This is a genomic window from Nonomuraea maritima (genome assembly GCF_900100395.1).
Taxonomy (GTDB): Bacteria; Actinomycetota; Actinomycetes; order Streptosporangiales; family Streptosporangiaceae; genus Nonomuraea; species Nonomuraea maritima.
Genome location: NZ_FNFB01000007.1, coordinates 1 through 55,206, shown reverse-complemented (window position 1 = coordinate 55,206; position 55,206 = coordinate 1). Strand labels below are relative to the sequence as shown.

Here is a 55,206-nt window from a genome sequence, read left to right as displayed (position 1 = left end):
GCGGATCCTGAAGCGCTGGATCTTGCCGGTGGCGGTCTTGGGCAGCCGGTCGAGGAAGATCACCTGTCGCGGGCGCTTGAACGCGGCCAGCCCGTCGCGGCACCACTGCACGAGCTCGTCCGCGGTGACGCCGCCCGCCGCGACGACGCACGCGACCGGCTTGTCGAGCCCGTGCTCGTCGGCCAGGCCGACCACGGCGGCCTCCTCGACCTGCGGATGCTCCAGCAGGCGGCTCTCCACCTCGACCGGCGAGACCCAGATGCCGCCCGCCTTGAGCAGGTCGTTGCTGCGGCCGAGGCAGGTGTAGTAGCCGTCCGGCGAGCGGACGTAGGTGTCGCCGGTGTTGAGCCACTCGCCCGCGAACACCAGGCGGCTGGCGTCGGTGCGGCGCCAGTAGCCGAGGGCGATGGACTCGCCCTTCACGTGCAGGGAGCCGGGCTGCCCGTCGGGCACGGGCGAGCCGTCGGCGTCGCGCAGCTCGACGTCGTAGCCGGGCACGGGACGGCCCGTGGTGCCGGGACGGATGTCGCCCGGCCGGTTGGACAGGAAGATGTGCAGCGCCTCGGTGGACCCGATGCCGTCGATGATCTCGACGCCGAAGCGGCGGGTGAACCTCTCCTGCAGCGGCGCGGGCAGCGCCTCACCCGCCGAGGTTCCTAACCGTACCGAGGAGAAGGTGTCCGGCGGCAGGTCGGCGGCGAGCAGCGCCGCGAAGAAGGTGGGGACGCCGAAGAACAGCGTCGGGCGGTCGGCCCTCGCCCGCTCGGCGGCCACCGCCGGGGCGGTGCGGCGCGGCTCCAGCACCGTCGCGGCCCCCGCGGAGAGCGGGAAGAACATGGAGTTGCCGATGCCGTAGGCGAAGAAGAGCTTGGCCGCGGAGAAGCAGACGTCGTCGGGGGTGATGCCGAGCACCTGGTCGCCGTAGGTCTCGCAGACGTGCCGGATGTTGGCGTGGCGGTGCATGGCGCCCTTGGGGGCTCCGGTGGTGCCGGAGGTGTAGAGCCACAGGGCCCAGGAGTCGTCCCCGGTGGCGGACGGCTCGCGCGGCTCGCCCGCACCGGCCTCGATCAGCTGCGTCCAGGTCAGCGAGGTGATCCCGGCCGGGGCAGGGAGCGTCGTGTCGCCGTCGCACACCAGGTGGCGTACGTCGGGCGCCATGGTGAGGGCCTGCTCGACCTGGGGTCCGTAGTCGGCGCCCGCGACCACGGCCGAGGCGCCGGAGTCGGCGATGATCGTGCCCAGCTCCTTGGCGCCCAGCATGGTGGAGACCGGGACGGCGACGAACCCGCCGCAGAAGGCGGCCAGGATGCCGGCGAACATGGGGACGTCGTCGTCGGTGACGAACAGGACGCGCTCGTCGCGGCGCAGGCCGAGGCCGCGCAGGGCGGCGGTGAGCGTCCCGACGAGGTCGGACAGCTCGGCGTAGGTGAGCTTGGCGTCGCCGCTGCGCACGGCCACGCGGTCACCGCGGCCCTCGTGCACGTGGCGGTGGACGAGCCAGGTGCCTGCGTTGAAGCCGGTGCCGGGAAGAGTCATGGTCACACCCGCTCGAGGTCGTAGTCGCCCTTGCGGCCCGTGCCGTAGCGGCGCAGGGCGCCGTCGGGGCCCGAGGCGTTCGGCCGGATGAAGATCCAGTTCTGCCAGGCGGTGAGGCGTCCGAAGATCTTCGTCTCCAGCGTCTCGGGGCCGACGAAGCGGTGGTTGGCCTCCATGCCGGTGAGCGCGTCCGGTGACAGCGAGGCGCGCTCCTCCATGACGATGCGCAGCTCCTCCTCGAAGTCGATGTCGTCGAGGGCCAGGGTGACCAGGCCGAGCTCCTGCGCGGCGGCGGCGTCCAGGCGCTCGCCGAAGCGCGCGCGCACGGCGTCGAGGCCGCCGTCGTCGCCCCAGAACCTGGACCGCAGGCGCGACAGCCCGTTGCCCATCGGGAAGTCGCCGTCGTTGGACGGGCCGAGCACGAGCATGGCGGGCTCGGCGTCGTCGTCGCGGTCCTCGTACACGCCCTCGAGCATGTACTGCCGGTCGGCGGCCAGGGCGAGCTCGGCGAGCAGCCCGGCGAAGGCGGTGCCCGGCTCGATGACGGCGATGAGGCTGCGGCTGGTGACGTCGAGGCGCTTGAGGGTGCGCTTGTAGTAGTGGCGGACCTCGTTGACGAACCAGTCGTCGGCCGACTCGCGCAGCTGGGCGTCGTAGGCGAGGACCCGGTCGTGCTCACCGACCGCGCGCAGCACCCAGATGCCGAGCCCCTGCTCGTTGGTCCGCAGGTGCAGGACGAGGTCGTCGAGCGCGCGCGTCATGGCGAGCGGCCAGTAGTCGCAGCCCTGCTCGGCGGGTACGGCCGGGGGCGCGTCGTGCGGGCCGGACACGGTGATCTCGACGCGGCGGCCGGCCCGGTCGATCCGGGCGGACACGTACGGGTAGGTGATGGTGTCGCCGTCGTCCTTGCGGTCGAGCGGGGTGAGGGTCACGCCGGTGGCGTCGGAGGGCCTGCGGGAGGCCGCCGCGGCTTCGCCGGCGCGCCTCGCGACCTCCTCGTGCAGGGCGTTGCGCGGTACGGCGGCGTCGACCAGGCCCCACTCGACCGCCGTACGGCCGCGGAAGCCCTCGGCCTTGGTGGCGAACACGTCGGCGCGGTCCTTGCGCACGTGCCGCTTGTCGACGACGCGGGTGAGGCCGCCGGTGCCGGGCAGCACGCCGAGCAGCGGCACCTCGGGCAGGGACACGGCCGAGGACCCGTCGTCGACCAGGACGATCTGGTCGCAGGCGAGCGCCAGCTCGTAGCCGCCGCCGGCGGCGGTGCCGTTGAGCGCGGCGATCCACGTCTGGCCGGAGTGCTCGGTGGCGTCCTCGATGCCGCCCCGGGTCTCGTTGGTGAACTTGCAGAAGTTCACCTTCCACGCGTGGGACGACTGGGCCAGCATCCTGATGTTGGCGCCGGCGCAGAACATGCGGTCCAGACCCCCGGTGACCACGACCGCCTTGACCTCGGGGTGTTCGAAGCGGAGCCGCTGGACGATGTCGTACAGCTCGATGTCGACGCCGAGGTCGTAGGAGTTCATCTTCAGCTCGTAGCCCGGCGTCAGCCCGCCGTGCTCGTCGACGCACAGCGTGACGGTGGCGACCGCCCCGTCCACCGCGAGCTTCCAGTGACGGTAGCGGTCCGGGGAGGTCGCGAAGCGGACCACCGGCGGAGCCGAATGCGTGGGTTCAGCAGGTGCAGGCAATGTGTGCTCCGTTGGACGAGGGGAGTCTCCCCCGATATTCGACGCTCACATAGTGCGCCGTCAAGAGTTTGTAGTATTTACTGGGTGGACGGGCTCCGCACGCGTACGCCTGCCCGGCCTGAGAGAATGCGCCTCGTCAGGGCGGCGAACGACAGGAGGGCACACGTGACCCCGCGCGAGCAGCGCACGGACACCGGCCAGGCGGCCGGGCACGAGCGCGAGAGGACTTCGGCCAGCGCCCGCTCGCTGCTGCTGACGGTGCTCGGCGAGTTCGTGCTGCCACGCCGGGGCGAGGTCTGGACCGGCACCCTGGTGGGCGCGCTCGGCGCGCTCGGCGTCGAGGAGAAGTCGGCGCGCCAGGCGCTGTCGCGCACCGCCGCCGAGGGCCTGCTCGAGTCGGTGCGCCACGGCCGCAAGGTGTGCTGGAACCTCACCGAGGCCGGCGACCGGCTGCTGCGCGAGGGCACCGAACGCATCTACGGCTTCATGCGCAGGCCGCACGCGTGGGACGGCCGCTGGCTCGTGCTCACCATCGGCGTGCCGGAGAGCCAGCGCCAGCTGCGCCACCGGCTGCGCACGAAGCTCACCTGGCTCGGGCTCGGCTCGCCCTCCCCCACGCTGTGGGTCGTCCCCGACGCCTCCAAGGAGGCCGCGGTCCGCGACGTGCTCCGCGACCTCGACCTCGCCGACCGGGCGCACGCCTGGACGGGTCCTGCCGCCGGCATCGGCGACCCCGCCAAGCTCATCAGCGCCGCGTGGGACCTCGACGACGTCGAGAAGCGCTACGTGCGTTTCATCGAGGGCTTCGATGGCCGTACGGTCTCCTCCGACCGGGAGGCGTTCGTCAACCAGGTGCTGCTGATCCAGGAGTGGCGGCGCTTCCCGTTCCTCGACCCCGACCTGCCGGCCGAGCTGCTCGACCACGACTGGCCGGGCCCGCGGGCGGCGGCGGTCTTCCACGACCTGCGCAACCGCTGGCACCGGCGCGCCCAGGCAGAGTGGGACCGCATGGACGACGGCGCCGCCTCCCGGCACTGACTCGCCGGAGGAGCCGGTCCACCCGGGCGCGCGGACTCCTCGCCTTCGGCTCGCTCATGGCGAACGGGCGTGCTGTTCCGGGCCGCGCCTGACAGGGTGGGAGCATGGACTGGGACACGCGAGCGCTCGACGTGCTGGCGGCGGGTGAGCCCACCCCGCTGATCGAGCTACCGCTGCCGGCGCACGGGATCAAACTCTTGCTGAAGGACGAGTCCAAGCAGCCGACGGGGAGCCTGCGGCACCGGCACGCCAGGGCGCTGTTCCGTCGGGCCGTGCTCGACGGTTCGATCGCCGAGGGGGTGACCGTGGTGGAGGCGACCGGCGGCAACGCGGCAGTCGCGCAGGCCTGGTTCGCGCGGCGGCTCGGGCTGCCGTACATCGTGGTCATGCCGGGCGAGCGCAGCCCGGCGCGGGCGCTCGCGGTGGAGGAACTCGGCGGCGAGTGCCGGTTCGTGACACCGCCCCTGGCGATCTACGACGCCGCGCGGGAGATCGACGGCCACTTCCTCGACCAGTTAGGGCGGGCCGTGCCGCACGACCTGGCGGAGGAGTTGTTCGGGCAGGTGCGGCCGAACTGGGTGGTGACGGGCGCGAGCACCGGCGTGACCTCGGCCGCTCTCGGCCAGTGGATCCGGGACCACGGTGAGGGCTGCCGGGTCGCGGTGGCGGATCCCGAGAACTCGGCCTACTTCCCGGGATGGACCCTCGACGTGCCCGACTACGGCACCGGGATGCCCTCGCGGATCGAGGGCATCGGACGGCCGCGCGTCGAGCCCGGCTTCCGGCCCGACCTCGTGGACCTGGTCGTCCCCGTGCCCGACGCGGCCGGCGTGGCGGCGGCCCGACACCTGCGCGAGGTGACCGGGCTGCCGGTCGGCGCATCGTCGGGCACCGCGTTGTGGGCGGCGCTCGAACTGGTCGAGCGCATGCGCGCCAGGGGCGAGACCGGCACGGTGGTGTCCCTGATCGGCGACGCGGCCGCCCGCCATCTGACGACCTGCCACAACGACGACTGGACCACCGCGAAGGGCCTGGACGTCGCCCGGCACACGGCCACCCTGCGGCAGCGCACCGCCTCGTAGCCGCATGCGGAACGACGGCCGGCACTCCCGCGGCGCGTGCTCCTCGTGCCTCCATGCCTGCGACGCGGCTGCACCCACCACCCCCTGCGGAGGCGCCGGACGTGTGCCACCGCGACAACGTGGATGAAACCCGAACGGTGCGGCGTTGACACCATGACACGCAACTCAGGCCGGAAGGACTGCTGACATGCCTCTCAAGGGCGAGTACGAACCGAGCACCGCGCAGTGGGTCCGTGAGCAGGTGGAACTGTACGAGAGCTCCGGCGGCACCCAGGGCACGACCTTGAGGGACACAGGGCTGCCCGTCATCGTGATGACCAACTTGGGCGCCAAGAGCGGCAAGATCCGCAAGACGCCGTTGATGCGTGTGGAGCACGAAGGCCGGTACGCCGTCGTCGCCTCGCAGGGCGGCGCTCCCAAGCACCCCATCTGGTACCACAACCTCAAGGCCGAACCTCTGGTCGAGCTCCAGGACGGCCCGGTCAAGCAGGACATGAGGGCCCGTGAGGTGACCGGCGCGGAGAAGGCCGAGTGGTGGCAGCGCGCGGTGGCGGCGTTCCCGCCGTACGCCGAGTACCAGAAGAAGACGGACCGGGAGATCCCCGTCTTCGTCCTGGAGCCGGTCGACGCCTGACCGCGCGGTCACTCGCCGGGAGCGTCCCGCGGATGCTCGGCACCGCTCAGCCGCGTTCTCGCCGAGCAGGCACGGGGGCGGGCCACGCTCGCCCGAGGGCGGGTGACGCCCGCCCGTCGGTGCGGGCTCCTGGCGCCTAGAGCAGGCCCTCGTCGGCCAGGTGGACGTAGTCGAACTCGACCGGCTGGTCGTTGATGCCGGTCTTCGGCGGGGCGATCCAGCCGGCGAACCTGCCGTACTCGTACTCCGGCACCATCAGGGCCGCGACGCGTTCGCGGTCCTCCGGCGTCGGCAGCCACTCGTCAGCGTGCGCCTGCCACGTCGCCTCGTCCACGAGCTCGCCGTGCGGGGTCACGTGGTGGCCCGCGTAGACGCCGACCTTGCGGTTGAAGCCCTCGTGCGGCAGGTACAGCCGCTCGGACAGCCCGGCGTCCTCCAGCGCCTGGTTCCAGCGGCGCACGCCGTTGGCGCAGTCGGCGACGTACTCGTCGCGCAGGTCGAGGTTGAGCGCGCTGAGCATCGGCACGGTCTTCGAGGTGATCTGCCCGTCCTCGACGTAGCGCAGCTCGCGCGTGGCGTCCAGCAGCACGTGGTCGTCCTTGCGCCGGGTCTCCATCCAGCGGCCCTTCAGGCCCGAGGTGTAGTAGTTGCCGGCGTTCGTCGACTGCTCGGAGCCGAACAGGTCCATCGAGACCGCGAACTGGAAGTTGAGGTACTTCTGGATGACGTCCAGCGAGATGCCGCCGTACGGGAACACGTCGTCCGTGCCGTGCTCGCGCATCAGCTCGGCCGTACGCTCCAGGGTCCGCTGCACGCCGGTGGTGCCCACGAACATGTGGTGGGCCTCCTCCTTGAGCATGAACTCGCAGGTCCGCGCGAGCGGGTCGAACGCCGACTCCTTGAGCGTGCCGAGCTGGTACTTGCCGTCGCGGTCGGTGAAGTACGTGAACATGAAGAACTGCAGCCAGTCGGTCGTCTCCTCGTTGAAGGCGCCGAGGATGCGCGGCGAGTCGACGTCGCCGGAGTTGCGCTTGAGCAGCTGCTCGGCCTCCTCGCGACCCTCCCTGCCGAAGTAGGCGTGCAGGAGGTAGACCATCGCCCACAGGTGGCGGCCCTCCTCCACGTTGACCTGGAACAGGTTGCGCAGGTCGTAGATGCTGGGCGCGGTACGGCCGAGGATGCGCTGCTGCTCGACGGAGGCGGGCTCGGTGTCGCCCTGGATGACGATCAGCCGCATGAGGTCGGCCCGGTGCTCGCCGGGCACCTCCTGCCAGGCGGGCTCGCCCTTGTGCTTGCCGAAGGTGACCTTGCGGTCGGGGTCGCGTTCGGCCAGGAAGATGCCCCAGCGGTACTCGTCCATCGGGACGTGGGCGAAGTGCGCCCAGCCGTCGCGGCCCACGGCGATCGCGGTGCGCAGGTAGACGTCCTTGGTCGGCAGGGCCGGCCCCAGCTGCTTCCACCAGTCGAGGAACTTCGGCTGCCAGCTCTCCAGCGCCCGCTGCAGGCGGCGGTCGCCGGCCAGGTCGACGTTGTTCGGGATGCGCTCGCTGTAGTCGACGCGGCTGAGCGGGCCGGTGGGCGACGGTGCGGCGCCGGTACGGGAGTCGGTGCTCATCGGGGATTCCACGCCTTTCTGGACGTCACTTGACGATCGATTCGAGGAGGTGGGGGCCGCCCTGCACGGCGGTGCGCTGCAGGTGCGCGTGGACGGCGCGCAGCCCGCCCTCCTCCTGGCCGCCGCCGGCCCGGCCGGGACCGCCGTGGACGAGCTGCGGCATGGGCGTGCCGTGGCCGGTGGACTCGCCCGCGCTGTCACGGTCGAGCACGAGGATGCGTCCGTGGTGGGCGGCGGCGCCGAGCACCACCTGCCGGACGAAGTCGCCGTCGTGGGAGACGACCGAGCCGGCCAGCGACCCGTCGCCGCGGGCGATGAGGTCGAGCAGCCGGGCGGGGTCGCGGTACGGCATGAGCGTGCTGACCGGCCCGAACGCCTCCACCTCGTGCGGCTCGGGACGGTCGGGGTCGTCGGCGCGCAGCAGTAGCGGCGACAGGAACGCACCGCGCTCGGCGTCGGCCCCCACCACCTCCACCTCGGCGGGGTCGCCCCACACGACGGACCCGGCCGCGGCGAGCCGGGCGACGGCCGCGCGCACGTCGTCCCGCTGGGCGAGCCCGACGAGCGGGCCCATCGTCACGCCCGGCGCGCCGGGCGCGCCCACGACGACCCGCGCGAGCCGGGCCTGCACAGCCTGCGCCACCTCCTCGAGGAGGTGTTCTGGGACGAACGCGCGCCGGATCGCGGTGCACTTCTGCCCGGCCTTGACCGTCATCTCGGTGACGAGGGCGTCGGCGAACAGGTCGAACTCCGGCTGACCGGGGACGGCGTCCGGGCCGAGCACCGAGCAGTTCAGCGAGTCGGCCTCGGCGTTGAAGCGCGCCGAACGACGGGTGACCGCCGGGTCGGAGCGCAGCAGGGCGGCTGTCGCCGCCGATCCGGTGAACCCGATGTGGTCCTGCCCGCCGAGCAGGTCGAACAGGCCGGGGACGCCGCCCGCGACGAGTTGGATCGCGCCGGGCGGCAGCGTGTCGGCGATGATCCGCACGGCGTGCGCGGCGACGTACGCGGTCGGGGTGGCCGGTTTGACGAGGGTGGGCAGGCCCGCGAGCAGCGCGGGCGCGAGCTTCTCCAGCATGCCCCACACCGGGAAGTTGAACGCGTTGATCTGCACGGAGATGCCGCGCGGCGTGGTGAGGACGTGACGTCCGGCGAACGTGCCACCCCTGCCGAGCGGGATCGGGTCGTCCTCGACGATGATCGTGTGGTCGGGCAGCCCCTTGCGGGCCAGGCTCGCGTAGACGAGCGCGGTGCCGATGCCGCCGTCGACGTCCACGGCGGCATCGCCCGGGGTGGCTCCGGCCCGTGCCGACAGCTCGTACAGCTCGTGTTTGCGTTCCTGCAGTGCCAGCGCGGCGGCCTTGAGTGCGGCGGCGCGCTGCGGGAAGGTCAGCTCGGCGAGCGCGGCCAGCCCGGTGCGGCGGGCGTAGGCCACCGCGGCGGCGAGGTCGAGCCCTTCGCTGGTCACCCTGGTGACGACCTCACCGGTCACCGCGTCGGCGACCGGGACGCCGTCGCCGACGCCGGTGCGCCAGGCGCCTTCCAGGTAGCTCGGTAACGTCTGCATCATTCACTCCAGTCGTAGAAGCCGCGGCCCGTCTTGCGTCCGAGGCGGCCCTGCTCGACGAGCCTGACCAGCAGGTCAGGCGGGCTGAAGCGGGGGCCGAGCTCGCGTTCGAGGTAGCGGGCGATGCCGAGGCGCACGTCGAGCCCGACGAGGTCGGTCAGGCGCAGCGGGCCGGTCGGGTGGCCGTAGCCGAGGGTCATGGCGGCGTCGATGTCGGCGGCCGAGGCGACGCCGGCCTCGACCATCCTGATCGCCTCCAGGCCGAGGGCGACGCCGAGCCTGCTGCTGGCGAAGCCGGGCGCGTTGCGAACGACGACGGCCGTCTTGCCGAGCGCCTCCACCCAGGCGACCGCCTGCTCGCGCAAGTGCGGCGCGGTGGCGGTGGCGATGACGACCTCGACGAGCCTGCTCGCCGGGACGGGATTGAAGAAGTGCAGGCCGAGGAAGCGTTCCGGCCTGGCGAGGGCCTCGGCCAGCGTGTCGAGGGAGATGCTGCTGGTGTTGGAGGCGACGACCGCGCCGGGGGCGACCGCGTCCTCGATCGCGCGCAGCGTCACGAGCTTGAGGTCGACGTCCTCGGGCACGGCCTCGATGACGAGTCCGGCCGCCCGCAGCTCGGCGGGGTCGGTGGCGGTGGTCAGGCGGGTGAGCACCGCGTCGGCGTCGGCGACCAGGCCGCGCTCGACGCTGCCCGCCACCGCGCGCGTCACCCGGTCACGGGCGCCGGCGGCGGCCGGCGCGTCCCGCTCGACGAGGGTGACCGCGCTTCCGGCCAGCAGCAGGGCGTGGGCGATGCCGGCGCCCATGCGGCCGCCGCCCACCACCCCGGCCTGCGTGGGCAGCGCTCCGCGCGGTTCCCGTGGTTCTCGCTTCTCTGCGCACACCCCCTCAACATGCCACACTTTCCTTGCGATACGGAAGAGCTCTGTAGCACGTGTCTTGACCGTCCCGACGGAAAGACCAGGTCACCGTATGGGCCCATGGTGGTCAGCGGTCGATGCCGCGCCGCCGCACCTGTCAGAGGTCTCGATTGATTACACACTATTGACGACACGACACACGTCTGTAGATTCTGGGCCCACTGTCCCCAGCTGGAGGGCTCCGCGCCCGTATCCCTGGAGTGTTTTCATGCCCGTTCTCCCCGTCGATCCCCGCAGGTTACGCAGCGGCACGACCGTCCTCGCACTGGCGGCGGCGGCCGCTCTCGCGCTGTCGGGCTGCGCCGGTTCGAGCCTCGACCAGTCAGGCGGCGGCCAGGCCGGCGACGCGGTGAAGATCGGCCTGCTGGTGCCGCTGTCCGGTGTGTACGCGCCGCTCGGGGAGGACATGCGCAACGGCTTCCAGCTCTACCTCGACCAGCACGGCGGCAAGCTGGGCGGGCGCACCACCGAGGTCGTCACCGGCGACGAGGGCGAGGGCCCGCAGACGGGCGTGCCGGCCGCGCAGAAGCTGGTGACGCAGGACCAGGCCACCGCGGTGGTCGGGGTCGTCAACTCCGCCACCGCGCTCGGGCTGCGGGACTTCTTCCACGAGTCGAAGAAGCCGCTGCTGGTCGCGAACGCCGGCGCCGACGACATCACCGCGGCCCGCAAGTCCGAGTACGTGTGGCGCACGAGCTTCTCCAACGGCAAGGTCGGGGCCCCGCTCGGCGCGGCCGTCGCCAAGGAGGTCGAAGGAGGCGTCTACCTCATCGCCGCCGACTACGCCGCCGGACGCGAGATGGTCGCCGGGTTCCGCAGGACGTTCGAGGCGGCGGGCGGCAAGGTCGCCGGCGAGGAGTACACCCCGTTCGGCAAGACCCAGGACTTCCAGCCGTTCCTGTCGGCGATCCGCGGGACGGACGCCAAGGCCGTCTACGCGTTCTACGCCGGCGCCGAGGCCGTGAGCTTCGTCAAGCAGTACCGGCAGTTCGGGCTGGCCGACAGCACGCCGCTGTACGGGGCCGGCTTCCTGACCGAGGGCGGCGTGCTCGACGCCCAGGGCGACGCCGCGGCGGGCGTGAAGACCGCCCTGCACTACTCCTCCGAACTGGACACCCCCCGCAACAAGGAGTTCGTGGACGCCTACCGCAAGGCCTACGACGAGGCGCCCACCGTGTACGCGGTGCAGGCGTACGACAGCGCGGCCGTGCTGGACAAGGCCCTCGCCGACGCGCCCGGCGGGACCGGCGAGGAGGTCGCGAAGGCGCTGGCGGGCGTCGGGCCGATCGACAGCCCGCGCGGCCGGTGGAGCTTCGACGCCGACCACGACGCCCAGCAGAAGTACTACCTGCGCGAGGTGCGCGACAGCGGCGGCACCATGGTCAACGCCGTCGTCAGCGAGCTGTCCTGATGGTCACGTACCTGGTGGGTGCGCTCAACGGGCTCGCGATGGGCTCGTTGCTGTTCGCGATCGCGCTCGGCCTGTCGCTGGTGTTCGGCATGATGGACGTGCTCAACCTCGCCCACGGCGCCGTCTACCTCGTCGGTGCCTATGTCGCGGTCGCGCTGGCCGGCGACGGGGCGAGCCCGGCGGCCTTCGTCCTCGCGGTGCCGGCCGCCGCCGGGGCAGGAGCGGTGCTCGGCGGCGTGCTGGCCGGGCTGAGCCGGGCCACGCCGCACCACCTCGACCAGGCCCTGCTCACCCTCGGCGTCTCGCTGGTCGTCGCCGAGCTGCTGTCGGTGTTCTTCGGCAACGACGTGCACTCCGTGGCCGCGCCCGCCCCCGTGGCGGGCAGCGTCACGGTGTTCGGCGAGAGCTACCCGGTCTACCGGCTCCTCGTGATCGGCTTCGGGGTGGTACTGGCCGTCGGCGTCTACGCGCTGGTCGAGCGGAGCCGGCTCGGCTCGCTGATCCGCGCGACGGTCGCCGACCGTGGCATGGTGTCGGCGCTCGGCGTCCACACGGGCAGGGTCCTCGTCGGCGTCTTCGCCGCGGGGGCCGGGCTCGCCGCGGTCGGCGGCGTGCTCGCCGGGCCCATCCTCGGCGCCGCGCCGGGCCTGGACGAGAAGGTGCTGCTGCTCGCGCTGGTCGTGGTCGTCATCGGCGGCCTCGGCTCGGTGCGCGGCGCGCTGCTCGGCGCCGTCCTCATCGGGCAGGTGCAGGCCCTCGGCACCACGCTCCTGCCGGAGTACGCCTCCTTCCTCGTGTTCGCGGCCATGGCCCTGGTGCTGCTGCTGCGGCCCGCGGGCCTGCTCCCGGCGCGGACGGCGGTGCACGCGTGAGGACCGTCTCCTTGTCGGCCGCCGAACGGACGCAAGCGGTGGACGGCATCCGGCCCCGGCGCACCGCGGGCAAGGCCGTCGTGGCCGTGGCGGTGCTCCTGCTGCTCGCGGCGGCTCCGCTGGTGCTCGGCGCCTACCCGGTGTCGACCATGACGCGCATCCTGGCCTTCGCCGTGCTGGTGCTGAGCGTCGACCTGCTGACCGGCGTGACCGGGCTGCCCACCCTGGGGCAGGCGGCCTACTTCGGGGCCGGCGCCTACACGGCCGCGCTCGTCGGCATCCACCTCACCTCGGACGCGTCCGTCCAGCTGCTCGCCGGGCTGGTCGCCGGGCTGGTCACCGCCGCGCTCACCGGGTGGGTGGCGGTCCGCGCCCGGGGCGTCGTCTTCCTCATGCTGACGCTCGCGATCGGCGAATCGGTGCACCAGGTGGCCGACACCTGGTCGGTCGTGGGCGCGAGCAACGGCCTGGCCGGGATGCCGCCGATCACCCTGTTCGGCGGCCCGCCGCTGCTCGCCGCCGGGTTCGTCTACTGGTGGGTGCTCGCGGCGGCGGTCGTCGTGTTCGCGGCGGTGGCGCTGGTCGTACGGTCGCCGTACGGCAGGACGCTGCGCGGCATCCGCGACAACGAGGCCCGCATGCGCGCCCTCGGCTACCGTCCCGCCCTCGCCAGGTACGGCGTGTTCTGCCTGGCCGGCGCGGTCGCCGGCACCGGCGGCGCGCTGTGGGCGGCGCACGCCAGGTTCGTCTCGCCCGGCGACCTCGGTTTCGAGGTGGCGGCGCTCGCCCTGCTCAGCGTGGTCATCGGCGGCGCCGGGAGCCTGTGGGGTCCGTGTCTGGGCGCGGCCCTGGTGCTGCTCGTCCGCGACAACCTGTCGGCCGCCGTCGGCGGGCACGGACCGCTGGTGCTCGGCCTGGTCTTCGTGGCCGTCGTCTTCCTGCTGCCGCGCGGGGTCGCGGGCCTCGCCGCCGGGATCCGCCGAAGGAAGGAAGGGCTGTCATGACGCCCCTGCTGGAACTGCGCGGCCTCACCCGCGCCTACGGATCGCTCACGGCCGTCTCCGGCGTGGACCTGTCGGTGCTGCCGGGCGAGCGGCACGCCCTGATCGGGCCGAACGGCGCCGGCAAGTCGACGCTGTTCGCCACCGTGGCCGGGACGCTGCCCGCGACCGCCGGGACCGTGCTCTTCGACGGCGCCGACGTCACTGCGCTGCCCGAGGCGAAGCGGGCCCGGCGCGGCCTGCTGCGCACGTACCAGCATTCGAGCGTCTTCCTCGGCTGCTCCGTGCTGGACAACGTCGCGCTCGCCGTGCAGCGGGTGCACCGGGTGGCGCACCGGTTCGACCGGGCCGCGCGCCGCTTCCGCCGTACCGAGGCCGAGGCCCTGCGCCACCTCGAGTCGGTCGGGCTGGCCGGGCGGGGCGCCGACCCGGCCGCCGCGCTGTCGCACGGCGAGCGCAGGCAGCTCGAGGTGGCGATGGTGCTGGCCGCCGAACCCTCTCTGGTGATGTTCGACGAGCCCACGGCCGGCATGTCCGCCGCCGAGACGGAACGGTTCGCGGCCCTGGTCGAGCGGCTGCCGTCCGAGCTGACCCTGCTCATCGTCGAGCACGACCTGGACGTGGTGTTCCGCCTGGCCGACCGCGTCACCGTGCTGCACCTCGGACAGGTCCTCGCCTCGGGGACGGCCGAGCAGATCAGGGCCGACGACGCGGTGCGCGCCGCCTACCTCGGCTCCGCCAGAACCGACGACCTGTTCACCGGAGGCACCCCGTGACCGACGTACTGACCGTGGCGGACCTGCGCGCGGGCTACGCGGGCAGCACGGTGCTGGACGGCGTGGACCTGTCCGTGCCGGCCGGTTCCTTCGTGGCGCTGCTCGGCCGTAACGGGGCCGGCAAGACCACGTTCATGCACACCGTCATGGGCCTGGTCAAGCCGTACTCCGGCAGTGTCCTGGTCGCGGGCCGCGAGCTCGCCGGGGCCGCCACGCACACCGTCGCCCGTAGCGGCGTCGCCATCGTCCCGCAGGGACGCCGCGTGTTCGCGCCGCTCACGGTGGCGGAGAACCTGGGCCTCGCGGCCCGGCGCGGCGCCCGTACCTGGACGCTGGAGCGGGTGTACGAGCTGATGCCGCGCCTGGCCGAGCGGCGCGGTCACCGCGGCGACCAGCTGTCGGGCGGCGAGCAGCAGATGCTCGCCATCGGGCGGGCGCTGCTGCGCGAGCCGCGGCTGCTCCTGCTGGACGAGCCGTCCGACGGGCTCGCGCCCGCGGTCGTCGACCAGGTCGCCGAGCTGCTGGAGGGGCTGCGCGGGGAGGGCATCGCGGCGGTGCTCGTGGAGCAGGACCTGCACCTCGCGTTCCGGCTCGCGGACGAGGTGGCGGTCATGCAGAAGGGACGCATCGTCCACCGCGGCCCGACCGCCGACTTCCGCGCCGACCGCACCCGCGCCCACGCCCTGCTCGGCGTCGGCTGACCCACCCCACGCGCGCGCCGGGCGGCGGGGTGCGCGCGTGCCGGCACCTGCCCCTCACGCCCAGGACGGCGTCGCGGTCGGCCGTGGAGCGCGGTAGGTGGCGGGTTGTCCGGGCAGGGGTGGGTCCTCGAGCTTCAGGAGTGGGCCCATGTCACGTGATCGTTCGCACCAGCCCGCGCAGGCCGTCCCCGGGCCGGACCCAGAGCCGCAGTCTGAGCCGCAGCCGTCGGAGGGCGGCGCGCGCCCCCGCTCGCCGTCCGCCGCGCCCCCGCCCGAGGTGGCCGCGCCGGACGGGGCCGCGGCGGACGCCACCGAGGCGTTACCCTTCGGGCGGCCAGGGCGGCCGCTCGGGCGTAGTCCGTTCGTGTTCGGGTTCACCGCCGCACTCGGCGTGCTGACCGCCTGGCTGCTGGTCCAGGCCCTCACCGCGACCGCCTCGATCCTCGTCCTGATCGTCGTCTCGCTGTTCCTGGCGGTCGGCCTCGACCCCGCCGTACGGTGGCTGCAACGGCACGGCCTGCCCCGCTGGGCGGCGATCGCCGCGGTGTTCGCCGCCGTGATCGCGTTCTTCGCCGGGTTCGGCATGGCGGTCGTCCCCGCGCTGTCGCAGCAGGCCGGGCAGTTCGCCGAGCAACTGCCCGGCTACGTCGAGCAGCTGCAGAACAACTCCCAGGTACGCGAGCTGGACCAGCGGTTCGGGCTGCTGGAACGGCTGCAGACCTACCTGACCAGCGGCGACCTCGGCAGGCAGGTGTTCGGCGGGCTCCTCGGGGCCGCGGGCGTCGTCGTCGGCGCCGTGTTCTCGACGCTGACGGTGCTCATCCTCACGCTGTACTTCCTGGCGGCGCTGCGCTCCATCACCACCACCGGGTACCGGCTCGTCCCCAGGAGCCGGCGCGCCCGCGTGCGGCTGCTCGGCGACGAGATCCTCAACCGGGTCGGCGGCTACGTCGGGGGCAACCTGATCATCTCCGCCATCGCGGGCGTGACCACGTTCTTCTTCCTGTGGGTCATGGGCGTGCCGTACGCTCTCGCGCTCGCCATCATCGTGGCCGTCACCGACCTGATCCCGCTCGTCGGCGCGGGCATCGGGGCGGCCGTCGCCACGCTGGCCGCGCTGTCCGTGTCGGTTCCTGTGGCCGTCGGCACGCTGGTGTTCTTCGTGGTCTACCAGCAGATCGAGAACTACCTGATCGCGCCGAAGGTCATGCGGTCGTCCGTGGACGTGCCCGCCACGGCCACCATCGTCGCCGCCCTCGTCGGCGGCGCGCTGCTCGGCATCGTGGGCGCGCTGCTGGCCATCCCCGTCGCCGCCGCCGTCCAGCTGATCGCCACCGAGGTAGCCCTCCCCCGCCAGGAACGCCACTGAACCGGGGTGGTGACGCGCGTGAAGCCCCCGCGACGAGCGGGGGCTTCACACAGTCGGTGCTCAGCAGGGGTGCAGGTGGCCGTACGAACCGGTGATGCCGTCGTAGCTGTAGGTGTGGTTCTGGCCGGCGCCGACGGAGATGCAGTCGCTGTCGCCGCCCCAGTCGACGATGACCTTGACTCTCTGGGTGGTGGAGCAGCGGTTCTGGATGAACAGGTCCCAGCCGTAGGGCGTGGTGTACACCGTCCGGGAGACGCAGCTGGCCACCTCGGCCATGGGCGAGACAGGTCCGGAGAAGCCCTCGGGAGAAGCAGCGTAGGAAGCGGGGGCGGTGGCCGCGCCGACGCTCCACACCGCGACCATCGTCGCGGCGGTCATGGCGAGTTTCTTCAGCAACATGATCCCTTCGTCGAGCTTGACAAGATCAAATTACAAGATCGACAAGGGAAGTCAACGTATTGATTTTTCGGTAATCACATGATCCATCAGCCCCGGCGATCAGCGGCCCTCCCAGTCAATTGACCAAGTTTCGACTTATCTGGGCTGTACGTACGTTTTCATCACTTCTGGGAGGAAAGAACACGTGCTGCGTGACTCTACGAGAAAGGCATGCACATGGGCACCGATGACAAGATCCGCAACAAGGCCAAGGAGCTCAAGGGGCGGGCCAAGAAGAACGTCGGCGACGCCACCGACGACCGGCGGATGCAGACCGAAGGCCACGGCGAGCAGGCCGAGGGCAGCATGAGGCAGGCCGGCGAGAAGGCGAAGGACGCCGGCAAGAAGGTCAAGGACGCCTTCAAGAAGTAATCACCAGCTTCCAGCCGTGCGACGCCCGCGTCGAGCCGAGCCCAAGGGTCCCGGCCCGGCGCGGGCGTTTGTCATGCCCGAGCACCCCGGCCCGGCGCGCACTTGTCGTGCCACATCCAGCGGCTCGCCGTACTGATGCCGCTTCGGGTCGCACCACCGGCCGGCATCCGGCCCAGGGATAGCGAAACGTACCCCCTAAAACTCTTTCACTGGTAGCAATGCTCCGGTTAGGTTGGACAACATCTGGAAGAGCTACCCCTATAAGCCACTACGGTGGTTGAAGCTCGAGGAGACATGGTGTTCGAAAGCAAGCCGGCGTTACTCGCGCTGGTCGCCCTGAGCCTGGCGTCGTTCCTGTACGTGACGACGGAGGCACTGCCCATCGGCCTGCTCCCCCTCATCGCGCACGACCTCGGCGCCAGCGAGTCGGCCGTCGGACTGCTGGTCACCGGGTACGGCCTGGTCGTCGTGGTGGTGTCGCTGCCGCTCGCGAAGCTGACCCGCCGGTTCCCCCGACGGCGGCTGCTGTGCGTCCTGCTGGCCGTGTTCGCCGTCGCGACCTTCCTGTCGGCCGTCGCGTGGGACCATGGGTCGCTCATGGCCGCCCGGATGGTGACCGCGCTGAGCCAGGCGCTGTTCTGGGCCGTCGTGACACCGGCCGTCGCCGACCTCTTCAGGCCCGCGGTGCGCGGCCGGGCCCTGTCGATCCTGTACGCCGGCGCCTCCGCCGCCGCGCCCGCCGGCGTTCCCGCCGGAACGTGGCTCGGCCAGCAGACGGACTGGCGGGTCGCGTTCCTCGCGCTCAGCGGCCTGGGCCTGCTCGTCCTGGCCACGGTCGCGGCCGTCCTGCCCGGCGACAGGCCCGCCGGGCACGGTGCCGTCGACGGGGGCACCTCGCCCGACCGCGGCAGGTACCTGTCGATCGTGGCCACCACGATGCTCTCGATCACCGCCGCGTTCGCTGCCTACACCTACATCAGCCCGTTCCTGACCGGCGTCAGCGGCTTCTCCGAGTCGGCGATCGGACCGCTCCTGCTGGCGCGCGGGATCGCGGGCCTCGCCGGGGTGTACGTGGCCGGCCGCCTCGTCGACCGGTACGGCTGGCTCACCATGACCGGGTTCGTCGGCCTGCAGGTACCGGCCCTCGCGGGACAGTACGCCTTCGGCGCCTCCCCGGTCGCGGCCGTCGTCACGATCTGCCTGTCCGGCTTCACGCTGGCGGGCCTGACCGCCGTCCTCGGCTCGCGCGTGCTCGTGTACGCGCCGGGCGAGCCGGTCATGGCGAGCGCCGGCAGCTCCATGGCGTTCAACGTGGGCATCACCGCGGGCGCGTTGCTGGGCGGCGTCCTGCTGCCCGGCGCGGGGGTGCGCAGCACGGCACTCGCCGGGGCGCTGCTCAGCCTGGCGGCGCTGGCCGTCGTGCTGGCCGAGCCTGCCGTGTCCAGCCGCAGGAAAGTGGTCGCGGCCACCACCGGCCAGGCTCTGGCCAAGGTGACGCAACCACCGCAACGACCATGAGAGGTAGCCTCACCGGTATGCCACTCGACGTGAGCCGGTTGCCGCTGGTCGGCGGGCATCCCGCACTCGATCTGGTCAACACGCGCGAACGAGGCGCCCCGCCCGACGGACACGACTTCCTCACGGACGCCTCCGCGCTGCTGCTCTGGTCGGCCAGGGCGGGCCTGGTCAGCGAGGAGGAGGCCGACCGGGTGGGCCCGGTCTGGCGCGACGATCCCGCCGCGGCGCACGCGGCGCTGGCCGCCGTCCGCGAGGTCAGGGAAGGGCTGCACCTCGTGCTGCTCGCGGCGATCCAGCCCGACGGCCGCGGCCCGGGCGACCCCGTCGTGGCCGGGGCCGCGCTGGTCGGGCTGCACGAGCGGTGGGCCGGGGCGGCCGCGCGGGCGACGCTGGTCCTCGACCGAGGCGACCCGCCCCGGGTTCGGCTCACGTACGGCACGGTCCCGGCCATGCTCGTGCCCGACCGGGTCGCCGAGGCGGCGCTCGACGTCCTGCGGACGGCCGACCTGACGCGCGTGCGGCGCTGTCCTGTGGCGGAGGGCGGCTGCGGGTGGCTGTTCCTCGACCAGAGCCGCAACGGTTCGCGGCGCTGGTGCCGCATGGCCGACTGCGGCACCACGGCCAAGGCCCGGCGGCTCACCGAGCGCCGCCGCGCCACGCGGACCGGCACCCCGTAGCCGCGCGGGGGGCTCGTCCGCTCTGGTTGGGTTGAGTCTCCAGCAAGGGGAGACGCCAAGGTGTGGTCATGAACGCGGACACGCTCTACTCGATCGGTGACCTGGCCCGGCGTACCGGGCTGACGGTCAAGACCATCAGGTTCTACTCCGATCAGGGAATCGTGCCGCCGGCCGACCGCACCCCGGCCGGCTACCGCCGCTACGGCCCCGAGGCCGCCGCCCGGCTCGATCTGGTGCGGACGCTTCGCGACCTCGGCCTCGACCTGGCGACGATCCGCCGGATCGTCAACCGGGAGGTGCCGCTCGCCCGCGTCGCCGCCGTGCACGCGGAGGCGCTGCGGGCGCAGATCCGTACGCTGCGGCGGCGGCAGGCGGTCCTGGCGGCGGTGGCCAGACGAGGGTCCACCCCGGAGGAGATGGAATTCATGCACGAACTCGCCGGCCTGACCCAGGCCGAACGCCACCATCTGATCACCGACTTCCTCGACGCCGTCCTCACCTGCGGGCATCCGGGGACGTCGGCCCTCGCGGGGATCAGGGTCTCGCTCACCCCCGAGCCGCCGGATGACCCGGAACCCGAGCTGATCGAGGCCTGGATCGAGCTCGCCGAGCTGTCGCGCGACCCGGAGTTCCGCGCCGACATGCGGCGCACGGCCGAGCTGCACGCGGCCGACCGGGCGACGGGCGGCGTCCCGCGTCCTGACGCCGCCGCGCTCGTGCGCGACGCGGTCGGCCCGGTGCTCGCGGCGGGGGTGGACCCGGCCGCGGCCGCGGCCGTCGTCGCGGAGGTCTGCTCCCGGTACGCGCGCGAACAGGCTTGCGACGACGGCCCTGAGCTGCGGGCCCGGCTGCTGGAGCGGCTGGAGACCGTCCGTGATCCCCGCAGGGACCGCTACATGGAACTGCTCGCGACCGTCAACGGCTGGCCTGCGCCGGTTCCGCTGACGCCCGCGCTCACCTGGTTCGTCGAGGCGCTCCGGGCGCGACCGTACGGTCCGGGAGCCGCCGCGGCGCTGTGACGCCTCGGCCGGTGCCGTGGTGCGGCCGGTGTGACCTGGGAGGGCACGGTGGTGCGGCCGAGGTCACGCGCCGGGCGGCGGGTCGGGGGTGTACTTGTCCTTGCCGTGGCGCCTGAGGGCGTCGCGCAGGCGGGACGGCAGCGCGGCGCGTGCCAGGTCGCCGGGTGCCACGGACAGGCGGGCCACGACGTGGCCGCCGTGGCGGGTGCGGACGTTGTGGCGGGTCTCCCAGCGTTTGCCGGGTTCGTGCCCGTCCCTGAAGGTGACGACGACCGAATGGGCGGTGCCGCCTGGCTCGGCGACGAGGCGTACGCGTTCGATCCTGGTCCAGGGGATGGACAGCGAACGGTCGCGCCACCGTACCCATCGCTCGTCGGCGACGACGATCCGGTCGGCGTCCACGGTGAGCCGGTCGTGCCCGTCGGAACCGGAGTGGACGAAGGCGGCGGCCAGGCCGAGGATCCAGAACCACCAGAACCCCGAGGCGAGGTGCCGGGTGAACTCCCAGGCCCAGCCAGGATCACCGCTGATGATCAGGGTCATCAGCCCGACGGCCCCGAACAGCGCGGCGATCTGCAGCGCACCCACCCCGACATCGGTGACCCGCTTGGCGGCACGCATGGCAGGAGTAGTGATCGCCAACCCCACCGCAGCCACCTCGGCCACGTCCACGACCGGCGCCGAACCGCGTGGTCCGTCGGTCGGGTCAGACGGCAGTTGGGCGGCGGCTCGGCGGGGGTGGGCAATCACCGTGGTGGCGCTGGTGGGCGGCCACCGCGGCGCTTCCTGCCCTGCTTCCAGCGCCGCCCGCCGACCCGCCCCCTGGATTGTCTCCTGCGCCGCAGGCCGGCCCGGCTCCTGGCCCGGCTTCTGTGGCGGTGCGGTCAGGCGGTCCAGGACGTCGGTCACGGTGGGGCGGTGGTGCGGGTTCTTGGCGAGGCAGGCGGTGATCAGGAGCGCCAGGTCGGTGGGGAGGCCGGACAGGTCGGGGTCTTCGTGGACGACTCGGAAGCGGACCGCCTCACCCGGGCCGTCGCCGAACGGGCTGCGCCCGGTGGCGGCGAAGGCCAGCACCGCGCCCAGGGAGAACACGTCGCCCGGCGGCCCCACGTCGAGGCCACGTACCTGCTCGGGAGGCATGAACGCGGGCGCGGCGGCCGCACGGGAGCCGGTGTGGCTCACGGCGTCCAGCGCGCGGGCGACGCCGAAGCCGGTCAGGCGCGGACCGGCGTCCGACAGCAGCACGTTGCCCGGCGTGAGGTCGCGGTGCACGAGGTCGTGGGCGTGGATGGCGGCGAGCCCCTCCGCCACCCCCGCCCCCAGGACGGGGAGCGCCCCCGCAGGCAGCGGGCCGTGCGTCTCGACGGCCCTGCGCAGGCAGGGCCCGGGGACGTACGCGGTGGCCAGCCATGGCTGGTCGGCGGAGGTGTCGGCGTCGACGACGGGAACGGTGAAAGGGCCGCAGACCCGGCGCGCGGCCTCGACCTCGGCGGCGAACCCGCGCCGGAAGCCCTCGTCGTCGGCCAGGCCGGGGAAGATCACCCGGACCGCCACAAGCCGGCCGTCGTGCGCGCGTCCGAGGAACAGTCGCCCCAGCCCGTCCGCACCCAGCCGCCCCCGCAGCGCGTACGGGCCCACCTCACGCGGGTCGCCCGGCCGCAGCGGCTCAATCACCTTGGACAAGGACCCACCCGTAAACCGCTTGACGGACTTCCGCAATCATGCCAGCCCACCACCGGATGATGAAACGCCCAGATAGGGGCGCACAACCCCTGCCTGCGCGACGAGAGCGGGCGCTCAGCCGGGACGTAGCCACCGGGCGAACGGGGTTCCGCCGAGGCGGGCGCGGCCCTCCTCCGGTACCAGGGCGCGCTCTCCCAGCTCGGCGCCGAAGTACCGTGCGTGCGGGTCGGTGTAGACCGTGCGCTGGTCGCCCCACGCGGCGAGGGCCGTGCGGGCGAGCTCGTCCAGCGGATACGCCTGCGGCCCTGCCACCTCCACGATCCCGCCGACCGGCGGCCCGGTCACGACGTCGGCGACTGCCGCGACGACGTCGGCCGCCGCGACGGGCTGGACGAGCGCCGGCGGCAGCCGGATCCCGCCCCGATCGGCGGCGGCCTCGGCGATCGTCCTGATGAACTCGAAGAACTGCGTCGCCCGGACGATCGTGTACGGCGTCCCCGACTCCTCGACCAGCTTCTCCTGCGCGACCTTGGCGCGGTAGTGGCCGGAGCCGGGAACCCGGTCGACGCCCACGATGGACAGCGCCACGTGGTGCCGCACGCCCGCGTCCCGCTCAGCGGCGAGGAGGTTGCGGGTCACGGTGGTGAAGAACCGCATGGCCGCGTCGGCCTCGAACGACCGCCCCTTGGACACGTCGGCCACGGCGTCCGCCCCCGCCAGCGCGTCGGGCAGGCCCTCGCCGGTCAGCGCGTCCACCCCTGACGACGGGGAGGCGGGGACGGCCTCGTGCCCCCGCGCCCGCAGCTCCTCCACGAGCCGCGAACCGATGAGGCCGGTGCCGCCGACCACCACGATCTTCATCTCGGCCTCCTGCGGGCGGGGGTCAGGGGCGCGCGAACCGGTCCAGCTATCGGGACGTCTCCACCCGTACGGGGACGCGGGCGCCGTGCGCGCGATGCCGGGCCACGCGCCGGCCGGGATGCGCCTGCCGGACCACGAGCCGGCGGGGTCGATGGTCGGGGTGCCGGGAGCGCGGGTGGGCGCCCGCCGGTCGCGGTCGCCGTTCCCGCGGGGCGGCCGGATCGCGCGCATCCGCGGGCAGCAGCGTCTCTTCCAGCACTTGCATGAGCATCAGGCCGATCAGCGCGAGAAGCGGGATGGCCAGGGCCACGGCGAGGATGGTCGTTCACCTCCTGCGGTCACGACGCCTCCGATGCGAGCCGGCGGGGAGTTGGCCCGGGGGCTCCGTCGCGGCGCGTGCGACGAGATCGTCTCGGCTTCTGGTTCGGTGCGCCGGCCGCCGCCTCGCTGCGGCCCGCACGGACGGGCGGTGAGCCTGGTGTCCGTACGGGTAGCGTCATGGCCTTCCACCTTCGTCGCGGCGTGGCCGCCGCCAGGTCGGGGTTCGCGGTCGGTGAGCCCTTCATCGCGGGGCTGTCTGCGCCCCTACCGCCGACGAACCGCCCTAAACAGTCCTTTCACCTCATGAGCGGTAGATTGCGGTCAAGCCCGGTGATCTCCAGCAGCCGTACCATCTGCGGCCCCGGACTGCTGAGGACGAGGCTGACGCCGCGCCTGCGCGCCCGGTGCTGCGCGGCGATCAGCACACCGAGCCCGCCGGCGTCGCAGAAGGTGACGCGTGACAGGTCGACGACGACCACGCTGTCACCCGCGTCTATCGCGTCCATCAGCAGTTGGCGTACGGCGTCGCCGGTGTTGAGGTCGATCTCGCCGTAGAGGCGGACGACGGCCGGTGATGAGCCGGCGCGGGAGGAGAGCGGCGCAGAGCGCCTGGCTGACATGGATTCCCCCTGATGAGTACGTGCAAGCGAGCCCGCAGTCGAGATGACGGGGGTTCGGAGGACCCGAGACGGGAAGAAGCCGCCGGCGTCATGGCCGCCTGACCTGCTCGGTCCCGTCCGGTGTGGACAGACCGATATGCGCATTGCCGCGGTAGACATCGGCCCGAACACCGACATCTGATTTCCCTCGGCGATTACGAGCGTACTGCGCCGGTGACAATATCCCGACATTTCCTCATATACGTTGCCGAATCCAGCCGGTTGTTTGACCTGGCCGCCGGAGAGATGCCCAGAAATCTGCTCCCCCACCCCGCTTCGCGGCAGATCGGGGTACGGACGGCAGGCGCAACAAGGGCAGGCGGCAGGCGGATCGAGCGCGACCGACGGGCGGATCGCCCCAATGCGGGCGTACTGCACCCTCTGTCCGTTTCCTCGGCCAGAGAGGTATGTCAGCGAGGCGACCCCATGCTTCGACCGCAGGTCGCGGAGTTCCCTCTTACACTGCGGCGCGGGGAAAATTGCGTACACGGAAAACAAAATCCTCGCGACGAGAGTCAGTTTTCCGTCACCCGTGAAAGCCGGACACGCGGCACCGGGGCGGGATTTGCTGCCACTCCGCTCCTGTGGTAGCCTCGCCTTGTTGCAGATGTGGTACCCAGCAAAAGACTTTGGCGCACCTGGACAACTCGGGTGCGCTTTTTCTTTTCCGGTCATCTCCGGGTGGGCTCATGGCGACAAGGGGTGCCGTAAGGTGCGGCGCCCGTTCAAGCACCTATCTTGAGGAGATCGATATGGCTACCGGAACCGTGAAGTGGTTCAACTCCGAAAAGGGCTTCGGCTTCATCGCCCAGGACAACGGCGGCGCCGACGTCTTCGCTCACTACTCCAACATCGTCTCCAACGGCGGCTACCGTGAGCTCTTCGAGGGTCAGAAGGTGGCCTTCGACGTGGTCCAGGGCCAGAAGGGCCCGCAGGCCGAGAACATCGTTCCCGCCTGACGCGTCGCACGCCGTGGCGCGGCACCTTCGCGGTGCCGCCCGCACGTACGCAGGGCGCACGTGAACGTGCCGCCCAATCGTACGCCGGGGCCCGCACCTTTCGAGGTGCGGGCCCCGGCCGCGTTCACCGGCCCTCCTCGCTGTCGCCCCGATTCTTGAGCCTTTCCGACAAGGTGGTTGAATCGGATTTTGCAGCTACCGGGGAGGAAACATGACGGTTGACCGCGAGCGCAGCGTGGTGTTCGGCAGCGTGGCAGAAGAGTACGACGCCGCCCGCCCCGACTATCCCGACCAGCTCGTGACCGACGTGCTGGCCTACGCTCCCCCCGGCCCGGTGCTCGAGGTGGGCGCGGGCACCGGCAAGGCCACGGTGAGCTTCGCCGCCCGCGGCATCGACCTGACCTGTGTCGAGCCCGACCCCCGCATGGCCGCCCGGCTGAGCGCGAAGGCGCCGGGCGTACGGGTCGAGATCGGGATCTTCGAGGACTTCGTTCCCGACCGGCCGTTCGCGCTGCTGTACGCGGCCCAGGCCTGGCACTGGGTCGACCCCGACCGGCGGTGGGACCTCGCCCACGCGGTCCTGGCGCCGTCCGGAGCGGTCGCCGTCTTCTGGAACCAGTACGTCGTCACCGACCCCGCCCTGCGCGACGAGCTCGCCGCCGTCGACCGGCGTTACGACGTGACCTCGTCGAGCCTGCACCGCAGCAGGGAGGTCCGCGCCGAGCAGGCCGAGCACCAGCTGGCCGGCGACCCGCGCTACACCGACCTGGAGGAGCGCCACTACGAGCGCACCGACCACTACGACGCCGGTCGCTACCTCGACCTGGTCCGGTCGATCTCCGCGTACCAGATGCTCGACCCCGGCGCCCGGGAGACGCTGCTCGGAGAGATCAGCGCGCTGATCGGCGACGGCCTCGACATGACCCTCACCACCGACCTCGCCCTCGGCCGTCGCGCCCGCTGAGCACAGCCGCAGGCAGCGCCCGGCCAGGTCAGAGAGTATTGACCGGGTCAAACGGTGGTAGGTAGGGTGCCCGAAATGTCACCGTTGCTGAACTCCACTCAGTTCCGTGCCGAATTCCCCTCGCTGGCCGACTCCGTCCATCTCGCCAGTTGCAGCCAGGGGGCGCTGTCGTCGCGATTGACGTACGCGCTCCACGAGATCGGCCACTCCCTGCGGGAACAGGGCGCGCCCTGGGGACGGTGGATGGAGGAGGTGGGCCGGGCCAAGGAGCGGTTCGCCCGGCTCATCGGCGCGCGGCCGGACGAGGTCGCCGTGCTGTCGTGCGCGTCCGAGGCCGCCTACCAGGCCGCCTCGTCGCTCGACTGGACCGATCGTCCTGGCATCGTCACCACCGACCTGGAGTTCCCGTCGATCGCGCACGTGTGGCTGGCGCAGGGCGGACGTGGCGCGAAGGTCGGCGTGGCCGCGGACAGCGGCGAGCACGTCGCGGCCGAGGCGTACGAAGCCGTCATCGACGAGACCGTCAACCTGGTGTCCGTCCCGCTGCACACCTACCGCAACGGTGCCCGCCTGCCGGTCGAGGACGTCACCCGGATCGCGCACGAGCACGGCGCGCGGGTGTTCGTGGACGCCTACCAGGGCGCCGGCGTCGTGCCGATCGACGTCGACCGGCTGGGCTGCGACTACCTCGTGGCGGGGTCGCTGAAGTACCTGCTCGGCCTGCCCGGCATCGCGTTCCTGTACGTGCGCGGCGGCCTGGAGCCGCAGCGCGACCCCGAGCTCACCGGCTGGTTCGGCCGTACGGACCCGTTCGCGTTCGATCCGCGGCTGCTCGACTTCCCCGACGACGCCCGGCGTTACGAGACCGGCACGCCGCCCGTCCCTTCGGCGTACGCGGCCAACGCGGGCTTCGACCTCCTCGAACGCGTCGACCTGCATGACGTGCAGGCGCACGTGTCGTCGCTGGTGGAGGAGCTGGCCGAGCGGCTGAGCGCGGACGGCGAGCAGGTGGCGAGCCCGGCCGGGGCGCGGGGGCCCCAGGTGGCGATCAGGGACGCCGATCCCGACCGGCTCGCGGCCCGGCTCGCCGAGCGCCGCATCTGGACGGCTCCGCGGGGCGACCTGCTGCGGCTGTCCTTCCACTACTACAACGACCGCTCCGACGTGGACGCGGCCGTCGACGCCATCCGCGCCTGCCGTAGGGCGTGATCGATCCCCCGAGAGGTCACCCGTGGACGCACCAGCCGCTCCGATCACCGACGACCCATCCGGCCTGCACCGCAGGCTGACCAGCCGGCAGCTCACCATGATCGGGCTGGGCGGCGCCATCGGCACCGGGCTCTTCCTCGGCTCCAGCCTGGCGATCTCGCAGGCGGGCCCGGCCACCATCCTCGCGTACGTCATCTGCGCGGGCGTCGCGCTGGTGATCGGCTGGTCGCTGGCCGAGATGGTGGTCGTCCATCCGGAGGCCGGCGCGTTCGGGGCCATCGCGCACCGCTACCTGGGGCCGTGGGCCGGGTTCGTGGTCCGGTGGACGTACTGGACGATCCAGGTCATCGCCATCGGCGGCGAAGTGATCGCGGCGGGGATCTACGTGCAGTTCTGGTGGCCGTCGCTGCCGCTGTGGCTGCCGGTCGTGGTGTTCTCTGTGGTCGTGCTGGGCGTCAACGCGATCGCGGTCAAGCTGTTCGGCGAGGTCGAGTACTGGTTCGCGATGATCAAGGTCGTGGCGATCGTCGTGTTCATCCTGCTCGGCGTGCTCCTCATCACCGTCGGCCTGCCGGGCGCGGAGGCAACCGGCACGGCGAACCTCACCGCGCACGGCGGGTTCCTGCCGAACGGCGTCAGCGGCCTGTTCCTCGCGATGGTGTTCGTGCTGTTCAGCTACATCGGCACGGAAGCCGTGTCGGTCACCGCGGCCGAGTCGGAGAACCCGGTGCGCGACATCCCGCGCGCCGCCCGCCGCATGGTCACCCGGCTGGCGCTGTTCTACGTGGCGGCCATCGCGATCGTGCTCACCGTGGTGCCGTGGACGCTCACCGCGCAGGGCGGCGAGGTCACAGAGAGCCCGTTCGTGAGCGTCTTCTCTGCGGCCGGCATCCCGGCGGCGGCGACCGTGATGAACTTCGTCGTGCTGACCGCCGCGCTGTCGAGCGCCAACACGAACCTCTACCTGACCACCCGGATGCTGCACTCGCTGGCCTCCAACCGCTACGCCCCCGCCTGGACCGGCCGGCTCAGCGCGTCGGGCGTGCCGCGCAACGCCCTCGCGCTGTCGGCGCTCGGCCTGGCGCTGGCCGCGGGTGTGTCGGCGGCGAGCGAGAGTGAGGCGTACCTGGCGCTGTTCGGGGTGTCGGTGTTCGGGGCGCTGGTGGTGTGGCTGATCATCCTGCTCACCCATCACGCGTTCCGCCGCACCCGCGCGGCGCAGGGGCTGCCGCCGTCGCCGGTGCGGCTGTGGGGCGCGCCGGTGACGTCGGGCGTGGTGATGCTGTTCCTGGCCGCGGTGCTGGTCTCGACGTTGTTCATCGAGTCGCTCCGCCCCGCCTGGTGGGCGGGCGTCCCGTTCTTCGTGATCCTCAGCGTCGCGTACGTCGTCGCCTCGCGCCGCACGGGCAGCGGGTGAGGCCCGCGCGTACGTCTAGCCGGATCGGAGGAAGGCGAGGACCGCGAGGACTCGCCGGTGGTCGGCGGCGTCCGGGGGCAGGTTCAGCTTCGTGAAGATGCTGCGTACGTGCGCCTCGATGGTCTTGGCGCTGAGGTGCAGTTCCGCGGACAGGGCGCTGTTGGATCGGCCCTGTGCCATGAGCGCGAGCACGGCGCGTTCCCGCTCGGTCAGGGCGGCGAGGGTGTCGCGTTCGCGCTTGCGTCCGACCAGCCGGGCGACCAGTTCGGGGTCGATCACGCAGTCGCCGCCGGCCACGCGGCGTACGTCCCCCGCGAAGCCGGCCAGGTCGCTGACCCTGTCCTTGAGCAGGTAGCCCACGCCCCGTTCGAACTCGGTCATCAGCCGTACCGCGTGGTGGGTGTCGACGTGCTGCGACAGCAGGAGCAGCCCGACCCGCGGATGCGAGCGGCGGATCTCGGCGGCCGCGTCGATGCCTTCTGTGGCGTGGCCCGGCGGCATCCGGATGTCGATGACCGCGACCGCGGGGGGATCGCGCCGAACGAGATCGAGCAGCTCGGTGGCGTTGCCGGCCTGGCCGGTGACCCGGAATCCGGCCTCGAGGAGGATCCGGGCGGTTCCCTCGCGGAACAGCACGGCGTCGTCCGCGATGATCACTCGCATGGCACCTCCGCGGTCAGCCTCGTTCCGCCGCCGGGCGGACTGTGCACGGTCAGGCGTCCGTTCAGGGCCGCGAGCCGGTCCACCAGACCCTGCAGACCGCTGCCCCAGTGGTCGTCGGCCCCGCCCTGCCCGTCGTCGGTCACCTCGATCCGCAGCAGCTCCCCGTGCAGTCTCGCGCCGACCGCGACGCCGGACGCGCCCGAATGCTTGGCGGCGTTCGTCAGGGCCTCGCTCACCACGAAGTACGCGGTGGTCTCGACGTCCTGAGGTGGTCGGCGTTCGAGGCGGACATCGAGCCGCACGGGCAGCGGTGCGCGTTCGGCGAGGAAGCTCAGCGCGGCGTCGAGCCCCTCCTGCGTCAGGATCGCGGGATGGATGCCGCGTGCCAGCTCCCGTAACTCCGCCAGCGCCAGGGACAGCTGGCCGGTCGCCTCCTCGATCGTGGCCACGAGGTCGTCGTCGCCGAGGGCGGCGGCGTGACGGGACGCCGACCGGAGGCTGAGCGCCAGGGTGACCAGCCTCTGCTGAGCGCCGTCGTGGAGATCGCGCTCGATGCGCCGGCGGGCCTCGTCCTGGGCCGCGACGATGCGCTTCGCGGCGATCCGCAGTTCGCCGGCCTGCACCGAGATCTCGTGCAGGCGCCGCCGAAGCTCCGCGCCGAGCCCGACGTTGTCGATGACGAGACCCGCCTGCGCCACGAGGTCGCGCAGCAGCCGGTCCTCGGCGGCGGTGAGCACTTCTCCTGGCGCCTTGGTGAGCGTCACGGCGCCGCGCAGCGACCCCTGGTGGACGATGGGACGCACATGGGTACGGCCCCCGGCCTCGAGCGAGGTGAGATCCCGGGCAACGATGGCCATCGAGCGGTGATCGGTCCGTGGCGGCCACCACGCGACCGCCACGAGCTCGTCGGCCGTGCCCACCCACAGCGTCACCTCCGCGGCGCCCACCCCGTCGGCGACCGTCGACGCCAGGCCGGCGAGCAGGTCGTCGTGCCGTCGGCCGTGGCTGAGCTGCGTCGACAGGCGGGCCAGCGCCTCGTAAGGCGAGGAACGGTGGCCGTGGACGAGGCGGTCCGCGACGCGCTGCACGCGCTGCCGGACGGGTTCGAAGGCGACCGCGACCATGGCGGTGGCGACGACGGACAGTACGGGACTCGCGCCCGGCGCCACGCCGACCATGCTCCCCACCCCGACGACCACGGCGATGTAACCGGCGGTCACCAGCACCGCCAGCGCGGTCACGACCAAGGTCTTGTTGATGACCAGGTCGATGTCGTACAGGCGGTACTTGACGATCGCGAGACCGGCGGCGAGGGGGACCGCGGGCACGGCGAGCACGCCCAGCAGGGGAGAGCCGAAGACCGCCAGACCCGTCGCCATGGCCACCGCACCCATGGTGACCGCGTACGCGAACCAGCGGAACTGGCGCGCCTCGTCACCGCGGGCGCGACGCATCCGGAGCATCACGCCCGCCACCCACGCGACCTGCAGCAGCAGGTAGCTCGCCGGACCGAGGATGTTCCACAACTGCTGCGCCGGCGCGTAACCGCTCACCTGCAGCGGATGGGGCAACGTCAGGGAGTTGTCGGCGTACTCCACCGGCCACAGCGCCGACGCGAGGGACACCAGCACCCCGTCGGCGACCATCGCGACCACGACCAGGCGCCATCGTGGTGAGGGCAGCCGCCCGTCGGGAAAGCGCATCAAGGTGACGCCCGTGAGCACCAGCACGAGCGCCAGCGGCCAGACTCCCAGCCAGGTCACCCAGGTCGCGCCCGGCAGGGCGGCGTCGCCGTCCGCGGAGTGGAAGCCGTACTGGCGGGCGAAGAACATCGCCGCGTGGGCCAGCCCGACGGCGGTGAAGTACCGGCCCTCGCGGTTGCCGGGTCGCTTGCCCATGACGACGATGCCCACGCCCGTGAACGAGACGGCGATGAGCCCGTTGTGCAGGTTCGGCGGGTAGGCGCCGAGGGCGAAGCCCCCGGCCACGAACAACCCGCAGAGCAGGCCCAGGCCCGACACGGCGACGTACCGTCCTTCACCGCCGCTCCCGGTGGTGCTCGGGACGGCCGCCGGGGTCGTCATCGCCGCGTCACCACCCGGCTCAGCGACTGCACCGACAGCTCCGCCTTCGTGATGAAACCCGCCGCGCCGCTGCGGGCCACGCGAGTGCCGTAGTCGGCCTCCTCCCTGGTGGAGGTCAGCACGATCGCCGGGTCGGCGTCGAGTTCCTCCACGTGCGCCAGCACGCGGAACCCGTCGATGTCAGGAAGTTGCACGTCCAGCAGGACGAGGTCCGGCCGCGTCGCCTCGATCGCGGCGATCGCGGAGTTGCCGTCGGGGCAGCACCCCACGACTTCGTAACCCGCCGCCCGCAGCAGTTGCACCGCTTGGGCGCGGAAGTCGGCGTGGTCGTCCACGACGACCGCGGTTGGCGCCATCCGTTGATGCTGCCACGGCGTTCGTGATCCGTACATGAGGGCCAACCCTCGAACCCTTCGAGGGACGGCCCTGATGAATGCCTGCTCAGGCCTTCCTACCGTGGCGAGAAGACCGATGCTTCCGGAAAGGAACGCGCCATGTCCCCGTGGTCGAACACGCACGAGCCGACCCTGATCGCCCGCAGCCGACCGGTCGGCTGGGGACTGCTGGCGGGAGGAGCGTTGTTCCTCGCCGGCGGTCCGATGCATCCCAGCGAGGACCCCGTAGGGGTGGGTCTCAAGGAGCACCTGCGGCTGATGTACGAGGATCCCGCCTGGTACCCCTCCCAGGCCGTGCTGCTCGCCGGCATGACGCTCATCGCCGCCTCGCTCGTGGCGCTGGCCCGCGGTCGCGCTTTCGCCGGCGTCCCGCGCCTGCACGCCGTCACCGTCATCGCCGCGATCACCGCGTCGCTCGCGGCCGTCGACTGGCTGGTGCGCCTCGTGTCGGCTGTCGAGGCCGACGCGATAGCCGCAGGCCGGGCCACGCCGATCAGCGACGTGCAGGTCGACATGGAGACGGTCACGATTCCCGCGTTCTGCCTCGGCGTCATCGCCCTCGCCGTCGTCGGAGGCCGGAGCCGCGCCCTGGGCAGCCCGCTGGTCGCGGTGCTCGCCGTCCTCGGCGGCATCGGGCACGGCCTGGTCGACGGGACCATCCTGTTCACCGACCGGTTCGACTTCCTGTTCCCCGCCGCCGCCGGGATCGCGCTGTCGGCCATGGCGGTGGGCGGCATGATGCTCATGCGGCGCCGGAGGACGATCCCCGCCGCCGTGGCCTGACCAGCGTCCGCGGCGGCCCCTCGGCAGGCGGGCCGACGGGCCGCCGGGTCAGGAAGCGGGCCCGCGTCCTGCGGTCCGTTCGACGGCGATGCGGGTGAGCCAGCCGAGGCCGGCGGTGAACAGCGGCGGCCACACGAGCGGCCCGAAGCTGTAGACGACGAGCACCGTGAGGGGGATCCACGCGCGGTGCACGGCCTGGTGGAGCACGCCCGGCGGACGGATCCCGGCGAGTCGCGCCAGGTCGGGCAGCGCGAAGAAGGCCAGCGCGGCGGCCGTGGTCGGCAGTCCGTACTTGGCGCTCTCGAAGACCGCGAACGCCGCCAGGAACACGGCCGCCGCTCCCCAGCCGATCCGGCGCGCCACGTGGGGCCGCGCCGGATCGGCGCCTGTCCGTTCCGTTGTCATGGGCGCAACTTAGCGAAGATCGCTACGTTCGGCACCTCCTGGGCGAGGAGGCGACGTTACGGGGGACGGCACTCATAATCGCCGGTACGGCATACCGGTTGATCACCCGATGATCCTCAGGACCACCCTCAGGCCGAGATCATGAATTACGTCCCAACCATTCCGGCATTCGAGGATGATGCTTCTTTGACACAGGGAACATATCTTGCGTGGCTTGTCCCATTGCTCCCATCGGCACCAGTCGCCGCCATAGTAGCTGGAGAGGCGGTGCCGGCGATCGCGCCGTCGCCGCTCCGGATCGCACGCATCAGGTGAACGTGCAGGTCACTGAGCATTCTCCGCCGTACGCGGCCCTCCTGGGCACCGGTTGCGCGGACATTCGGGTAACAAACATTTCCTGAAATAACCGGTCTATCGTATTGTCATTGACTGGAATTGTTGGAACATATGGTCATAGTCATCGAGTACGGCCCAGAGATCATTTCCAGGAGAAGACGGCGACGAGGGGAAAGGGGCGACGCTCATGCACCGACGTGCTGTCCGAAACTTGGCCAAGCTCGATACCACGCAAGCCAGAATCACCCGGATATTCGACGCGGCGTCCGGCGGGAAGAACAACTTCCAGGTCGACAGGGACACGGTACGCCACTTCGACCAGGCGTCCCCCGCCTTCACGAACGCGGCCCGTTCCGTGCTCGAGTTCCTCATCCGGGTGATCCGCCATCTGGCCGCCGACGAGAGCGTGGACCAGTTCATGATCGTGGGGAGCGGCATCCCCACGCTGCCGGACGGGCTGTCACTGCACGACGTCGCCCGCCGCGCCGCCGCGACCCCCGGCGTGCGCGTCGTGTACGTCGAGAACAACCCGATGGTCGTGACCATGGCGCAGGCCACGATCGAGCCGTTCACCGACCTGGTCAGGGTGGTCGACGGCGATGTGCGCGAGATCGACGAGCTGCTCGAGGACCACGTGGTCCAGACCTTCCTCGACTGGGACCGGCCGGTCGCCGTGCTGCTGCTGCCGACGTACTGCCTGGACGAGGACGAGTACGCCCACTACGTGATCAAGCGCCTCCGGCACGCCGCCGCGCCGGGCAGCTTCCTCGGCATGCTGCAGACCACGTTCGACGGCGTTCCCGACGAGCTCCTGCCCGCGATCCGCGACATGCTCGCCATGACGCTCCCCCGCCTGGCGATCAGGTCCCGCGACGAGGTCGAGGCCCTGCTGGACGGGCTCGATCTGGTGGAACCCGGCCTCGTGTGGGTGCCCCGCTGGCGTCCCGGCGGCCCCGGCCTCGCCTGTGCCGACGACCCCACCGCCTCCGGCAGCTACGGCGCCCTGGCCCGCATCCCCTGACACCCGACAAGGAACGGGACCAATCGGTCGTTTAGGAACACCGGCGCAACTCTCGACATCTTCGATGCCGTCCCTGTGGGCGTCTCGGTGACCAGCGGCCGCGATCACCGACTGATCTACCTCAACCCCGCCTACCGGGCGATCGTGGGAGAACGCCGGTGCGGGCGGCCGATGCGCGAGGTGTTCGCCGACCTCCGCCATGAGCGCTACTTCGCGCTGCTCGACCAGGTGTACGCGACCGGAGAGGCCGTACGCGTCGAGGAGACGCCCCTGCGGCTGAGCGGACGTGACGAGCGGCTGTGTGGGTGGCCTCCCCCGTCAGCGGGATCGTCGAGCCCAGCCCCGACTGGCAGCGGTACACCGGGCAGACGTGGGAGGAGTTCCGCGGCAGGGGCCGGCTGAACGCCGTCCATCCCGACGACCGCGAGGCGGCCGCGGAGATCTGGCTCCATGAGGTGGAGCGGGAGAGCCGCGTGGCGGAACAGATCTACCGCGTGCGGGTGCCCGGCGGCGCCTACCGGCACGTACGCGTGCGCGGCGTGCCCATCGTCGAGGACGGCGAGATCGTCGAGTGGGCCGGCACCGTGGCCGACGTCGAGCGGGAGTGGCAGGAGGAACGGCGCACGCTTCTGCGACATGCTGCTCATCCAGCTGCCCACGGCGCGCAAGGACGACATCGCCATGATCGCCGTACGGCTTCCCGTGGCCGCCGTACCCGGGTGAGTGCCCGTCAGGACTGGGTGTCGCGGGGGTGGCGGCGGAGGGCTCGGCGCACTCTGCGGGTGAGTTTGGCGCGGACGCCCGGTTGGGGGCGGTTGGCCGCGTAGAGCTCCTTACGCAGGGCGCCGACCTCGCGGCGCAGCTCGACGGTGCTCTTGCGCCAGCGGGAGGCCTCGTCCCGCCACTTGGCGACCTGGGCGCGCAGCCGCTCGGCCTCCGCGGCCCGGCGCTCGGCCTCGGCCTTCGCCTCGGCCCGCTCGCGATGCGCCTGCCGCCGTCCGACCAGCGTGACGGGCTCGTCGGCGAACCCGTACGTCTCGCCCACCACCCACCGGACGGCCGAGACCTCGTCGACGACGTCGTCGAGGTGCTCGTCCGGGCGGGCGAGGAGGCGGGCGCGGGCGAAGGCCGACACGCGTTCGAGCCTGGCCGCCGTGACGCCCTCGGCCGTCTCCTCCAGCAGCACGGCGACGAGCCCCGCCGCGTCGGCGCGGGCCACGTCGAGGAGGCGGCTCACGGTGTCCTCGGCGGGCACCCAGCCGGGCGGGACGCGCAGCACGAACGGCACGGACGGGTGCACGTCCTCGGCGGTGGCGAGGTGCACCCTGCTCTCGTACTCGTAGTGGCCGTGGATCAGGACGAGCTCGAGGTCGGGGTCCTTGAGCGGGGACCGGCGGTCGCGCTCGAGCTTGTCCCAGGGGCCGACCACGACCACGGACAGGTCGGTGACCGTGCCGGCGAGCAGCCCGTCCACGGTGGCGCGGACGTCGTCGTACCCGGCGGTGCCGTCGACGACGGCGGTCACGTACGGGATCTTCCAGTGCCGGTGCGGGTGCTCGCGCAACCACTGGTAGGCGGGGATGCGGTCGGCGACGAACGCGTGGCTGACCCGGTTGATGCGGTCCTGGTCGCGCATCCGCATGGTGGGGCCGAGGTGGTAGGCGCGGGCGCGCGGCTCGGGGATGAAGACCGCTCCCGCCTGGGCGACGCGGTAGCCCATCTCGGTGTCCTGGCCGAGGATCAGCTCGTCGTCCATGGGCCCGGCGGCCTCGACCAGGCGGGCGTTGACGGAGGTGGCGCCGCCCACGTGCACGCTGAACGGCCGCGGCGAGTAGCCGGTGAGGCCGTCGGTGCGCTCGGCCAGGCGGACGATCCACTCGTGCGGCTCGGCGGGCTCGAACGCCGCCTCGAGGTCGTCGGGCAGCTCGGCAGGAATCTCGGCCGAGGTGAACCTGATGTAGCTGGTGACGGAGAGGTAGGGGGCCGTGTGGTGCCAGCGCATGTGGACCTCGAGCGCGTCGGGCAGGAGCACCACGTCGGAGTCGAGCCAGAAGATGACGTCGCCGCCGGCCTCGGCCAGGCCGGCGTTGCGGGCGCTCGCCCGGCCGGGGCGGTCGCACACGACGAGCCGGGCGGTCACGCCCTCGGGCAGCCGCAGCGGCGGCACGCTGCCGTTGTCGACCACGATGATCTCGGTCAGCTCGGCCGGGTAGGTCTGCCGTGCCAGCGCCTGCAGCACCAGGTCGAGCTTGTGCTGGGCGCCGTACGCCGGGATGATCACGCTGATCCGCAGCTCGGGGGTGACGTGCGACGGCGGCTGCAGCACCCGGTAGTCGTTCCCGCGCACCCGGGCCACGTTGCCCACGTCGGTCGGCTGGGGGCTGGGGGCGGGGGGTGTCGCGGACATGCGTGCGTACGCTCCTCGACGATCGACACGGGGACGGCGAAAACCCACTTTACGCCGCAATCCTGAAGGAAATCTCCTGCTCACGCGTCTTCCGGGCGCCGTTTACACAGGTCAGCCCGCACAGTAACCACACAGGAACCCCGGCGGTTCGCCACGACCTCCTGGAACAGGCTTGACCGGACACATACGCGTGCCCGCTGGACACTCTCTCGACATCGCGTAGCTGGTTTTCAGTCAATCTCCAGAATCTGCCGGTACTCTCGCCCATCATGATGTGGCAGCGTAGAGTCAGCGGCGCGCTGGCCAAGTACGCGGGTTTCCGAATCGTCCGAGTAGGGAAAACGGGGAAGCCCCCGGAGCGCCCGGTGAAGAAGAAGCCACCGGAGTCCTCCTTCCGGCCACCGGCCGATCCCGAGGTCGATCGCCTGCTCACCGCGCCGGTGTTCGTCATCTCCCCCGTACGCTCGGGCTCGACGCTGCTGCGCTCGATGCTGAACGCCCACCCCGACCTGCACGCCCCGCACGAGCTGCACGTCCGGCGGCTGAGCGTCGACTTCGGCACCAGCCTGGCCGAGAAGGCGATGGCCGCGCTCGGCCACAACCGCGCCGACCTCGAGCACATGCTGTGGGACCGCGTGCTCCACCGGGAGCTCGTACGCAGCGGCAAGCGCTTCATCGTCGACAAGACCCCCGCCAACGCCTTCGCCTACGAGCGCATCGCGGCGTGCTGGCCCGACGCGCGCTACATCTTCCTGCTGCGTCACCCGGCCTCGATCGCGACGTCGTGGCACGAGGCCAGCCCCGACAGGCGCACGCCCGACGAGGCCGCCGCCGACGCCCTGCGGTACATGAAGGCGGTGGAGCGGGCCAAGAAGGCGCTGCCCGGCCTGACCGTCCGCTACGAGGACCTGACCGACGAGCCCGAGAAGATCGCCCGCCGCATCTGTGAGTTCCTCGGCATCGAGTGGTCGCCCTCGATGCTGACCTACGGCACGCCCGACGTGGTCACGAAGGGGCTCGGCGACTGGAAGGACAAGATCCGGTCGGGCTCCGTCCAGCCCGGCCGCGACCTGCCAGGCGCCGACGAGATCCCCGAGGTGCTGAAGCCCATGTGCCGGACGTGGGGGTACCTGCCATGAAGATCCGCTACATGTTGCTGCACGCGTACGGCATGGGCGGCACGATCCGCACGGTCGTCAACCAGGCCAACGCGATGGCCGAGGCGGGCCACGACGTCGAGATCGTCAGCACCGTCCGGCGGCGGACGAGCCCGCAGTTCGAGATCGACAAGCGGGTGAAGGTGTGGGCGCTGGTCGACCAGCGCCAGGGCGTGTCGGCCGACTCGCTGGCGCGCAGGATGTGGCGGCGCGCCCGCGGCAAGATCGTCCCGTACGGCGAGTTCGCCGCCCACTACTTCACCGAGCGGGTCGAGGCCGCGGTGATGGAGTACGTCGCCTCGGTCGACGACGGCATCCTCGTCACCACCCGCCCGGCGCTCAACCTCATCTCGGCCCGCCGGGGGTCCGGCAAGGCCATCCGGGTGGCGCAGGAGCACATGAACCTGGCCTCCTACCACCCGGCCGTACGCGAGCAGATCAGCCGCCACTACGGCGCCTTCGACGCGATCGCGGTGCTGACGGAGACCAGCAGGGCCGAGTACCGCGCGATCTACGACGACACGCCGATCGTGCGCATCCCCAACGCCGTGGCCATGGAGCACCGCAAGCACTCCGACCAGAGCAACCCGGTCATCGTCGCGGCCGGGCGGCTGGTGCCCCAGAAGGGGTACGACATGCTCATCTCCGCCTTCGCGACCATCGCGGAGGCGCACCCGGAGTGGACGGTGCGCATCTTCGGCACCGGACCGTCCCAGGAGAAGCTGCAGGCGCGCATCGACACCGCCGAGATGAACGGGCGCGTCACGCTCATGGGCCGCAGCGACCGCATCCACGAGGAGCTGACCGACGCGTCGATCTACGCGCTGAGCTCCCGGATGGAGGGGCTGCCGATGGCGATGATCGAGGCGATGGGGCACGCCCTGCCGGTCGTCGCCTTCGACTGCCCGACCGGGCCCGCCGACCTGATCACGCAGGGCAGGAACGGCGTCCTGGTGCCGCCGCGCGACGTCGAGGCGTTCGGCGCGGAGCTGTCGCGGCTCATCGGCGACGTCGAGCTGCGCAGGCGTCTCGGGGCGGCCGCGGCTGAGACGGCCCGCGAGTACACCCCAGAGACGGTCATGCCGCTGTGGGAGGGGCTCTTCACCGCACTGTCCAACCGCGCCCCCATCGCCCGCGACTACGGCGCCGCCCACTGACCCTTCCTCTCCCCGGCCCGCCGAGCGGGCCGGGGAGAGGAAAAAGCCCGGCCTGGTGAACGGGGCGGGGTTCTTCCGCGTTTCGTCCCGGTCGGCGGGGTCGGGTCGCTGTAGGAATGCCTCAGGGGATCGCCGACACGGAGGGGCCACCCGCCATGGGGCTCGGAGCGCTGCTGCACCACCATCACCACGACGCCGGCGGCGCCGGCACGATCGACCACCCGCTGATGTACGAGGCGATGTCCGCGGCCGGGTTCCTCGGCGCGCGCCGCGCCGTGTACACCCGCCTGGCCACCGCCGTCCGGCCGCGCCCCGGTGACCGGATCCTCGACGTCGGCTGCGGCACCGGCTACCTCACGCGGGTCCTGTCCCCCGTCGTGGGCGGCCGCGGCCGCGTGACGGGCGTCGACCCGTCGCCCGCGATGATCCAGTACGCCATCCGGGGCGCCCCCGCCAACTGCGGCTACCTCCTCGGCGGCGGCCAGAGCCTGCCCTTCCCCGACGGGTCGTTCGACGCGGTGACCGCCGTCCTCGTCCTGCACCACATCCCCGCGGACGCCCGCCCCGAGGCGCTCGCCGAGATGTACCGGGTACTGCGGCCGGGCGGGCGGCTGCTCGTGGTCGAGTTCCGCCCGCCCGCCGGCCGCCTGGCCAAGCTGTTCCCGGCCGTCGGGGGCGATCCCCGCGACCTGCTCGGCGCCCTCGTCCCTGACGCCGGATTCCAGGTGGAGGCGGAGGGACGGCTCCCGTACCTGCTGCACCACGTGCGCGCGACCCGTCCATAGCGGCGCCCTCCTGTCACAGAACGCTGTCACAGATCGCGGTGCCGGCCGGTCGTCCTGACGGGATCGCTTCCGTCGAGGCGGTCCGTTCCATGTGTTCCTAGGAGGATCATGCACGCGTCAGAGCAGCGGATCGCCACGTCGGTCCTGGTCATCGGTACGGGGGGAGCCGGGCTGCGGGCCGCGATCGAGCTCGCAGAACGCGGGGTCGACGTGCTCGCGGTGGGCAAGCGGCCCAAGGCGGACGCGCACACGACGCTCGCCGCCGGCGGCATCAACGCGGCCCTCGCCACGATGGACCCCGAGGACAGCTGGCAGCAGCACGCGGCCGACACCCTGAAGGAGAGCTACCTGCTCGCCGACCCCCGTACCGTGCGGATCGTGACCGAAGGGGCCGCGCGCGGCATCGCGGACCTCGAACGGTACGGCATGCCGTTCGCCCGCGAGCAGGACGGGCGCATCTCGCAGCGCTTCTTCGGCGCCCACACCTACCGGCGCACCGCCTACGCCGGCGACTACACCGGCCTGGAGATCCAGCGCACCCTGATCGACCGGGCCGCGCAGCTCGACGTCCCGATCCTGGACAGCGTGTACGTGACGCGCCTGCTCGTCCGCGACAACGCGGTCTTCGGCGCGTACGGTTTCGACCTCGCGGGCGGCACCCGGTACGTCATCCACGCCGACGCGGTGATCCTGGCCGCGGGCGGCCACACCAGGATCTGGCGGCGGACGTCGTCGCGGCGCGACGAGAACACGGGCGACTCGTTCCGCCTCGCGGTGCTCGCCGGCTGCCGGATCCGCGACCCCGAACTGGTGCAGTTCCACCCGTCCGGACTGATCTCTCCGGAGAACGCGGCGGGCACCCTCGTGTCGGAGGCTGCGCGCGGCGAGGGCGGCATCCTGCGTAACCACCTCGGTGAGCGGTTCATGGCGCGCTACGACCCGGCGCGGATGGAGCTGTCCACGCGCGACCGCGTCGCCCTGGCCGCGTACACGGAGATCAAGGAGGGCCGCGGGACGCCGGACGGCGGCGTCTGGCTCGACGTGTCGCACCTGCCGCGCGAGACGATCATGACGAAGCTGCCCCGCGTCTACCAGACGCTCCTCGAGCTGCAGATGCTCGACATCACCAAGGAACCGATCGAGATCGCGCCGACCGCGCACTACTCGATGGGCGGGGTCTGGGTGCGACCGGAGGACCACAGCACGGACGTCGACGGCCTGTACGCGATCGGCGAGGCGGCCAGCGGCCTGCACGGCGCGAACCGGCTCGGCGGCAACTCGCTCATCGAGCTGCTCGTCTACGGGCGCATCACCGGGCAGGCGGCGGCGGAGTACTCCGCGGGCCTGGACGCCCAGCGCCGCTCGGCCGACGCCCTCGACGCGGCCCGGGCCGAGGTGGACGAGCTGCTCGCGGCCGACGGCCCGGAGAACGTGCGCGCGCTGCAGCGGGCGGTCCGCGACATCATGACCGAGCACGCCGGGGTCGTGCGCGACGCGAGCGGCCTGAGCGCAGGGCTGACCGCGCTCACCGAGGTGGAGGGGCGCATGGCGGACGTCGGCGTGCACCCGGACATCGCCGGTTTCCAGGACCTCGCCCACGCGTTCGACCTGAGATCGGCGGCGCTCGCCGCCCGCGCGACGATGGAGACGGCGCTGGAACGCCGTGAGACGCGCGGCTGCCACAACCGCTCCGATCACCCCGAGCTCGACCCCTCGCTGCGGATCAACTTCGTGTGGTCCGGCCCCGGCTCGGTGGCCAGGGAGGCCATCGCGCCGATCCCCGACGAGATCGGCTCCCTCATGCGGGACGTCTCCACCGCCGGGAAGCTCGTCGAATGACACCCGGTGGGCTGTCACAGGCCGCGGAGCTGTCCGGTCTAACTGACGGACGGGGGCGACCGAGTGCCCCCTGCGACAGAGAGGCACGACATGAAGATCGTAGTGATCGGCGGGACCGGGCTGATCGGGTCGAAACTGGTGAAGAAGCTGGGAGAGCACGGTCACGAGGCGGTGGCCGCGTCGCCGAACACCGGCGTGAACACCCTCACCGGTGAGGGGCTGCGCGAGGTGCTGGAAGGCGCTTCGGTCGTCATCGACGTGTCGAACTCCCCCTCCTTCGAGGAGAAGGCCGTCATGGAGTTCTTCACGACCTCCACCGGCAACCTGCTCGCCGCCGAGGCGGCGGCCGGCGTCGGCCACCACGTCGCGCTGTCGGTGGTGGGCACGGAACGCCCTCCCGGCAACGCGTACTTCCGCGCGAAGATCGCCCAGGAGCAGCTGATCGAGAAGTCGTCGATCCCGTTCTCGCTGGTGCACGCCACCCAGTTCTTCGAGTTCACCAGGGCCATCGCCGACCAGGCCACCGTGGACGGCGCGGTACGGATGCCGCCGGTGCTCTTCCAGCCGATGGCCGGCGAGGACGTCGCGCGGGCGGTCGGCCGGGCCGCGGTGGGCGCGCCGCTGAACGGGCGCGTCGAGATCGGCGGGCCCGACCAGTACCGGATGGACGAGTTCTTCAGGCAGGCGCTGGCCGGCTGGGGGGACCCACGCCCGGTGGTGACCGACCCGCACGCGCAGTACTTCGGGGAGGAGCTGCTGGAGCGGTCGCTCGTGCCGGACGAGGACGCGCCCAGGGCCGAGATCCACTACCGCGACTGGGCCGCCCAGAACGACCGGTAGGCGTATTTCCTGTAGCGAGGCATCGGGCCGGTGGGTCCGGTGCCTCGCGGCGTTCTGTCTCCGGTGAACCGGATATCCATGCGGCTGACATTATGGCGATTTTCTTTTCGTGACTCATCACACAGATCGCCGGGCGGATTGTTTTCTGCCCCATACATGGCGCAAGCCAGGCGCGGCGTGTGCTTTCTCACACGGCGTCGCTCCTGGCCACGTCACTTCGCTATTCTTCGACCCTCAGCGTCTCGGGGGCCCTGGGGTCGGGTCGGCCGTGGTACGGCCACGGGCTGTCGTCAGTTACGGCGCCTGCGGCGGCGGCGTGCGCTCCGTCCGGTCTCCCCGCCGCTGCCGCGGCCCGGAGGACGAGGGTACGGGTCGAAGGTCGAGAAGCCCGCGAGTCCGAGGTATTGCCTGATCGTCATTGTCTCTCCCGTTGTCCATGTGCCGTTTTTCCGCTTCGGCACTTTTCTCTTAAGGATCCGACACACATGGGAACCGATCGCCTCTGACAAATCTTCCCCGGATAGCCCGGTAGGCGAGTTTTCGCCCAGCCTTTTACCGTCGGTCTACCGAAACGTGCACCTTTTCGGCGATCACGTACACGGGAAAAATGAACCGCGAAGCCCGCGCCCGCAGTGGTTTCCGAGCCGAGAAGCGAGTGAGGCGGCGGCACGACCGCGGTGGAGGCCCGGCCGTCCGGTCTTGGCCTCATCCGTCACATCAGCCGCGCGGGCTCCCCGCGGCCAGGCGGTCGAGCCAGTCGGCGAGCAACGCGCGCTCGTTGCCCGTGAGAATCTCGTCGTCCCTCTTGTCGTGCCGGAGCGCCTCACGCAGGGCGGCCGCCCTGAGGGCGACGTCGGGGGCCGGGGCGGCGGGCTCGGCGTCCGTGGTGGTCACCCGCAGCAGGTGGTCGAGCGCGGTCGTCGCGAACCGCGGGTCGCGACGACCGGGCGGGGTCGCGATGAGCGTCAGCGTGACACCCACGCCCGTCGCGTAGAAGAGCTGCTCCGCCTGCTCAGGCGGGACGGACAGCCGTCCGGACGCCGCCACCCGGGAGATGATCTCCCGCAGCATGTCGCGGGCCGCCTGTCCTGCGCGGGTGCCCTCGGGCGAGGGCGTGCTGCCGAACATGAGGCCGTAGACGGCCGGGTTCGACAGGCCGAACTCCACGTGCAGGTGCCACGTGGAGCGCAGGTCGGCGACAGGGTCGTCGGTCAGCAGCGTCCGCTTCTCGGCGAGGTAGCGCTGGAAGCCGTAGTCGGCGAGCGCGTCGAGGAGCCCTTCCTTGTCGCCGAACAGGCGGTACAGGGTCGGGGCGGTCACACCGGCGGCCGCGCTGACCGCGCGCGTCGACACGGCGTCCCTGCCGCCGCGGGCGAGCATCTCGGCCGCGGCGTGCAGCATCCGCTCACGGGTGTCCGTCGCCCTGGCCATCGCCCCACCTCTTCAGATCTAACTTCGATACGGCTCATTGATACCAGCGGAACGCGTACGTGTGATCCACCGCATCTCTACGTAACGTCGGAACTTACGTTCCCGTACCCTTGATACCGTTCAGCTGTTACCTTGGCTGCGATATCGGCGATATTGCAGCCGCCGAACGGAGAGGACCAGCATGCCGTCCCTGGCGACTTACAGATCCGCGCACATCGACAGCAGTCGGTGGGAGGGATTCCCCTTTCGGGACGGCGACGTCGTGATCAGCACGCGCTCGAAGAGCGGCACGACGTGGATGCAGATGATCTGCGCGTTGCTGATCTTCCAGAGCCCGGAGCTGCCGGAGCCGCTGCCCGCGATGTCACCCTGGCTGGAGCAGACGATCGCCCCGAAGGACGAGGTGTACGAGCGGCTCGCGGCCCAGCGCCACCGGCGGTTCATCAAGACGCACACCCCGCTCGACGGCGTCCCGATGGATCCCCGCGTCACCTACGTCGTGGTGGGACGGCACCCGCTCGACATGGCCGTGTCGCTCTACCACATGTACGACAACCTCGACGGCGAGCGGTTCCGTGCGCTCACGCGCCGGCCCGCGACCGCCACGGCGCCGGAACCGCGACCGTCGTTGCACGACTGGCTGATCGCGTGGATCGACCGGGACGTGCCGCACTCCGACGACCTGAGCTCGCTGCCCGGCGCGATGTGGCACCTGACGGACGCATGGGAGAGGCACCTCTGCCGCCCGAACGTCCTGCTCGTGCACTACGACGACCTCCTCGCCGACCTGGCCGGGGAGATGCGGCGGATCGCGGACGCACTCGACATCACCGTCCCCGAGCACCTCTGGCCGGCCCTGGTCGACGCGGCGACGTTCGGGAGCATGAAGTCGCGGGCGGACCGGCTCGTACCGACCGCCGGGGGACTGCTCAAGGACGTCACGGCGTTCTTCCGCCGGGGCGCGTCCGGCACGGGCAGCGAGGTCCTCACCGAGGAGGAACTCGCCCGCTACGACAGGCGGGCACACGAGCTGGCCCCGGCCGACCTGCTGCGCTGGCTGCACCGCCGGCCGGGCGACCTCCCGAGGTGAGCTCGTGAGCCGGGTGCGGTCCGACACCGAGCGGACGATGGGGGTGATCCTGGAGGCGGCCGAGCGCGTGCTGAGCCGCGATCCGGCGGCCAGCATGGAGCAGATCGCCGAGGCGGCCGGGGTGGCGCGCACGACCGTGCACCGCCGCTTCACCTCCAGGGAGGCGCTGGTCGACGCGATGGCGGTCTGGGCCACCCGCCAGTTCGCCGAGGCGGTGCGGGAGGCGCGTCCCGACACCACCCCGCCGCTGGTGGCGCTCTTCCAGGTGGCGGCGAACGTGCTGCGGGTCGGGCGCGACTGGGGGCTCGTGACGGGCCGGGAGCTGTCGGACGGCCCGGAGATCTCGGAGCTGCGTACGGCCGTCGACGCCTGCTGCGAGCGGCTGCTCGCACGGGCGCGGGAGGCGGGGGTGCTGCGCGAGGACGTCGACGCGGGCTGGGCCAAGGGCGTCTACTACGCGCTGATCCGCGAGTCGGCGCGGTCGCGCGACACCGACCCCGACGTGCTGGCCGCCCGCATCGTCGACACGCTCCTGGGCGGCCTCGGCACCGGTCTGCGCCTGACGTGAGCACGAGTGGACCGGCGCCGAGGCTCCCGGAGAGCCGGCACGGTCACCAGGCGTTGATCTCGCCTTTCCTGCCGCACCGAGGACACGGCCGGTACCGGTGGGACAACACGCCCGAGTAGAGCACGCCGGACCCCTTGCACGTCGGGCACTTCATGAGGGGATGGCGCCTGCCGGAGAAGTAGAAGAGCGCGACGACGACGACCACGAGCGTGATGATCAGGTCCATGGGGAGTCCTTTCCGGTTGACGGGCCGACCGCGCGATCCCACAGCCTGTTGGCGTTGAGGTTTCGCAGGTCAAGGGCTTGGACTGGTCCCTGGCGCGAATGGTTCTGAAGCTTTACCCGCGCGGCCGATCTGTCCGCATGTGGCCCGCGCGGCGGAGCCCCGGGTGGTTCTCCCGCTGGTACCAGGGCATCGCGAAGTGCCTTCTTGTCCTCGTCGCCACATCAATGCGATGGTACGAAAGTCAGACCTGGTATACATCAAGAACCATGCAGGAGCTGGGACTTTGCAAGCGATCGGTTTGTATGAATTCGGCGGACCCGAGGTCCTTCAGGTCGTCGACGTGCCGGAACCACACGCCGGACCCGGCGAGGTCCGCGTACGGGTGCGTGCCGCCGCGGTGAACCCCGCGGACACGCTGCTGCGCAACGGAGGAAACTCCTGGGTGCTCTCCGATGTGCCAGGTCCGTACGTGCCCGGGATGGACATCGCGGGCGTCATCGACGAGATCGGCCCCGGGACGGAGACGGAGCTGTCGCTCGGCGAAGCGGTGATGGCCATGGTCATCCCCATCGGCACGGCCGCGGGCGCGTACGCCGAGCACATCGTGCTGCCGGCGGGCTGGGTCGTCCCAGCACCGGCGGGCATGGACCACGTGGCGGCATCCACGCTGCCGATGAACGGACTCACCGCCCTGCTGGCCCTCGACCAGCTCGCTCTCGCCCCCGGCTCCGTACTGGCCGTGATCGGCGCCGCGGGGGCCCTCGGCGGGTACCTCGTCGAGATGGGCACGCACGCGGGGCTCACCGTGGTCGCCGACGCCGCGCCCGCCGACGAGGACCTCGTCCGCCGCCTGGGGGCGGCCGACATCGTGGCGAGGGGCTCCGGCGTCGCCCAGCGCCTGCGGGCCCGGTACCCGGACGGCGTGAACGCCCTCGCGGACGCGGCGCTGGTCGGCCAGTCCCTGGTCGACGCGATCCGGGACGGCGGGCAGTTCGTCCGCGTCCGGGAGGCCTCCGAGATCCCCGGGGGACACGACATCGACACCGGCGGCCGGGTCAAGCTGCTGGCGCCGTTCGTCCCCGACTACGCGGGGCGTACGGACAAGCTGCACCAGATCCGCGAGTACGCCGAGGCAGGAGTGATCACGCCGCGCGTCGCGGCGACCCTCCCGGCGGCCGAGGCGGCGCAGGCACACCGGCGGCTCGAGGCCGGTGGCGTGCGCGGGCGCATCGTCCTCACCTTCTGACGGCCTGCTGCACCTTCTGACGGCCTGCTGCACCTTCCGGCGGCCTGCTGCACCTTCCGGCGGCCTGCTGTGACTGACGCGGGGACGCTGTTGCGGCCGACGCGGGAACGCCCCCAGCGAGGTGCGTTCCCGCTCGCCCATCTCACCCGCCATCACCCGCCCACCTCACCCGCCACCAGCCATCAGCCCCGCCCCACCATCAGCCTCGGACAATCTTCAGCAAGGAGCGTCATGACCATCGGAGTCGGCATCATCGGAGCGAGCGTCGGAGGCTGGGCGGCGATCAGCCACATCCCCGCGCTCCGCGCGCTTCCCGACTACGACGTACGCGCGATCAGCACCACCCGGCGGGCGTCGGCCGACCTCGCCGCCCGGGAGTTCGGGGTCCCGGACGCCTTCGACAACCCCGCGGACCTGATCGCCGCTCCCGGGGTGGACCTGGTGGTGGTGTCGGTCAAGGTCCCCCACCACCACGCGCTCATCTCCGACGCCCTGGCCGCGGGCAAGATGGTCTACAGCGAGTGGCCGCTCGGCGTCGACTCCGCGGAGGCGGCCGACCTGGCCGCTCGGGCCGAGGCCGCGGGCGTCCGTACGGTGATCGGCCTGCAGGGCGGGTCGCTCCCGGTGATCCGCCATGTCCGCGACCTGGTCGCCGACGGCTACGTCGGCAGGGTGCTCGGGAGCACGCTGGTGGGATCGGCCCTGTCGTGGGGCGCCCAGACCGACACCGCGCACGCGTACGTCTACGACGCCGCCTTCGGCGTGACCCCGTTGACGTCCTCGACGCTGCACGCCATCGAAGCGGTGAACACCGTCCTCGGAGACCTCGCCACCGTGTCGGCCAACCTGGTCACCGGCCGTAAGGAGGTAATGGTGGCCGACAGCGGCGCCACCGTCCCGGTGACGGTGGCCGACCAGGTGTCGGTCACCGGCACCTTCCGCAACGGCGCGGCCTTGTCGCTGTTCTACCGGGGCGGTTTCTCCCGCGGCGACAACTTCCGCTGGGAGATCAACGGCACCGAAGGCGACCTGGTACTGACCGCCCCCGGCATCAACGGCAACCTCCAGGCCCTGGACCTACGACTGCAGGGCGGCCGCGGCAACGACCAGTCGGTCACCGACCTCCCCGTCCCCGACGCGCTCTTCCTCCCGGTCACCCCCGAGCTGCCCTCCACAGCGCAAGGCGTCGCCCACCTGTACGCCCGCTTCGCCCAGGACCTGCGAGAGGGCACGGAAACCGTCCCCGGCTTCACCCACGCCCTGCAGCGCCACCACCTCATCGACACCATCCAACGAGCCTCCCGCACCGGCACCACCCAAACCCTCAACTGACGGCCGGGACCCGACCAGCACCCCCGAGAACCGCTCTCCTAAAGCGGGTGCCGCAGGTTCGAATCCTGCCGGGGGCACTCCTCTCCACCAGGCATTTCAGCCTCTGACCTGCGGCTTCACAGCCGCAGGTCTTCTTCTTATCAGGCCCCGATAGGTCACCGAGAGCACCCGTATGCAGCCGTAGGACCTTGATCAGGGGACATGCGGGGGACGATCTTGCAAGCATTTCCCCAGGTCCCTTTCAGCATTCGGCCTTGAGCTTCCGTCACCGACTGAAGTCGTCCCACTCGACACTCCAGACCAATCCGGGCGATTCGGTTGCTGTGGTACGTAGCGTGACGTCCAATGGCTTCACGTCTTGGGTCCGACCGTGACCGACGCACCCGAAGGAGTCATTCATGACCCGGGAGCAAGTAGAACAGGCGTTACGCCGCACCGAGGAACTCACCGACCAAGCCAAACACGGCCTGGATCGCGCGACTGGGCTCATGGCTCAGAACATCTGGACCGGCCCGGCCGCACAGCGCTTCGCCGACGAGCTGACCGCTCAGCGCCAAGCCCTGCTCCGGGCGTGCGCCGAAGCGGGGGACGAGCTTCGACGGCTGTTGGCCCGCATGCCCGCGGACAGCCCGGGCTAGGCCATGGGTCAGCTTGAGGGCATGGTCCCCGAGGGCGTCCGCAGCTTGAAGGACGCACTGCACCAGGCCGAAGTCTCACTGGACGCCATCGGTGAGGAGCTGTGGGCCATACTCCACAGAGCATTGCTGCCGACCACGACGGCCGACACGATCCTGCGGGCAGGGGCATGGGCGGGAAGCCAGGGCCCTGAGATCAACAAGCGGTTGATCCTTCTGGAACGCGTACAACTGGCCGATCCAGAGCTCTTCGGAGTCGGCAAACCACCGATCTCCGTCGATGAATCCCTGTTCGCGCCCGGAGCGGTACTGCCTACAACAGGAGGCTTCTGGGACCGCGCCGGTCAGGAACTCCAAGCCCGCCTCGACCCGAACCTTAACTCTGGCGACGGACTCTCGGAACAGGTCAAGGGCGCTGTCGAGAGCGTCGTCGGGCTGGGCAAGATGGCGATCGACTTCTCCATCCCGCGGGTCATCGTGGACTCCATGGGCTGGCAACGCGACGTCATCGACCTGGGACGATCCCTGGCCCAGGCCGTCGAGAACCCCGTCGAGTTCGCCAAGGCAGCCCTGGACTGGGAAACCTGGGCGACCAATCCCAATCGGGCGTTCGGCCGCCTCATCCCGGACATCGTGGCGACCACTACCACTGCCGGCTCCAGCAGCGTTGCTTCCGCCGCCACCCGAGCCGTTGGAGCCCTGGGCAAGGCAGCCAAAGCCGTCGTCCCCGGCAAGCCGTCACCCTCCACCGTCCCTCGAACCCCCGGCCCGCATGTCCATGGTGACGGCGCTCCACCGAGCCAGCAGAACATGTCCACGCATCCGCCGGACACAAGTAAGGAGAGCGGTCCGCCTCCAGCCGCGACGAGCAATCCGCCGACGGCAGGCGGGAATCCTCTGGACGATGCCTTACGGCACACCACCAACGCCGAAGGCCGCGCATGGGCGCGCGACAACATGCCGCTACCGGATCTGACCCCTGACGAATTGCGCGCGTTACAGGACTACGGCGGCCCAGGCTACTTGGACATAAATGCCGCTCTTCGTGCGAAAGCTACCGATCCTAACGTGGTCTGGTCGCCCAAACTGACCGACGAAATTGCTGCCATGGACCAGGCCATCGCCAAGTCTCAATTGCCGTCAGACGTGGTACTGCACAGAGGCGTGGGCAAGCATTTCTTGGAGGCAGTCGGAGTCGACATCAACTCGCCCAGAGAAATGCAGCAACTACGAGGACACGTCATCACCGAACCGGGCTACTTGAGCACTAGCGTAGGTCAGCGAGCGGGCTTTGATGGCGATGTCCGTCTAATGTTACGCGCCCCCAAAGGACACGAAGCGATCAACATGTATCCCATCACCAATCTGATCGATGAACGGGAGATCCTCCTGCGCCGCGGCACGTCGTACATCGTGCGTGGTGTGTACCGTAAGAACGGCCAATGGTACATGGAGGCGGACGTTCTACCGGAGGGCTGGAGCAAGCCACCCGACTGGGACGCCCCACCCTCGATGGACGCCGACCTCGGATGGAAAGGACCTTACGTTGACTGAAACCCCGAACCCTCGTTTCTATGACTACGTCACCCCCATCACCGTCTCCAAGAACGACTCCTACGACTACAAGGCCACTGGCCCGGTACGGGAGGCACCCGTGTACGACCGGCACGGACGATTGATCGGAGAAATATGGACCGACGGCCGCCAAGCGGCGGGGTTCACGCTTATCGACGACCCTGAGCCGGACATGGGATATGTCGGCGGAAGCATGGATCGGATCCTCGCCAGAGCTTACAAGGCGGGAATCCCCGCAAGTGAACTCCTCAACCCTGCCCTGTACGCACCGGACTTCGAATTGCGCGTTGCGCCGTAATCCACTGCGGAACCCGTCGAGCCCAACGCAGGGAGGCTAAGGCCGGCACTCAGGACGTGTTCATCCCGCAAGGGACACTCGAAGCCGCAGGCCAACGCTACAAGCCACCCACAATCAAATGGCAAGCCTCGTTCCGGACATGAGATTTGTGATCGACCGGCGGGAACAATTCGTCGCACCGCCTAATCTCCAACGAGGAGAATCCTTTCCTAGCTCGACCTCTCGCCCCTTCGCTTCTGGCCCTCCGCGCGTTCAGAAGGGCTCACAGCCTTTCTGCGCGGAGTTACCGGAATGTGCTGTCGATGCTGGCGCGGCACGTCTGAGACCGGCGATCGATTACGGTTCCCGCGCGGGACTCGCTTCGTCTCTCGCTTCTTGCGATTTGCATCAGGCGTGGCCCTGGGCGTGGACGGCGGCGACGAGAGAGCCTCGGCTGGGCGGGCGCCGATGATCGGCTGAGGCAGTGACACGGTCTCCTCTCTCGGAGGGGCGCTATCAGGGCCCAAGACGTGCGCCCAGAGTCCGAAGCCTGCACAGGTCATGAACCCTGCGATGAGTGCCGGCCTCACGAGACGCCCCCAACGCCGCCAGGGTGGTCGCTCCGGCGGGGTTGGAGTGGAGTACGTTCGCCAGCCAAGAGGGTCCGACTCCTGGACGGAGGAACGCCGTGGCCGAAACGGCATGCCGTACGGCGGACGCCGCAGCGGGCGACCCTCTCCGGAGGATGAAGCCGGGTGCTCGTCGACAGTGTGCATGACTCCCCCTTCGCGCTGCACGTGCATGTCAGGGTGGCGCAGCCCCTCAGCATTGGGCCGGAGCGACGCGGCATGGTGAGCAGCGAAAGCGAAATGGCCCCGATCGGACCGGGGCCAAAGGTAGATAAGGGCTGAACTATGTGCCCAGGGCATCGTGGATCTTGCTGTTGATCTGCTCTTGCTGGCCGTCGATGCACTTGGCGTAGACCCGCAGGAGCACATCAACGCTATGACCGGCGCGCTTCGCGACCTCGGGTGCCGGGACTCCGGCGTTCAGCCAGAGCGAGACTGCAGCGTGGCGCAGGTCGTACGGCCTGGCGGCCAGCGACGAAGCGGCCTGTTCCGGCGTGAGGGCGAGCCTACGAGCTTCCTGCCAAACGTAGGAGTGTGCAGAACTGGAGTAGGTGCCGCCGGTGCCCGTGGCGAAGATCCTGCCGTCCTTCGCGGTTCCGTACTCGGCGATGTGCTCGCGGAGCATGACGACCAGGACGGGCGGGATAGGGATCTCTCGGGTCTCCTTGTCCGCGCGGTGCTTCAGACTACGTGACTCGTGGGTCTCCCCCGAGTTGGTCCAGCGCTTCGTGGCCTGTGGTCGGGCCTTCTCCAGGACGATCAGGCCCCAGCCCGTCTCAGGCAGCTTGCAGTTTCTCAGCCGCAGGTCGGCCGCCTCCTCTGGCCTGAGAGCGGCGTAGTAGATGCAGGCGAACAGCGCTTTGAGCCGGGCGCCGCGCTTGCGGCCCACATTGGGCACGGCATCCAGGAGTTGACGTGCCTGAGCGGGGTTGACCACTGTGCGGGGATCGATCACCGTGACGGCCTTAGGCACCGTCCATTTGATCTCGTCCAGCGGGTTGCTGCCGAAGAGCTTCTGCTCTACTGCGTGCTCCAGCAGGTGATGGAGTAGGGCCCGCTTGCGACGTACCGTATTCGCTCCCGCGGGTGTGCCGGCGAAGGTGACCGAGATGGCGTCGAGAGCCGTACGGAGGACGTGCGCCTCCCCCAGCGCCGACAGCGGTAGGGACGCCCTTTCCAGCCAGCTCAAGGCCGCAGTTTGCGTCGCTGTCAGTGCGGACCGTCGTTTCACGGGAAGCAGCGCGTGAATCCGAAGCACTTCCCGCAATTCCTCCGCAGCCGGACGACGCGGCTCAGCGGCGACCAAGGCAGGAATCAGTGTCAGCAGCGCGTACGCGTCTGTCTCGCGGGTTCGGGCCGCTGAGGCGTTCCAACGCCCCAACACATACGCCTGAGCGAACTCGAAGAACGAAGGACCGATGGACTTGCGAGCGAACATCGACACTGGCAGCCCGCTGGCGATGTCGAACTCCTCCCCCGCCTTCGCGGCCTGGCGCAGGTCCGACATGAAGGCGTTGGCGAGGCCCTTGGTTCGAAAGCTCTTGGACTTCTGCTTGCCCGCGATCCGCCAGCGAGCGACGAACACGGGAGTCTCCCGATCCGTGCGGTGCTGGATTCCGCTGAGCTTCACGTCGTAGGTGGTGTTCATGCCGCCTCCCGCCGCGAGTCGAGCCAGGTCATGAGGTCACTCCGCCAGACGCGGAGTTCGAGATTCGGTAGCTGCACGCAGATCGGCGCACGACCGAGTTCGCGCCAGCGGTAGAAGGTGCGTCGAGAGATCCCGCCCAACTCGGCGAGAACCTGTGGCACGGTCAGCAACTCGTCGCGCCTGGTCATCGGGCACCACCACCCGGGTACAGAAGCCGAGTGCCGGTGATCGCCGCCGCTAGAACTTGCTCTCCGATCGAGAGGCCCTGCCCGGCGTACTGCCAGTGGGCGATGACGAGGACGGTGTCCTCGTCGAAGAGCGGCAGCCGTCCCGTGGTGATCTCCTCGGTGCGCATGTGCTCTTCGCGGGCGGCACGGAGGGCACCGAGGGTGGTGGAGTAGCGGCGGCTCTTGGTGGAGAAGTGGCCTCGGAAGCCGAGCATGTGAGCCCATTGGATGAGCCGCAGATCGGCCAGGCCGGGATCGCCGCCCATGCGCATGCAGGCGGCGATCAACTGGCGGGCGTGTTCGCGAACGGGTAGAGCGTCGAGGTTGTCGAGCGGTTGGATGCGCCGATCGAGGGTGCCGACGCATTCGGCGGCCTTGGTGGCGTACTTGGCGATGTAGGCGGCAACGGCCTGGTCAGTCAGGTCGCCGTCCATGGTGATGCGCCGAGCATCGAGCTGTGTGCCCCAGCGGAACGTGCGGCTCAGCGGTTTGACCTCCGCAGTCACGACAGCCGCGGCATGCTGGACGGCCTGGTCCAGGAGGTCAGCAGTTGCCCAAGCCGGCGGCGGCGAGGACGGGCCGTCAGGCCCATCGAGGCGAATGACGGCATGGAAGTGCACGACGCCGCGGCGCTGGTACTCGGCGACCTTGGCGAAGGCGATGGTGACGTGTTCGCGCAGGGCCTTCACCGTCAGGCCGTTGAGCCTGGCGAAGCGTCGACGCAGGGCGAGGGTGAAGCGGCGCCACAGTTCAGGGCTGATGGCGTTGAACAGCACCGAGCCCTCGTAGTCGTAGCAGTCCGCGCACAGCGGTTCCCCCAGCCGGGGATCGTCGGCGGTGTGCCGTTCCGTGCAGGACATCACCTGCCCGTGTGGGCAGGTCTCGGCATCGCGACGGGCGTGGCACGGCAGAACCCGACCGTTCTTCTCCCGCCTTACGTGGACGGCGCCGAAGGACGGTGCGGTCAGGGTGACGAACAGGCACGGATGCGCGCTGACCGTCTCGGGCACGCCCTTGCCACCGACGAGGCCGGCGCGGACGAGCTGGTACGTGTCGGCGCGGTAGACCTCTGCGCAGGCCGGGCAACGAGAGGCGCGCCGAGTCTTGCAGGCCATGCGCAGAACGCCGTTGGGCTCGTGGTTGGTGCAGTAGCGGTGCAGCAGTTGTCCGTTGGCGGCGTCGTAATGTTCGACCTTGCCGCGTAGGTGGATGGGCTGGCGGCAGCCGCCGGTGCGCTTGATCTGGCTGGCCCAGCGGTCGTAGTTCGGGTCATGGAGTCGGGAGATGATCCCGGCTATGGCGTGTGGGTGGGGCAAGATGGATCCGTCCTATCCGGATGTATCTGGAGTGGGATGGCCCCTCACCTGGCGCGGAACTTGGCGGTTGTGTGGCCAGGTGAGGGGATCTCGGCTATGCGCCGTGGTTGTCGATGCCGGTGCCGTTGCAGTCCCGGCAGGTGTCGCCGTCTGCGTCGATTCCGGCGCCGTTGCAGTTGCAGCAGCGGCAGCGAGTGAGCGGGATCTCGGTGAGGATGTGAGGCCAGCCGGCCTCTTCGGGCGTCATGGTCAGTGGCTCTTGCGCGGTGTGATCGTGACGTAGAGGCGGTAGTTCCGCGGTCGGCTCCTGTCAGGGAAGGCCCGCGACATGGACGTGACGGTGAAGATCTGGCGCAGGTGGATCATGCCGAGGGTGAGTTCGGCGCGGTTGCCTTCGAGTCGGATGCGCATGGCGGTTATCTCCTAGGCGTTGTCGATCTTGATGCAGTCGCGGTAGCTGTCTACGGCGGCGTGCCGGGCACGAGCGGCGGCGAGGATGGCGGTGAACTCGTAGCGGACGGGCCCGAAGTCGATGGCGGTCATGTAGTGGCCGTGGGGCAGATGGTCGGGGTCGATCTCGGTCCCCAACAGAGCGGCGACCTTGTCGACCTCGGCGCACATCTCGTGGTCGGGGCCGTTGGAGGGGAAGGCACGGACGATGACAGGTGCCAGCGAGACCGGTACCTCAGGGCGCGCCTTCAGGAATCCGGCCATGGCGATGAGTCCGGCGATGTGGACTTCCCCTTCTAGCGTGGAGACCTGACCTAAGGAGAAGGTTGGGTCGTGGGAGAGACCAGACGCAGGTTCGATCCAGAGTTCCGTGCGGG

The 55,206-nt window shown here is 70.9% G+C and carries 56 protein-coding genes and 1 tRNA gene (1 of these 57 only partly in view); 34 read left to right on the top strand and 23 right to left on the bottom strand.

Translation table 11 applies throughout. The annotated features are described in order from the left end of the window. Window positions 1–1,536, bottom strand: the 5' portion of a protein-coding gene (locus BLR04_RS14335) for a benzoate-CoA ligase family protein (protein ID WP_090764099.1). The gene continues 33 nt to the left of window position 1, outside the view; only the first 1,536 of its 1,569 coding nucleotides appear in the window; it begins with the start codon at window positions 1,534–1,536; its stop codon lies beyond the left edge, outside the window. Between the two features lie 2 nt (window positions 1,537–1,538). Next, window positions 1,539–3,185: a 2,3-epoxybenzoyl-CoA dihydrolase gene (gene boxC, locus BLR04_RS14330; protein WP_090764096.1), complete on the bottom strand. Its 1,647-nt coding sequence runs from the start codon at window positions 3,183–3,185 to the stop codon at window positions 1,539–1,541. A 204-nt stretch (window positions 3,186–3,389) separates the two neighbouring features. Here boxC and BLR04_RS14325 point away from each other — a divergent pair, with 204 nt between their 5' ends. The 3 genes from BLR04_RS14325 (at window position 3,390) to BLR04_RS14315 (ending at window position 5,978) form a co-directional block, all read left to right on the top strand. Beyond that, window positions 3,390–4,262, top strand: coding sequence for a PaaX family transcriptional regulator (locus tag BLR04_RS14325; protein WP_218128911.1), 873 nt, complete (start codon window positions 3,390–3,392; stop codon window positions 4,260–4,262). 104 nt (window positions 4,263–4,366) lie between these two features. After that, entirely contained in the window at window positions 4,367–5,344 is a 978-nt protein-coding gene (locus BLR04_RS14320) for a PLP-dependent cysteine synthase family protein (protein WP_090764090.1), read from the top strand. A 187-nt stretch (window positions 5,345–5,531) separates the two neighbouring features. Next, complete coding sequence (locus BLR04_RS14315; RefSeq protein WP_090764087.1) at window positions 5,532–5,978, top strand: nitroreductase family deazaflavin-dependent oxidoreductase; 447 nt, start codon at window positions 5,532–5,534, stop codon at window positions 5,976–5,978. Between the two features lie 136 nt (window positions 5,979–6,114). Here the strand turns inward: BLR04_RS14315 and boxB are convergent, their stop codons facing one another. From boxB to BLR04_RS14300, 3 genes are read right to left on the bottom strand one after another with little or no spacing between them, the layout of a single operon-like run. Next, window positions 6,115–7,593 (bottom strand): benzoyl-CoA 2,3-epoxidase subunit BoxB, encoded by a 1,479-nt coding sequence (boxB, locus tag BLR04_RS14310; protein ID WP_090764084.1) that lies wholly within the window; start codon window positions 7,591–7,593, stop codon window positions 6,115–6,117. A gap of 25 nt (window positions 7,594–7,618) precedes the next feature. After that, window positions 7,619–9,163 (bottom strand): phenylacetic acid degradation bifunctional protein PaaZ, encoded by a 1,545-nt coding sequence (gene paaZ, locus BLR04_RS14305; RefSeq protein WP_218128910.1) that lies wholly within the window; start codon window positions 9,161–9,163, stop codon window positions 7,619–7,621. Then, on the bottom strand, window positions 9,160–10,044 hold the full coding sequence (locus tag BLR04_RS14300; RefSeq protein WP_281191445.1) for a 3-hydroxyacyl-CoA dehydrogenase family protein: 885 nt from the start codon (window positions 10,042–10,044) through the stop codon (window positions 9,160–9,162). The genes paaZ and BLR04_RS14300 overlap by 4 nt, the downstream gene beginning before the upstream one ends. Before the next feature lie 244 nt (window positions 10,045–10,288). Here BLR04_RS14300 and BLR04_RS14295 point away from each other — a divergent pair, with 244 nt between their 5' ends. The 6 genes from BLR04_RS14295 (at window position 10,289) to BLR04_RS14270 (ending at window position 16,210) form a co-directional block, all read left to right on the top strand. Continuing rightward, complete coding sequence (locus BLR04_RS14295; protein ID WP_176903082.1) at window positions 10,289–11,491, top strand: ABC transporter substrate-binding protein; 1,203 nt, start codon at window positions 10,289–10,291, stop codon at window positions 11,489–11,491. Next, window positions 11,491–12,363 carry a branched-chain amino acid ABC transporter permease gene (locus BLR04_RS14290; RefSeq protein ID WP_090764073.1) on the top strand — a complete coding sequence of 291 codons (873 nt, stop codon included), beginning with the start codon at window positions 11,491–11,493 and terminating at the stop codon, window positions 12,361–12,363. The genes BLR04_RS14295 and BLR04_RS14290 overlap by 1 nt, the downstream gene beginning before the upstream one ends. Continuing rightward, window positions 12,360–13,367 (top strand): branched-chain amino acid ABC transporter permease, encoded by a 1,008-nt coding sequence (locus BLR04_RS14285; RefSeq protein WP_143022042.1) that lies wholly within the window; start codon window positions 12,360–12,362, stop codon window positions 13,365–13,367. The genes BLR04_RS14290 and BLR04_RS14285 overlap by 4 nt, the downstream gene beginning before the upstream one ends. After that, on the top strand, window positions 13,364–14,140 hold the full coding sequence (locus BLR04_RS14280; RefSeq protein ID WP_090764067.1) for an ABC transporter ATP-binding protein: 777 nt from the start codon (window positions 13,364–13,366) through the stop codon (window positions 14,138–14,140). Before BLR04_RS14285 ends, BLR04_RS14280 begins: the two co-directional genes overlap by 4 nt. Then, window positions 14,137–14,841 carry an ABC transporter ATP-binding protein gene (locus BLR04_RS14275; RefSeq protein ID WP_090764065.1) on the top strand — a complete coding sequence of 235 codons (705 nt, stop codon included), beginning with the start codon at window positions 14,137–14,139 and terminating at the stop codon, window positions 14,839–14,841. The genes BLR04_RS14280 and BLR04_RS14275 overlap by 4 nt, the downstream gene beginning before the upstream one ends. 148 nt (window positions 14,842–14,989) lie before the next feature. Further along, window positions 14,990–16,210 (top strand): AI-2E family transporter, encoded by a 1,221-nt coding sequence (locus BLR04_RS14270; RefSeq protein WP_090764062.1) that lies wholly within the window; start codon window positions 14,990–14,992, stop codon window positions 16,208–16,210. A gap of 60 nt (window positions 16,211–16,270) precedes the next feature. Here BLR04_RS14270 and BLR04_RS14265 read toward each other — a convergent pair whose 3' ends face one another. Then, window positions 16,271–16,609, bottom strand: a complete 339-nt coding sequence (locus BLR04_RS14265; RefSeq protein WP_090764060.1) for a hypothetical protein — start codon at window positions 16,607–16,609, stop codon at window positions 16,271–16,273. Window positions 16,610–16,825: 216 nt separating this feature from the next. Between BLR04_RS14265 and BLR04_RS14260 the strand changes: the two genes are divergently transcribed. The 4 genes from BLR04_RS14260 (at window position 16,826) to BLR04_RS14245 (ending at window position 20,234) form a co-directional block, all read left to right on the top strand. Beyond that, window positions 16,826–17,020, top strand: a complete 195-nt coding sequence (locus BLR04_RS14260) for a CsbD family protein (RefSeq protein WP_090764744.1) — start codon at window positions 16,826–16,828, stop codon at window positions 17,018–17,020. Window positions 17,021–17,314: 294 nt separating this feature from the next. Beyond that, window positions 17,315–18,538, top strand: a complete 1,224-nt coding sequence (locus BLR04_RS14255) for an MFS transporter (protein WP_090764056.1) — start codon at window positions 17,315–17,317, stop codon at window positions 18,536–18,538. 17 nt (window positions 18,539–18,555) lie between these two features. Then, complete coding sequence (locus BLR04_RS41735; RefSeq protein WP_245740248.1) at window positions 18,556–19,215, top strand: CGNR zinc finger domain-containing protein; 660 nt, start codon at window positions 18,556–18,558, stop codon at window positions 19,213–19,215. Between the two features lie 68 nt (window positions 19,216–19,283). Next, complete coding sequence (locus BLR04_RS14245) at window positions 19,284–20,234, top strand: MerR family transcriptional regulator (protein ID WP_090764741.1); 951 nt, start codon at window positions 19,284–19,286, stop codon at window positions 20,232–20,234. A gap of 63 nt (window positions 20,235–20,297) precedes the next feature. Here BLR04_RS14245 and BLR04_RS14240 read toward each other — a convergent pair whose 3' ends face one another. The 4 genes from BLR04_RS14240 to BLR04_RS40625 form a co-directional block, all read right to left on the bottom strand. Beyond that, entirely contained in the window at window positions 20,298–21,908 is a 1,611-nt protein-coding gene (locus tag BLR04_RS14240; RefSeq protein ID WP_245740270.1) for a serine/threonine-protein kinase, read from the bottom strand. Between the two features lie 123 nt (window positions 21,909–22,031). After that, window positions 22,032–22,778 (bottom strand): SDR family oxidoreductase, encoded by a 747-nt coding sequence (locus BLR04_RS14235; RefSeq protein ID WP_090764738.1) that lies wholly within the window; start codon window positions 22,776–22,778, stop codon window positions 22,032–22,034. Between the two features lie 46 nt (window positions 22,779–22,824). Next, complete coding sequence (locus BLR04_RS39670) at window positions 22,825–23,088, bottom strand: hypothetical protein (RefSeq protein WP_143022041.1); 264 nt, start codon at window positions 23,086–23,088, stop codon at window positions 22,825–22,827. Between the two features lie 307 nt (window positions 23,089–23,395). Next, the gene (locus tag BLR04_RS40625; protein WP_176903080.1) at window positions 23,396–23,719 is read right to left on the bottom strand and encodes an STAS domain-containing protein; all 324 of its coding nucleotides are present in this window, start codon (window positions 23,717–23,719) and stop codon (window positions 23,396–23,398) included. Between the two features lie 791 nt (window positions 23,720–24,510). Here BLR04_RS40625 and BLR04_RS14225 point away from each other — a divergent pair. From BLR04_RS14225 to BLR04_RS14210, 4 genes are all read left to right on the top strand, one after another. After that, window positions 24,511–24,717: a cold-shock protein gene (locus BLR04_RS14225; RefSeq protein WP_090764044.1), complete on the top strand. Its 207-nt coding sequence runs from the start codon at window positions 24,511–24,513 to the stop codon at window positions 24,715–24,717. Between the two features lie 211 nt (window positions 24,718–24,928). Next, window positions 24,929–25,681, top strand: coding sequence for a class I SAM-dependent methyltransferase (locus BLR04_RS14220; protein WP_090764041.1), 753 nt, complete (start codon window positions 24,929–24,931; stop codon window positions 25,679–25,681). 75 nt (window positions 25,682–25,756) lie between these two features. Further along, complete coding sequence (locus tag BLR04_RS14215; protein ID WP_090764038.1) at window positions 25,757–26,890, top strand: aminotransferase class V-fold PLP-dependent enzyme; 1,134 nt, start codon at window positions 25,757–25,759, stop codon at window positions 26,888–26,890. Window positions 26,891–26,912: 22 nt separating this feature from the next. Continuing rightward, entirely contained in the window at window positions 26,913–28,307 is a 1,395-nt protein-coding gene (locus BLR04_RS14210) for an amino acid permease (protein ID WP_218128908.1), read from the top strand. 15 nt (window positions 28,308–28,322) lie between these two features. Here BLR04_RS14210 and BLR04_RS14205 read toward each other — a convergent pair whose 3' ends face one another. Genes BLR04_RS14205 through BLR04_RS14195 form a run of 3 tightly spaced genes read right to left on the bottom strand, consistent with a single transcriptional unit; the run spans window position 28,323 to window position 31,410 of the window. Further along, entirely contained in the window at window positions 28,323–28,970 is a 648-nt protein-coding gene (locus tag BLR04_RS14205; protein WP_090764035.1) for a response regulator transcription factor, read from the bottom strand. Continuing rightward, window positions 28,961–31,054, bottom strand: coding sequence for a sensor histidine kinase (locus BLR04_RS14200; RefSeq protein ID WP_090764033.1), 2,094 nt, complete (start codon window positions 31,052–31,054; stop codon window positions 28,961–28,963). Before BLR04_RS14200 ends, BLR04_RS14205 begins: the two co-directional genes overlap by 10 nt. Then, window positions 31,051–31,410, bottom strand: coding sequence for a response regulator (locus tag BLR04_RS14195; RefSeq protein WP_090764030.1), 360 nt, complete (start codon window positions 31,408–31,410; stop codon window positions 31,051–31,053). Before BLR04_RS14195 ends, BLR04_RS14200 begins: the two co-directional genes overlap by 4 nt. A 138-nt stretch (window positions 31,411–31,548) precedes the next feature. Between BLR04_RS14195 and BLR04_RS14190 the strand changes: the two genes are divergently transcribed. Further along, window positions 31,549–32,232, top strand: a complete 684-nt coding sequence (locus BLR04_RS14190) for a hypothetical protein (protein WP_090764027.1) — start codon at window positions 31,549–31,551, stop codon at window positions 32,230–32,232. Window positions 32,233–32,280: 48 nt separating this feature from the next. Here the strand turns inward: BLR04_RS14190 and BLR04_RS14185 are convergent, their stop codons facing one another. Further along, the gene (locus BLR04_RS14185; RefSeq protein WP_143022040.1) at window positions 32,281–32,637 is read right to left on the bottom strand and encodes a DUF4260 domain-containing protein; all 357 of its coding nucleotides are present in this window, start codon (window positions 32,635–32,637) and stop codon (window positions 32,281–32,283) included. A 547-nt stretch (window positions 32,638–33,184) separates the two neighbouring features. Here BLR04_RS14185 and BLR04_RS14180 point away from each other — a divergent pair. Genes BLR04_RS14180 through BLR04_RS14170 form a run of 3 tightly spaced genes read left to right on the top strand, consistent with a single transcriptional unit; the run spans window position 33,185 to window position 34,821 of the window. Further along, window positions 33,185–33,994 (top strand): SAM-dependent methyltransferase, encoded by an 810-nt coding sequence (locus BLR04_RS14180; protein ID WP_245740247.1) that lies wholly within the window; start codon window positions 33,185–33,187, stop codon window positions 33,992–33,994. 57 nt (window positions 33,995–34,051) lie between these two features. Next, a complete protein-coding gene (locus BLR04_RS42725) occupies window positions 34,052–34,396 on the top strand; it encodes a PAS domain-containing protein (protein ID WP_090764018.1) in 345 nt (114 codons plus the stop codon). Then, window positions 34,300–34,821, top strand: a complete 522-nt coding sequence (locus BLR04_RS14170) for a PAS domain-containing protein (RefSeq protein ID WP_176903078.1) — start codon at window positions 34,300–34,302, stop codon at window positions 34,819–34,821. The genes BLR04_RS42725 and BLR04_RS14170 overlap by 97 nt, the downstream gene beginning before the upstream one ends. Here BLR04_RS14170 and BLR04_RS14165 read toward each other — a convergent pair. After that, window positions 34,725–36,401 carry a glycosyltransferase family 2 protein gene (locus BLR04_RS14165; RefSeq protein ID WP_090764011.1) on the bottom strand — a complete coding sequence of 559 codons (1,677 nt, stop codon included), beginning with the start codon at window positions 36,399–36,401 and terminating at the stop codon, window positions 34,725–34,727. The two genes, BLR04_RS14170 and BLR04_RS14165, sit on opposite strands and share 97 nt — an antisense overlap. Window positions 36,402–36,766: 365 nt before the next feature. Between BLR04_RS14165 and BLR04_RS14160 the strand changes: the two genes are divergently transcribed. From BLR04_RS14160 to BLR04_RS14140, 5 genes are all read left to right on the top strand, one after another. Then, entirely contained in the window at window positions 36,767–37,540 is a 774-nt protein-coding gene (locus BLR04_RS14160) for a sulfotransferase family protein (protein ID WP_245740246.1), read from the top strand. Further along, window positions 37,537–38,715, top strand: coding sequence for a glycosyltransferase family 4 protein (locus tag BLR04_RS14155; protein ID WP_090764005.1), 1,179 nt, complete (start codon window positions 37,537–37,539; stop codon window positions 38,713–38,715). The genes BLR04_RS14160 and BLR04_RS14155 overlap by 4 nt, the downstream gene beginning before the upstream one ends. Before the next feature lie 116 nt (window positions 38,716–38,831). After that, complete coding sequence (locus tag BLR04_RS14150) at window positions 38,832–39,500, top strand: class I SAM-dependent methyltransferase (protein ID WP_090764002.1); 669 nt, start codon at window positions 38,832–38,834, stop codon at window positions 39,498–39,500. Window positions 39,501–39,608: 108 nt separating this feature from the next. After that, window positions 39,609–41,339, top strand: coding sequence for an FAD-dependent oxidoreductase (locus BLR04_RS14145; protein ID WP_090763999.1), 1,731 nt, complete (start codon window positions 39,609–39,611; stop codon window positions 41,337–41,339). Between the two features lie 90 nt (window positions 41,340–41,429). Continuing rightward, window positions 41,430–42,179: an SDR family oxidoreductase gene (locus tag BLR04_RS14140; RefSeq protein WP_090763997.1), complete on the top strand. Its 750-nt coding sequence runs from the start codon at window positions 41,430–41,432 to the stop codon at window positions 42,177–42,179. Between the two features lie 717 nt (window positions 42,180–42,896). On the opposite strand, the gene BLR04_RS14135 is transcribed toward BLR04_RS14140, so the two are convergent. Continuing rightward, window positions 42,897–43,610 carry a TetR/AcrR family transcriptional regulator gene (locus tag BLR04_RS14135; RefSeq protein ID WP_090763994.1) on the bottom strand — a complete coding sequence of 238 codons (714 nt, stop codon included), beginning with the start codon at window positions 43,608–43,610 and terminating at the stop codon, window positions 42,897–42,899. A gap of 262 nt (window positions 43,611–43,872) precedes the next feature. Between BLR04_RS14135 and BLR04_RS14130 the strand changes: the two genes are divergently transcribed. After that, window positions 43,873–44,700 carry a sulfotransferase domain-containing protein gene (locus BLR04_RS14130; protein ID WP_218128905.1) on the top strand — a complete coding sequence of 276 codons (828 nt, stop codon included), beginning with the start codon at window positions 43,873–43,875 and terminating at the stop codon, window positions 44,698–44,700. A gap of 4 nt (window positions 44,701–44,704) precedes the next feature. Continuing rightward, window positions 44,705–45,268 carry a TetR/AcrR family transcriptional regulator gene (locus BLR04_RS14125; RefSeq protein ID WP_245740245.1) on the top strand — a complete coding sequence of 188 codons (564 nt, stop codon included), beginning with the start codon at window positions 44,705–44,707 and terminating at the stop codon, window positions 45,266–45,268. Window positions 45,269–45,311: 43 nt separating this feature from the next. Here the strand turns inward: BLR04_RS14125 and BLR04_RS14120 are convergent, their stop codons facing one another. After that, the gene (locus BLR04_RS14120) at window positions 45,312–45,494 is read right to left on the bottom strand and encodes a hypothetical protein (protein ID WP_090763989.1); all 183 of its coding nucleotides are present in this window, start codon (window positions 45,492–45,494) and stop codon (window positions 45,312–45,314) included. Window positions 45,495–45,834: 340 nt separating this feature from the next. Here BLR04_RS14120 and BLR04_RS14115 point away from each other — a divergent pair, with 340 nt between their 5' ends. The 6 genes from BLR04_RS14115 to BLR04_RS14095 all read left to right on the top strand — a co-directional run bounded on the left by BLR04_RS14115 (window position 45,835) and on the right by BLR04_RS14095 (window position 50,580). Continuing rightward, window positions 45,835–46,740 carry an alcohol dehydrogenase catalytic domain-containing protein gene (locus BLR04_RS14115; RefSeq protein ID WP_245740244.1) on the top strand — a complete coding sequence of 302 codons (906 nt, stop codon included), beginning with the start codon at window positions 45,835–45,837 and terminating at the stop codon, window positions 46,738–46,740. 231 nt (window positions 46,741–46,971) lie between these two features. Next, the gene (locus BLR04_RS14110) at window positions 46,972–48,072 is read left to right on the top strand and encodes a Gfo/Idh/MocA family protein (RefSeq protein WP_090763983.1); all 1,101 of its coding nucleotides are present in this window, start codon (window positions 46,972–46,974) and stop codon (window positions 48,070–48,072) included. A 20-nt stretch (window positions 48,073–48,092) separates the two neighbouring features. Continuing rightward, window positions 48,093–48,149, top strand: a tRNA-OTHER gene (locus BLR04_RS40620). 321 nt (window positions 48,150–48,470) lie between these two features. After that, window positions 48,471–48,710, top strand: a complete 240-nt coding sequence (locus BLR04_RS14105; RefSeq protein WP_090763980.1) for a hypothetical protein — start codon at window positions 48,471–48,473, stop codon at window positions 48,708–48,710. 45 nt (window positions 48,711–48,755) lie between these two features. Further along, on the top strand, window positions 48,756–50,261 hold the full coding sequence (locus BLR04_RS14100) for an ADP-ribosyltransferase (protein WP_218128903.1): 1,506 nt from the start codon (window positions 48,756–48,758) through the stop codon (window positions 50,259–50,261). Further along, on the top strand, window positions 50,254–50,580 hold the full coding sequence (locus BLR04_RS14095; protein ID WP_090763974.1) for a hypothetical protein: 327 nt from the start codon (window positions 50,254–50,256) through the stop codon (window positions 50,578–50,580). Before BLR04_RS14100 ends, BLR04_RS14095 begins: the two co-directional genes overlap by 8 nt. An 891-nt stretch (window positions 50,581–51,471) precedes the next feature. Here BLR04_RS14095 and BLR04_RS14090 read toward each other — a convergent pair. The 6 genes from BLR04_RS14090 to BLR04_RS14075 all read right to left on the bottom strand — a co-directional run bounded on the left by BLR04_RS14090 (window position 51,472) and on the right by BLR04_RS14075 (window position 55,093). Continuing rightward, window positions 51,472–52,836: a tyrosine-type recombinase/integrase gene (locus BLR04_RS14090; protein ID WP_090763971.1), complete on the bottom strand. Its 1,365-nt coding sequence runs from the start codon at window positions 52,834–52,836 to the stop codon at window positions 51,472–51,474. Next, a complete protein-coding gene (locus BLR04_RS14085) occupies window positions 52,833–53,024 on the bottom strand; it encodes a helix-turn-helix transcriptional regulator (protein ID WP_090763967.1) in 192 nt (63 codons plus the stop codon). Before BLR04_RS14085 ends, BLR04_RS14090 begins: the two co-directional genes overlap by 4 nt. After that, window positions 53,021–54,379, bottom strand: coding sequence for a replication initiator (locus tag BLR04_RS14080; protein WP_245740243.1), 1,359 nt, complete (start codon window positions 54,377–54,379; stop codon window positions 53,021–53,023). Before BLR04_RS14080 ends, BLR04_RS14085 begins: the two co-directional genes overlap by 4 nt. A 94-nt stretch (window positions 54,380–54,473) precedes the next feature. After that, entirely contained in the window at window positions 54,474–54,626 is a 153-nt protein-coding gene (locus BLR04_RS41295) for a hypothetical protein (protein WP_218128901.1), read from the bottom strand. Between the two features lie 2 nt (window positions 54,627–54,628). Then, window positions 54,629–54,790 carry a hypothetical protein gene (locus BLR04_RS40615; protein ID WP_176903076.1) on the bottom strand — a complete coding sequence of 54 codons (162 nt, stop codon included), beginning with the start codon at window positions 54,788–54,790 and terminating at the stop codon, window positions 54,629–54,631. Between the two features lie 12 nt (window positions 54,791–54,802). Beyond that, window positions 54,803–55,093 (bottom strand): hypothetical protein, encoded by a 291-nt coding sequence (locus BLR04_RS14075; RefSeq protein ID WP_090763961.1) that lies wholly within the window; start codon window positions 55,091–55,093, stop codon window positions 54,803–54,805. Between the last annotated feature and the right edge of the window lie 113 nt (window positions 55,094–55,206).

Bases quoted from the DNA above. Each gene is read 5' to 3' on its own strand.
- BLR04_RS14320 (WP_090764090.1), top strand. From the start codon at position 4,367: ATGGACTGGGACACGCGAGCGCTCGACGTGCTGGCGGCGGGTGAGCCC.
- BLR04_RS14315 (WP_090764087.1), top strand. From the start codon at position 5,532: ATGCCTCTCAAGGGCGAGTACGAACCGAGCACCGCGCAGTGGGTCCGT.
- boxB (WP_090764084.1), bottom strand. From the start codon at position 7,593: ATGAGCACCGACTCCCGTACCGGCGCCGCACCGTCGCCCACCGGCCCG.
- paaZ (WP_218128910.1), bottom strand. From the start codon at position 9,163: ATGATGCAGACGTTACCGAGCTACCTGGAAGGCGCCTGGCGCACCGGC.
- BLR04_RS14295 (WP_176903082.1), top strand. From the start codon at position 10,289: ATGCCCGTTCTCCCCGTCGATCCCCGCAGGTTACGCAGCGGCACGACC.
- BLR04_RS14290 (WP_090764073.1), top strand. From the start codon at position 11,491: ATGGTCACGTACCTGGTGGGTGCGCTCAACGGGCTCGCGATGGGCTCG.
- BLR04_RS14280 (WP_090764067.1), top strand. From the start codon at position 13,364: ATGACGCCCCTGCTGGAACTGCGCGGCCTCACCCGCGCCTACGGATCG.
- BLR04_RS14270 (WP_090764062.1), top strand. From the start codon at position 14,990: ATGTCACGTGATCGTTCGCACCAGCCCGCGCAGGCCGTCCCCGGGCCG.
- BLR04_RS14265 (WP_090764060.1), bottom strand. From the start codon at position 16,609: ATGTTGCTGAAGAAACTCGCCATGACCGCCGCGACGATGGTCGCGGTG.
- BLR04_RS14260 (WP_090764744.1), top strand. From the start codon at position 16,826: ATGGGCACCGATGACAAGATCCGCAACAAGGCCAAGGAGCTCAAGGGG.
- BLR04_RS14255 (WP_090764056.1), top strand. From the start codon at position 17,315: ATGGTGTTCGAAAGCAAGCCGGCGTTACTCGCGCTGGTCGCCCTGAGC.
- BLR04_RS41735 (WP_245740248.1), top strand. From the start codon at position 18,556: ATGCCACTCGACGTGAGCCGGTTGCCGCTGGTCGGCGGGCATCCCGCA.
- BLR04_RS14245 (WP_090764741.1), top strand. From the start codon at position 19,284: ATGAACGCGGACACGCTCTACTCGATCGGTGACCTGGCCCGGCGTACC.
- BLR04_RS14235 (WP_090764738.1), bottom strand. From the start codon at position 22,778: ATGAAGATCGTGGTGGTCGGCGGCACCGGCCTCATCGGTTCGCGGCTC.
- BLR04_RS40625 (WP_176903080.1), bottom strand. From the start codon at position 23,719: ATGTCAGCCAGGCGCTCTGCGCCGCTCTCCTCCCGCGCCGGCTCATCA.
- BLR04_RS14225 (WP_090764044.1), top strand. From the start codon at position 24,511: ATGGCTACCGGAACCGTGAAGTGGTTCAACTCCGAAAAGGGCTTCGGC.
- BLR04_RS14220 (WP_090764041.1), top strand. From the start codon at position 24,929: ATGACGGTTGACCGCGAGCGCAGCGTGGTGTTCGGCAGCGTGGCAGAA.
- BLR04_RS14215 (WP_090764038.1), top strand. From the start codon at position 25,757: ATGTCACCGTTGCTGAACTCCACTCAGTTCCGTGCCGAATTCCCCTCG.
- BLR04_RS14205 (WP_090764035.1), bottom strand. From the start codon at position 28,970: ATGCGAGTGATCATCGCGGACGACGCCGTGCTGTTCCGCGAGGGAACC.
- BLR04_RS14200 (WP_090764033.1), bottom strand. From the start codon at position 31,054: ATGACGACCCCGGCGGCCGTCCCGAGCACCACCGGGAGCGGCGGTGAA.
- BLR04_RS14195 (WP_090764030.1), bottom strand. From the start codon at position 31,410: ATGGCGCCAACCGCGGTCGTCGTGGACGACCACGCCGACTTCCGCGCC.
- BLR04_RS14190 (WP_090764027.1), top strand. From the start codon at position 31,549: ATGTCCCCGTGGTCGAACACGCACGAGCCGACCCTGATCGCCCGCAGC.
- BLR04_RS14185 (WP_143022040.1), bottom strand. From the start codon at position 32,637: ATGACAACGGAACGGACAGGCGCCGATCCGGCGCGGCCCCACGTGGCG.
- BLR04_RS14165 (WP_090764011.1), bottom strand. From the start codon at position 36,401: ATGTCCGCGACACCCCCCGCCCCCAGCCCCCAGCCGACCGACGTGGGC.
- BLR04_RS14155 (WP_090764005.1), top strand. From the start codon at position 37,537: ATGAAGATCCGCTACATGTTGCTGCACGCGTACGGCATGGGCGGCACG.
- BLR04_RS14150 (WP_090764002.1), top strand. From the start codon at position 38,832: ATGCCTCAGGGGATCGCCGACACGGAGGGGCCACCCGCCATGGGGCTC.
- BLR04_RS14145 (WP_090763999.1), top strand. From the start codon at position 39,609: ATGCACGCGTCAGAGCAGCGGATCGCCACGTCGGTCCTGGTCATCGGT.
- BLR04_RS14140 (WP_090763997.1), top strand. From the start codon at position 41,430: ATGAAGATCGTAGTGATCGGCGGGACCGGGCTGATCGGGTCGAAACTG.
- BLR04_RS14135 (WP_090763994.1), bottom strand. From the start codon at position 43,610: ATGGCCAGGGCGACGGACACCCGTGAGCGGATGCTGCACGCCGCGGCC.
- BLR04_RS14120 (WP_090763989.1), bottom strand. From the start codon at position 45,494: ATGGACCTGATCATCACGCTCGTGGTCGTCGTCGTCGCGCTCTTCTAC.
- BLR04_RS14110 (WP_090763983.1), top strand. From the start codon at position 46,972: ATGACCATCGGAGTCGGCATCATCGGAGCGAGCGTCGGAGGCTGGGCG.
- BLR04_RS14105 (WP_090763980.1), top strand. From the start codon at position 48,471: ATGACCCGGGAGCAAGTAGAACAGGCGTTACGCCGCACCGAGGAACTC.
- BLR04_RS14090 (WP_090763971.1), bottom strand. From the start codon at position 52,836: ATGAACACCACCTACGACGTGAAGCTCAGCGGAATCCAGCACCGCACG.
- BLR04_RS14085 (WP_090763967.1), bottom strand. From the start codon at position 53,024: ATGACCAGGCGCGACGAGTTGCTGACCGTGCCACAGGTTCTCGCCGAG.
- BLR04_RS41295 (WP_218128901.1), bottom strand. From the start codon at position 54,626: ATGACGCCCGAAGAGGCCGGCTGGCCTCACATCCTCACCGAGATCCCG.
- BLR04_RS40615 (WP_176903076.1), bottom strand. From the start codon at position 54,790: ATGCGCATCCGACTCGAAGGCAACCGCGCCGAACTCACCCTCGGCATG.
- BLR04_RS14075 (WP_090763961.1), bottom strand. From the start codon at position 55,093: ATGGCCGGATTCCTGAAGGCGCGCCCTGAGGTACCGGTCTCGCTGGCA.